Here is a 56,940-nt window from a genome sequence, read left to right on the forward strand (position 1 = left end):
GCGATCCAGATCGGGTTGATCTGCTTGAATCTGATCGACCAGCCCAATGATCTGGCCATCGGGTCGAACCCGGTGGAGAAGAACAGGTACAATGCCAGGAAGATCAGTACGACCGGCACGCCCTTGAAGATCGTGGTCAGGGTCTGGAAGACCGGGGAGAGCACGACCACGTTGTAGTAGCGCAGCAGTGCGATGATCAGTCCGAGCGCCACGCCGATGACGAGGGCCGCGAACGATACCTCAAGCGTGGTACCGAGGTAACGCACCGAGTAGATGATCGCCTGGATCATCGCCTGGAAGTTGAAGTCCATGGGTCTCACCTCGCTTAATCCTCGGGCACGTAGTCGGCGCCGTAGTACTTCTGCGACAGCTTCTTGAAGGTGCCGTCGTCCTTGAGCTGCTTCATCGCGGTGTTCACGCGCTTCATGAGCGTCTTGTCGGCCGACTTGTTGAACAGGATGTAGGAGCTCGACTTGTTGACGGCATTCTTGCTGCCTTTCAGCCCCTTCTTGAAGGAATCGTTCCACAGGTCGAGCGAGTACTGCGGGGCGAGGGTGGCGTCGTAGGCGCCCGAGGTCAGGCCCTGGACGATCTGCTCGTTCGTGTACGTGCCGTAGACCAGGGTGAACGCGTTCGGGTTCTTCTTCAGGTAGGCTTCGGCCATCGCCGCCTGATTGGTGGCGGTGGTCACGTAGACCTTCTTGCCCTTGAGCTCGTCGAAGGTCTGGTAGACCTTGCCGTTGTTCGGGTCTGAGACGATCAGCGTGTCCCACTTGGTCATGCCGACCGTACCGTAGGTGAACTTGGCTTTGCGTTCGGCGTTGATCTCGTACTCGTAGACGGCGATCTGCGCCTTGCCGCTGGACAGATTCGATAGGGAGGTCGGGAAATCGCTGGTCTCGAACGTGAACTTGTAGTATTTCGAGAGCTTGTCGCCGACGGCTTTCATGATGGCGACATCGTAGCCGTCCAGGTCGCCGTCCTCGTTCATGTAGCAGAACGGCTTGCCGTCGTTGCCAGTGGCGACCTTGATCTCCTGGACGCCTGAGGCGCTGGAACCGCTAGAAGAGCCGCCGCACGCGGTAAGTGCCCCGAGGGCGAATACGGACGTGAGCAGGATTGCGCCGATGGTGGTGAGCTTCTTGGAACCGAACATGATATGGTCTCTTTCTCTTCGTTTGATTGGTTGACGGGGTGAATGGGATCCTGCGCCCGGCACTCGGCCGGGAAAGCCTGGACCGCTGGCAGGCATGGCTTGCGCCAGGGTAGGGGAATCGGTAATGGAAATGCGGGGATATCGCAGGATGGGCCGCGCATGATATGCGGCGGGCCGGATCAGACGCCGGCGGCGGTGGCCGTGTTCTGGGCGACGACCTGCAACCCTGCTGCCGGGGCAGCAGAAGCGGCGACGCGCGTCCTGCGCGGCAACACCAGGCTCGGCATCTTCAGTCGCAGGGCGATATGCGGGGCATGCGCGGTGAAGCTCATGCGACGCTCGATCGCCGCGAAGACGCGTTCGAGGATGAAGCTGAGCGCCACGAAGATGACTGCCGCGCCGGCATAGGCTTCCATGGTGTGGAAGGTGGCGGCGCCCAAGGCCCTGGCCCTGCCGACCACGTCGACAACACCGATGGTGAATGCGAGCGACGTGTCCTGCAGCAACGCGATGGTGGTCGTTCCGAAGGACGGCATGGCGACACGCACCATCTGCGGGAAGATGACCTTCATATAGGTCTGCCGCTTGGTCAGGCCGCAGGCGATGCACGCATCGGTCTGCGTGCGGGGGATGCTCTGGATGGACGCCCTGATGGTCTCCGACTGGAATGCCGCCGTATTCAGCCCATACGCGATATAGACGAACATGACCTTGTTCCATCCGGAAATATCGATATGGAAGGCGGATTGCAGGAGGATCGGGACACCGTAATAGACGATGTACAGCTGGACGAGAATCGGGGTGCCGCGGACGAACGAGACGAATACGGCGGCGAGCTGGTTGAGTACGGGGATCCGCTCGATTCTCAGGAAGGCGATCAGGCTGCCGAGCACCAGCCCGACAATCGTCGCGACGAGGACGATCATGAGGGTCACGGGGAGGACCGCGACAAGACGGGGGAAATCCTTGCCTACAAGCGACCAGTTAAAGTATGCTGACATGGCATTGCCTTTCTCTTCGGCTGTCACACACCGGGGGCAGGAATCCCGGGGCGGCCGCCGGCACCTGCGAGCGCAGGCGGTGCGACGATGCCCCAGACGCGTATCGGACACGCACGGAAACCGTGGTCGAATACAGGAATGATGACTTCAATGCTGTGGTCCTTTCTTAAGGTGTGGTTGATATTCCCGTACCGTAAGAAGCATGAGTGTCGGCGAAATGTGAGAATCGTTTCCCGACGGTGACTTTCGTTTCATCCCGATGAATTCGGGCGTCCCGATAACGTTTCCGGTTGGGGGGAATATCAGCGATCCCGCCACCGTATCCGTTGCGCAGACGCGATATCGGGAGGAAACCGGTGAAGGAAGCACACGGACACGACGAAAATCGTCATTCGTCACACGTCGGAAACATGCGTGTTTGAACGCCCTAGAACAACACGCCGGCAGTGTCATGCTCTCCCACCCCGCAACCGGCGAGCGCACAACGCATAGGAACGCCCATCGTCGCAGCCCCGCGAAATACCGCCGCATCGATACTATAGAAGCAGGCTTCGGCGCATTATGCGAGGCGAAGCGACATCGTGGCGGCCGGCCCGGGATCGGCCTGCGGCAGGCCGCCACGGTGTCTGTCATACAGCGAGCTCAAAGGAGCATTATGGACAAGGCACAGCAAGACGCATTGAAGAAGGCAGCCGGCATCGAAGCCGCGAAGCTCATCCAGGACGGCATGATCGCCGGTCTGGGCACCGGTTCGACCGTGCGCTTCCTCGTGGACGAGCTCGGCCGCCGCGTGCAGGAGGAAGGCCTCAAGTTCACCGGCGTCACCACCTCACGTCGCACGCAGGAGCAGGCCGAGGGCTACGGCATCAAGATCGTGAACATCGACGATGTGGACCATATCGACATCACCATCGACGGCGCCGACGAAGTCGACAAGAACTTCAACGGCATCAAGGGCGGCGGCGCCGCCCTCCTGTGGGAGAAGATCGTGGCGATCAACTCCGACAAGGTCGTGTGGATCGTCGACCAGTCCAAGGTCGTCGACACCATCGGCAAGTTCCCGCTGCCGGTCGAGGTCATCCCCTTCGGCAACGGCCAGGTGATCCGCAAGTTCGAGGCGAAAGGCTACAAGCCGACGCTGCGCCTGGACGCCGAGGGCAAGCCGGTGCTCACCGACGAGAACGACTACGTGGTGGACCTGCACCTCGGGCGCATCGACCACCCGCAGGAGCTGGCCGAGGACCTCATCCACACCGTGGGCGTGGTGGAGCACGGCCTGTTCCTCAACATGGTGGACCAGGTCATCGTCGGCGATCCGGCCGGCCCGCGCGTACTGACCAACCCGAACAAGTGAGCGCGTAAACCCCCAAAACCCCCGTGGCAACCCACGGGGGTTTCTTTCACCATATGCGTGCATCCGTGGTACGAATCCGCCACGCATGAGACATGATAGAGTCAGCGGAACAGCTGGGGATACACTGAATGCGGTGCGTTGACGCACATCCGATACGATGCCCCATCGCAGAAAGGCAAACCCCATGGCCAACACGGCAGACGAGCCCCATTCCATCGACACCATCTGTGTCCAGGGCGGCTGGCAGCCGAAGAACGGCGAGCCCCGCACGCCCCCGATCGTGCAGTCCACCACGTTCAAATACACGAGCAGCGAACAGATGTCCCGCCTGTTCGACCTGTCCGAATCCGGGTATTTCTACACCCGCCTGTCCAACCCGACGAACGATGTCGTCGCCAAGAAAATCTGCGAACTCGAAGGCGGCACCGCGGCCATCCTCACGAGCTCCGGCCAGGCGGCGAATTTCTTCGCCCTGTTCAACATCTGTTCGGCCGGCGACCACATCGTGGCGTCGAACGCCATCTACGGCGGTACGTACAACCTCATCAACGTCACCATGCGCCGCATGGGCATCGACTGCACCTTCGTGCACCCGGACTGCACGCCCGAAGAGCTCGATGCCGCGTTCCAGCCCAATACGAAGGCCGTGTTCGGCGAATCCATCGCGAACCCCTCGCTCATGGTGCTGGACTTCGACAAGTTCGCCGCCGCCGCGCACAGGCATGGCGTGCCGCTGATCGTCGACAACACCTTCCCGACGCCTGTCAACTGCCGTCCGTTCGAGTACGGCGTCGACATCGTGACGCACTCCACCACCAAGTATATGGACGGCCACGGCTCGTGCGTCGGCGGCGCCATCGTGGATTCCGGCAACTTCGACTGGATGGCCCACGCCGACAAGTTCCTCGGACTCACCACACCCGACGATTCCTACCACGGCGTGACCTACGCCAAGGAGTTCGGCAATGGCGGCGCGTTCATCACCAAGTGCGTGGCGCAGCTCATGCGCGACTTCGGCTCCATCCCCTCGCCGTTCAACGCGTGGATTCTGGGCCAGAACCTTGAGGATCTGGGGCTGCGCATGAAACGGCACTGCGAGAACGGCTACAAGGTGGCGACGTTCCTCAACGAGGACCCGCGCATCTCCTGGGTGAACCACCCCGGCCTCGAAACCGACAAGTACTACGAGCTGGCACGCAAGTACATGCCGAACGGTACGTGCGGCGTCATCGCCTTCGGCGTGCCCGGTGGCCGCGACAAGGTCTCCGCGTTCCTCGACCATTTGAAGCTCGTGTCCATCGCCACCCACGTGGCGGACTCGCGTTCGTGCATCCTCTACCCGGCGGGCACCACGCATCGCCAGCTCACCGAAGAGCAGCTCAAGGAGGCAGGCGTCGGCATCGACCTCGTGCGCCTGAGCTGCGGCCTCGAAAACGCCGACGATATCATCGCCGACCTGAAGCAGGCCATGGACGCCACGCTCTGATCGCCCATGCGCACGGGCCTGTGCGCAGTAATACCGTGAATAGCCGAACCGCGAACGGATGGTGATCCCGCCCGTTCGCGGTTTTCTTTCCCGGCGTGCAATCACCATGTCAGGTTGCGTATGCCCGGACATACACAACCTGACGGATGGCCGGGCACCCTCCCCTCTCACGATGATGTGCCCGACGCCGCATGCAAACGTACCCGGTTCAACGAAGATGCGCCCGCAAGGCAAAGAAAAAGCCCCTCCGAAGAGGGGCCTGAGCTGTGAGCTACTCGCAGTCCATTGCGCGAGGCTTCACCGGGCAATACTACTTGCGCTGGTGACGAGTCTTACGCAGCAGTTTGCGGTGCTTCTTCTTGCTCATCCGCTTGCGGCGCTTCTTGATGACGGAACCCATCTGAAGCCTCCATTCCTATTACCGAAAGTTTGCAACTCGCCTAATACTACACGCATTCGGCGACTTTGGATAACGACATTCCGACGGCACGCATGAAAACGTGCCGGGCACCTGTCACAGCGGGAATTTCTGGCAGAAGACCGTCACCGCGTCGCTCGGGCCGTTCGCCTGGAACACCGCGGTATCGTTGATCCACACGGCGACCGCCTTCTTGCTGTCGGAAGCGTCCTTGCGGATCACATAGCTGCCGGTGGTCTTGCCGCTGACTTTCACATTACCGGACGCGATCTCGTCACCCGTCAGAGAGGCTGTCAATGTCTGATACTGCTTTTTCGCATCGTCAGCGCTCGACCATTGCGCGGTGATCAGCGAGATGTTCTTCGTGTCGTCCCCGGTGGAATACGTCATCGTGTACTCTTCCAACGGTGACGTGGATGTCCAGTTCGCACTCGGATTGGCGTCGGTCCGTGCATAGTTGACCACGCTGTCCGGCATGGCTTTCAGCAGGCTCGTCGCGTCCGTCGGCAGGGCCTTCGCTGAAATCGTCGGGGTTGATGGCGTTGTCGGGGTGGCGGATTTCTTGGTGCCGCTCGCCGTGGAGCTGGTGGTCGGCGTACTCGTCGGAGCCGCCGTCTTGTTGAGTGCCCAGCCCGGCCAGATGAATGCCGACAGCAATGCCAATACGATGACCACCGCCGCCACCGCAATCACTGCGGTGAGTTTGCCATGCGATGAGGATTGTTCAGTGTTCGCCATAGGGCTCATTCTCGCACAGCGGCATGACGCATGCCGGATGGCACTGGTGCATACCGGCACGGGAGTTGCACCAGTTTTCGGCCTGACGCGTTGCGCCCGACGCGCAATGTCGCGAAAGCTCGCTAGCTTCGGCACTATGGCAAAGACTACGACGCAGTACGTGTGCACCGAATGCGGGTGGAACGGCCCCAAATGGTATGGCCGCTGCCCCGAATGCGGCCAGTGGGGCACACTCGAGGAGTTCCATGAGGCGCGTCCCGCCAAATCGCGCACCGCTGCACCCGGACGCACCTCGCGCACGCAGGCGCAGACCGTCGTGGGTGAGGGCACGGTCAAGCCGATCAGCGAGGTCGGTACGGAAAGCGTCACCCGCATCCCCACCGGATTCGGCGAATTCGACCGCGTGCTGGGCGGCGGCATCGTCCCCGGTTCCGTCGTTCTGGTCGCCGGCGAGCCGGGTATCGGCAAATCCACACTGCTGCTCGAAACCGCGGGCAATGTTGCGCGCACGAACCCGGATGGCACCGTACTGTACCTGTCCGGCGAGGAATCGCAGGCGCAGGTGCGTATGCGCGCCTCGCGCATCGACGCGGTGCAGGACAATCTGCTCCTCGCCTCCACCACCGATCTGGCCACCGTACTGGGCCTCATCGCCCAGGAACACCCGCGGCTTGCCATCGTGGATTCCGCACAGACCATCGTCTCGCAGGATGTCGATGGCATCTCGGGCGGCTCCACGCAGGTGCGCGAGGTCGCGAGCGCACTTATCGACACTGCGAAAACCCTTGATATTCCTATTGTCCTGGTCGGTCACGTCACCAAGGACGGTTCGATCGCCGGCCCACGCACGCTGGAGCATCTGGTCGACGTGGTCTGCCAGTTCGAAGGCGATACGCAGACCGCGCTGCGCATGCTGCACGCGGTGAAGAACCGGTTCGGCCCCACCGACGAGGTCGGCTGCTTCGATATGAGCGGTGAGGGTATCGAAGAGGTCGCCGATCCCTCCGGGCTGTTTCTGTCCGCATCGCAGGAACCAGTAGACGGGACGTGTGTCACGTTCACGCTGGACGGGCACCGCAGTCTGCCGATTGAATTGCAGGCGCTCGTCACCAAATCCGTGCTGCCCACCCCGCGTCGTGCGGTCAATGGCGTGGACGGGAACCGGCTGGCGATGCTCACCGCCGTCCTGTACCGTCATGGCAAGGTGAATCTGCTCGCCAACGACGTGTACGTCTCGACGATCGCGGGGGCGTCCGCCAAGGAGCCGGCATGCGATCTGGCGATTGTGGCGGCGCTGGCGAGCGCGGCGACCGGTACGCCGATCGCGCGCACGACTTGCGCGATCGGGGAGATTTCCCTGACCGGCCAGGTGCGCCCTGTCCCCCAACTCGCCCACCGGTTGAGTGAAGCCGCGCGGCTGGGATTCACCCATGCCGTTGTGCCGGCGACCCGTTCCGGGCGGCGGCATGGCGATTCCATGCCGAAAGGGATTGAACTCGTTGAGGTGACGTCGTTACGCGACGCGTTGGAGGCGCTGGGGCTGCGCAAGAGCCGGTAATCACGCACCCGAGTGAGGCGCCACCGACAACGACCGGATTTGTCGGCTATCTGGCGTTCTGGGTGCCATTGGCGGCATGGACGGCATGGGCGTTATCCGCCGCCGCATCCGCCGCCTGCCTGGCGTTGACGGCAAGCTCGGCTTTCAGCTCGTCCACGGAGTCGAATTTGATTTGCGGGCGCAGGAATCCGGTGAATTCGACGCGGACGCGATGCCCGTACAGGTCGAGCCAGTCGTCGGTCACCGCGTAGGCTTCGATGACACGCTCCGGTTCGCCGGTTTCGGCTTCGAATGTGGGCTTGGTACCGATGGATATGGCCGCGGGCCAGCGGTACGGCGAATGTGCGGCCAGCCGGGACCGCACCGGGGCGAGATCCAGCGGCTGCGGAATGCTTGCCACGGGGGCGGCATCGTTCGCAGTGGTGCCAGGCGCCGCAGGAGCGTCGTGTACCGTGTCGGCTTGCGTCGTATCATCGGCTGGAGCCGCTGCACTCTCCGCACCATCGCTCTTCGGCTCGCCCAGGTCGACCAGCCAGCCCGCGTACACGCCGTCGACCGGCAGATACCCGTCAATCGGCGCGCCGAGATTCGCCGTCGGGAAGCCGATGTCGCGACCTCGCTGTTCGCCGTGAACCACCGTGCCTTCAATCCCATGCGGCGCGCCCAGGATGGCGTTCGCATCCTTGATACGCCCTTGGGACAACAGGTACCGCACGTTCGAGGAACTCCACACCCTCGCCTGTTTGGCTTGATGCTTCTTGCTCCACGCGCGCAGCTGGGCCTTGGTCATGCCGGCGGTCGGGTCGTTCGGCTCCCCGGGCTCCTGCGGCACGGTATATGTGGCATCCTGCGGGATTCGCGTGTATCCGGGGCCACGGTCATCAACGACTTCCAACTCGAATACGCCGGTGGCGAGCGCGAGATTCTCGATCGCCTGCACATCTCCGGTTCGTCCCGCTCCCATATGCGCATCCTGGCCGAGTACCAGCGTACGCATGCCGAGTTTGCCGACCAGCTGGCCGAGGAAGAAACGGAACGATTTCGCCGCGAACGCGAGCGTGTATTGCACGAGCAGCACGTGGTCCACGCCCAGCTCGTCCATCACGCGCAGTCGCTGGCCCATGCCCATAAGCTGTTCGGGATCGACGATATCTTGCGGCGGTTGCTGTCCCTGATGGGTTTTCGCATACCGGTGGACGACACTTGGCCGCGGATCGAACAGGATGACCACCGAGAACGCGTTGTTACGCTTGGCCAGTTCCACGGTCCTTCCGATCACCGCGCGGTGCCCCTGATGCATGCCGTCGAACGATCCGACCGTGACGACGGATTTGCGGTTGACGCTCAGGGTCGGCCAGCTGACCAGCCCGTTGACGTCGGGAACCAGATTGGTGATGTTCATGCTGTTCCTCTTGTCGTTGTCCCGAAACTCTTGGATGATCTTGGATTTCTGGGTTTCTTGGATTCTTGGATTGCCGCGTCCACTCTAGCAAAAGGTCAGGCGGCAGGGAATACCACGGTCGGATGCGACCGCGTCGGCGTGCCGCTATCGGCGATGATGATTGCGACCAGATCGTCGTCGCCGTCCGCCGGATGCGCGATGGCCGCGGTGGCGGTGCTGACGGCAACATCGATACTGCGCCCGTAGCGCAGATCCTGCGCCTGCCGGTCATCGATATCCACGACAGGCATGGTCATGCGCGCCGCCTGCCCCATGGTCAGTGATGCGTCCAGCAGCTGCTCCTTGGTGGTGTCCAGCCTCGCCCGCATACGGGCCTCATGCCGCCCGTCACGCGTGGTGAAGCTGTGTTCCTCGCTGCGTGCGTGCACGACGTGCGGGTCCTCGATGTCGAATGCCCCGACCCGTGTCCGCCGCAGCCGGGTCAGGTATCCCCCGACACCGAGAATGTCCCCGAGGTCACGGGCGAGCGCACGGATGTACGTGCCCGCCGAGCAGGTGACACGCACGTCGATATCGCGTGTGCCCTGTGCCGTATCCGGCTCATGGACGGCAAGCACGTCGAAGCCATCGATGGTCACCTGGCGGGGTTCGAGCACGACCTCCTGGCCTTCACGGGCGAGATCGTAGGCGTGTCTGCCGTTGATTTTCACCGCGGAGTAGGAACTCGGGACCTGGCTGATCTGCCCCAGCAGGCGTGTGCCGATGGCATGCTCGATCGCCTCTCGGGTGAGCGCGGCGACTTGCGCCTGCACGTGTTCGCGTTCCCCGACCGGCCACGCGATGGTCTCGCCTTCGGCATCCTCGGTGGTGGTGCGCAGCCCGAGCCGGATGGTCGCCTCGTAGGTCTTGTGATGGTCGACGATGTAATTGAGCAACCGGGTGGCGTGGCCGAAACCGATGACCAGCACACCGGTGGCCATCGGGTCGAGCGTGCCGGCATGGCCGACACGCTTGCAGTGGAGCACCGATCTCACCGCGGCGACGACATCATGGCTGGTGACGCCCTGCGGCTTGTCGACGATGACGAGGCCGTCAGGCATTCTGCCCGCCTGTCAGCCCGGTGTCGGTGTCGGTATCCGTGTCGTCATGCTCGTCGCCGGTTTCTACGGCGTCGTCGGATTCCTCGCCGTAATCGTCGTAGCCATCGTCGTCGTAATCGTCGTCATCATCCCAGCGGTTCTCCCGCTCCTCGGGATGCTTGTACGGGTCGGCCTCGCCGGCGTACTGGGCGTGTTCGCGGCTTTTGGCGAGTTCCTCGTCGCGACGGCGTGCGGTGACCAGAATATCCTCGATCTCGGTCGCCTCTCCCGGCACCTCGTCGAACTTGAATTTGAGTTCCGGGGTCAGTCGCAGCCCGGCCTTGCGCCCGACCAGGGTGCGCAGACGGCCTTTCGCCTGGTTCAACGCCTGCTGGGCGCGTTTGCGTTCGCCTTGCTCCTTGCCGTCATGGCCGAGCTGGGTCCAATAGATGGTGGCGATCTGCAGATCGTTGGTGACCCGCACGTCGGTGATGGTCACGTTGTGGAGCCGCTCGTCGTGCAGTTGGCGCTCCAGTGCCGATGCGACCACACGTTGGATGAGCGCGGCGATGCGCGCCGCCCGTGGATTCGTGCCTGCCAATGGTGTTCCTTTCCTGGGTGGGTGCCGGTTCGTTGCCGAGGGCGCCCAATACGTGTTCTGGTTCCGGTTGCCGATTCGATGTTCCACAGCCGGGTGGGCGTGTCGCGCCCGCTGGCTGAGGGCGTAACAGGCCGCATGCCCGTCATGCCGTTGGATGTACCGGTGCGCAACAGGCCAGTGCGCCGTAGGAGTGCACTGGCCTGTTATACCGGGTTGTTCGAGCTGTCTCGGGCGGCCTGAGCCGTCCGTGGCGGCTACTTGCGTTCGATTTCGCGCATCTCGAAGGTCTCGATGATGTCGCCGATCTCGATGTCGTTGAAGGTGCCGAGGTTGATACCGGCCTCGTAGCCTTCCTTGACCGACTGGACGTCGTCCTTGAAGCGGCGCAGCGAGGAGATCTCCAGGTCGTTGACCGTGGCGACCCCGTTGCGCAGGATGCGGCACTTCGTGCCACGCTTGACCTCGCCGTCCTGGACCATGACGCCGGCGATGTTGCCGAACTTGGAGGAGCGGAAGATCTCGCGAATCTCGGAGTGCGAGGTGACGACCTCCTCGTATTCGGGCTTGAGCATGCCCTTCAAGGAGGCTTCGACATCCTCGATGGCCTTGTAGATGATCGAGTAGTACTTGATCTCCACGCCTTCGCGTTCCGCCAGATCGGCGACCTGACGGTTCGGGCGCACGTTGAAGCCGATGATGACGGCCTTGTCGACGCTCGCCAGGTTGACGTCGTTCTGCGTGATGGCGCCGACACCGCGGTGGATGACCTGGATGCCGACTTCCTCGGACACGTCGATCTTCATGAGCGAATCCTCGAGCGCCTCGACGGAACCGGAGGAATCGCCCTTGATGACGATGTTGAGCATATCCACTTCGGACTTGGCGAACTGCTCCTTGAGGCTTTCGAGCGAAACCACCTTGCGACGCTTGGCCAGCTGGGCGGCGCGTTCGGTCGCCTGACGCTTCTCGGCGATCTGGCGTGCCGCACGGTCGTCGGGGGCGACCAGGAACAGGTCGCCTGCGGTCGGCACGGAGGTCAGGCCGAGCACCTGGACAGGCGTGGACGGGGCTGCGGCCTTCATATGGTTGCCGTTCTCGTCAAGCATGGCGCGCACGCGGCCATACGACGTGCCGGCCACGATGGCGTCGCCCACGTGGAGGGTGCCGGACTGCACGAGCACGGTCGCCACGGCGCCGCGGCCCTTGTCGAGTCGAGCTTCGACGGTGGCGCCACGGGCGTCCATATCAGGGTTGGCCCGCAGGTCGAGTTCCGCGTCAGCGGTGAGCAGCACCGCTTCGAGCAGCTTGTCCACATTCGTGCCCTGCTTCGCGGAGATATCGACGAACATGGTGTTGCCGCCGTACTCTTCCGGCACAAGGCCGAATTCAGTGAGCTGGCCGCGCACACGCTCCGGGTTGGCGCCAGGCTTATCGATCTTGTTGACCGCCACGACGATCGGCACGTTCGCCGCCTGGGCGTGGTTGATCGCCTCGACGGTCTGCGGCATCACGCCGTCATCCGCCGCGACCACGAGGATCGCGATATCGGTGAGCTCGGCACCACGGGCACGCATGGCGGTGAAGGCCTCATGGCCAGGGGTGTCGAGGAAGGTGATCTTGCGCGATTCGCCGTCAAGCTCGACCGTCACCTGGTAGGCGCCGATGCGCTGCGTAATGCCGCCGGCCTCACGCGCGACCACATTGGTCTTGCGGATGGTGTCAAGCAGGCGGGTCTTGCCGTGGTCGACATGGCCCATGACCGTGACCACCGGCGGACGCGGCTTGAGGTTCTCGTCATCCTGCAGCTCTTCCTCATCGAGGTCGATGTCGAACTGCTGCAGCAGTTCCTTGTCTTCCTCTTCGGCGGACACGATCTTGATGTTCCAGCCGATCTCCTCGCCGAGGATCTGGAAGGTCGCCTCGTCGAGCGACTGGGTCGCCGTGGCCATCTCGCCGAGATGGAACAGCACGGTGACCAGGGCGGCCGGATTGACGTTGATCTTCTCCGCGAGGTCCGCGAGGGAGGCGCCCTGGCGCAGACGCACGGTCTGGCCGTTACCGGAGGGGATGCGCACGCCGGCGATGACCGGGGCCTTCATCTCCTGGTATTCATGACGCTTCGCGAGACGGTTCTTACGTGCCTTCGAGGACTTGCCGCCCTGACGGCCGAACGCGCCCGCGGCACCGCCGCGACCACGACCGCCCGGACGTGACGGACCGGCATTGCCGCCGCCGTTCTGGAAGCCGCCACCGAAATGATTGCCGGCACCCTGCCCGGCGCCGCGGTTTCCGCCGCCCTGGCCGGGACGATGCTGGCCCCACTGCCCCGGCTTCGCACCGGCGCGACCATTGCCGAAACCGTTGCGGCCGCCACGGCCGCGGCCACCACGACCGCCTTCGACGGTCGGACGGGCCATAGGATGCGGACGCGGGATGTCTCCTGGCGTGGGCACATGCATACCCTGCTTGCGGCTGAACGGATTGTTACCCGGGCGCGGCCCCGGCGTCGCGGCATGCGGGGTGTTGGGCCGCCCCTGCGGCGTTCCCGCCTGCGCGCCCCGCGGAGCATGCGCGGCCCCCGGACGCGGCGCATTGCCACGGCGGGCATTATTGTGCTGCCCCGGACGAGCCTGCTCGCCACGTTCGGGACGGGGGGTACGGCCGTCACGACGGTCGTCGCGATGCTGCGGACGGTCCGGCCGGCCACCCTGCTGGGACCGTTGCGCGTTGCGGGGACCAGGATGCGGAGCGCCTGGCTTCGGCACCTGCATATGGGCGGGACCCGGCTTGGCCGAGGTCCGGTGCTCGGCATGGTCGCCCTGTGTTTCGGGATGACGTGTTTCCTGATGATGCGATTCCGAACGATGTTCAGGACGCTGTTGCGGGCGCGGAGCCGCCTTGGCTGCACCCGGCTTCTTCTCATTCGGCTTGGTCTGAGCATCCGCCTTCGGGAAGGATGCTTTCAGACGGCGAACGACTGGCGCCTCCACCGTAGAGGATGCGGACTTGACGAACTCCCCCATGTCCTTGAGCTTCTCAAGGACGGTCTTGCTGTCGACGCCAAGCTCCTTGGCCAGTTCATATACGCGCTGTTTTGCCACTCAGTTTTCTCCTATTCCGTGACTGCGCGCATATGCGCAGTCACACTTCGATGATGGCGAGCTTACCTTGTCTCATCGTGCGACCATGATCTGTTACCTCGTCTCCGTGTCACAGCCCGGATGCGACACACCCGGACCCGGATTGCCGCAACCCAGCATACCTGAGACGCTGGATTGCGGCGCGACTCGTGTCACCTGGTTCCAGCGGACGATGCCCCACGTTCCGCGGCCATCTTCGCCCTATGCTGTTCGGCGGATTCGATGCCGATCTTCCAGCCGGTCAGCTTCGCGGCGAGACGGGCGTTCTGCCCTTCCTTGCCGATGGCCAGCGACAGCTGGTCATCGTGGATGAACGCGATGGCGGTCTTGTTCTTCTCGCTGATGACCTGCACGTCCGTCGCGACCGCCGGCGAAAGCGCAGCGGCGACGAACTTGGCCGGATCGGCGGACCAGTCGACGATATCGATCTTCTCGTTGCCGAGATTCTCCATCACCGCGCGCACACGCGATCCTGCGGGACCGATCAACGCCCCCTTGGGGTTGACGCCTTCGGTGTTCGCCTTCACCGCGATCTTCGTACGCGCTCCGGCCTCACGGGCGATCGCCATGATGGACACCGCGCCGGACACGAGTTCCGGCACCTCACGCTCGAACAGACGACGAACGAGTTCCGGGTGGGAGCGGGACACGATGATCTCCGGGCCGCGCAGGCCACGGGAGACATTGACTACATACACGCGCAGACGCTCGCCATGGCGGTACCGCTCGCCCGGCACCTGCTCACGACGGGGAAGCAGTGCCTCGACATCGCCGACGGCGACATGCACATTGGTGGGATCCTTGGCATCCTGCTGCACCACACCGGTGATCAGCTTGCCTTTCTGCCCGGCAAAGGCGCCGAGCACACGATCATCCTCCGCCTTGCGGAACAGCTGGCTGATGACCTGCCGTGCCGTCGCCGCGGCCAGACGCCCGAAATCATGCGGGGTGTCGTCGTATTCCTCCCCCAGTTGCGGCGCCGGATGCGGATTGTCCTCGGTCGGCTCGACCGGAATCTCATCCTGAGCCCAGATCGTGAACGTGCCAGCACGCTCGTCAAGCTCCACGCGGGCATGCTTCGCCGCGTGCGGTGTTTTGAGATAAGCCAGTCGCAATGCCTCGGAAAGTGCATCATCCAGCGTCTCGGCGTCAATTCCCTGACCAGCTGCCAGCTGGTGAATACCTGCCAGGTCCAGTTCCATCCTGCAAGACCTCCTATGTGAAGTTATGTACCGAGCGCTTTGCCCAATTGGTCACAGTTACGTACTATTTTAATGGATTATGCAGACACGCATCGCTCCCCTTCGCCACGCGCGCACCGCCGCCCGCACCCTGGCCGCGTGCGTGATCGCAGCAATTGTTCTCCCCACGCTCGGCGCATGCACATCACCGCGTATCGCAGGCCGGGCGGAATCCGAACATCATGTCAGCGAATGCGAAAGCGCCTACCGCTCCGCGACCGCAGGCGACGAGCGCGCCCAGGGCACCCCGCTGCTCGAACGGTATCTTTCGCTCTCCCTCTCAGCGCAGGCATGGCAGACCGTGGCCGCCAGCTGCCCGCAACGCCTTTCCGAAGGCATCCTGCGCAGCGCGCAAGCCCAATGGAACGCGCAGAATACCGCCGCATCACTCTCCATGACCTACACCGCCAGCGCAGCCGACGGCAGCGCCCTACGCCGCCAGCGGCTCGACGGTGTCACCTCGCTGCCGCTGGATGACACCACCCTACGCAAACTCGCCCTCGCCGAAGACCGTGCCGGATCGGCCATGCAGTTGCTCGCCGCGAAAGGGGTGGCCGGCGCCACACTCACGCTGAGCGACAACCACCACGCCGTCGGCTCACAGCTCATGTCCATGGCCGGCAACAGCGCAGACCCCAGGCAAAAAGAGTACGATCTGTCCACTCTGCTCGCCGATCCGGCGACCGCCACCGACCAGGCGACAGGCCTCCAGGCATCCACCGTCGCCATCATCGAAATGGACTGTGCGCTCGAAGAACTCAAGGCGCTGGCCTCCGCGACCCAGACCCCGGCAACCGGCGATGACTCCACACGTATCCAGCAGATGCTCACACTGATCCGCCTCATTGCCGGACACAGCTACCAGGCCTTCGCCAACGGGTATCCAAGCGGAGATTACGCGGTGTTCGCAAGCACCAGCAAGCCGTGACGCCGCGGTCTTGCACAGTCCGTGACCGTGATACTCCACGGCCCGACGAACCGGGCACCGGTCGGACGAATCCTGCCCATCAGCCACTGAATATCTGAATATCTCGCCGAAAGTCCAGTACGAGAGAGATGTTTCGAACAATCTGCGAATATCTCTCCGACAACGCAACATCCACGACCTTTCAGGTCTTCACGATGGCACGACGAAGGCCCGAGAAGCTGGAATCGTTGATATTCCGGCCTTCGGCAATCCTGCCGGCATGACCACAGCGTGCGGAAATCTCAATTTCTCCCCAGAAACAGGCATCGACGCGAGATGCCCGGACTTTCTTCCCAATATCTCTCGAATCCCGTGTGGAAACCGAAGAAGTTGAGATTCGCATATCCACAGATCGCTCAGACTGGACCGTGGCCCCGACTCCCGCGGGCAAGAGGAGGCACGCCAGCGTCGCCACCAGCTTCTACCGACGATGAGGAACCCGTCAACGTCGGTAGACGGGCAGGTCCGTGTCTACCGACACTCACGGCACACCCAGCGTCGGCAGAAGGTGCGATACACGGTTTGCGAGCTACAGGGGCGCCGACGCCGGAACGTGTGCCGGCCTATCACCCCCGGTACCCCGACATTTCGACAATCCGCCCCTTAAGCGGTAGATTGTTTTCGGCGATTTTCGTACCGCCCCAAATACCGCTTTAGAAAAGCATTATAACCCCTCAAGACCATCGATACCCCCCCATGGAACAGTGGGGCGACACGCCGTGAAACCGTTGGAACCGCGCGGTTTTCGGCTTGATAACAAGAAACCCCGCGGGTGGAACCCACGGGGTACTGCGGATGAGGCGAGATTCGAACTCTTATACGCCGGGAACCCTTGGAAACATTGGCGTTTCGGGACATAACCAAAATGCCTTACCATGTTATTTACCATGTTACGGGCATTTTATCCTGCGCCCACAGGGCATTTACCATGCTCCCCCGGCACCGTATGCCACGTGCCTGTACTCCCATGATAGTCGTATCCGCGGGGTGTCGGCGAGCGCCCGCGTGTGGCGTGTGGTGTGTGGGTAAAAGGACGGGCGGGGTGGATGCCTTCGGCGGTTCCCATGCACCCATCCCCGTCCGCTTGACATGCACCATAGGGTTGCACGTCCGGTGCCATGCCCGAGCTGGAACGGGCATTATCGAATGCGTCGGCATGACACCCCGGCACTTGCCTGTGGCTACCGCCCGCCCTGTGCCGTACCACCCATTATACCCCTACCGGGTATATTCGCGTGTGGTCCGCCGTGCCTATGCGCCCTATCAGCGTCCTATCGCGCCACCCGGCGTAATCTCATGCCACCGGTAGCCGGGACCGGCTTCGGCGAGCGCCCGGCGTATCCAATGGTCGCAAGCCGCCGCGAACTGTCCGGCGTGTTCGGATATCGCGTCGATGGACGCGGCGGTCATCTCCCCACTGCCTTCCGCGGCGTAAGACCCGCACACGTATCCGTCGAGGTCGTCGCGGAATATCTCGCAAGACAGCCCGAGCACATCGCATGTAATCCTCCCGACAACGGTGGTGCCCGGTTCCACCGTGTCGTTCTCCCTGACATATTCCCCGCACATGGTGGTGTTCCTTTCCTAGGCTTGCCCGTCCCGTCTGCGTTTCATGTAATCGTCATACACCTGTACAGGGCCGCCGTCATCCGCGGGTGTGAGATATGGACGGGCCGCATACACCATCGCCTGCCGCCTGTATCATGCCGCGTGTGATAAAGGTACTCACAATCTGAGTACCCTCCCCGATAGGGAGATTCATTCACCACCCGCCGCCGGTGGCGCTCGCCGATGTGGACCAATGTGGACCGCCGATGTGGACCGCGGGAACCCTTGGAAACATTGATGTGGACCATGTGGACCATGTGGACCGGCCCATAGACAAGACAGGCACCACAGGCAAGACCGCCGCGACGATACGCAAGGACAGGCAAGGGCGTGGGCATAGTAGGTAACAGTAGGTCACAGTAAGGGCATAGTAGGCAAGGGCAAGCGAACGGCATGGATGCCACAAGGGTACGCACAATCTGAGTACCCTCATGCACCCCAAGGGCCTCCACAATCCGGATACCCCTATACCCGGTGCCGTCCACTCCCCTGCCATACAGGCCGGGCATACCGTCACCAATAGCCACGGTATACAGACACGACAAACATGAACAAGGACAAGAACATGGATACGAATACGGACAGGAACAGGCCGGTGATGTGACCGGGGGTGGGGAGTCTCCCCCCCGAGTTCCGCGAATGGCCGCAAGCGGTTCCCGTGCTGACAGTGAATGTAATCGTGGACTATTTTGAGCATAGCGTGACAACACCCCGACACGCCTGAAACGCCAACGGTTCCGACGATTCAGCTTTCCCATTCACGCCCCCTCGTGCCGCCTGCCGTGGCACCCGGTTCCCTGTACCTTGGCATCAATGCCACAGGCCTGAAACGCCGCTCCCTTACCCTTCCAATTAGGGAGAGTATCCGAGTATCCACTCTGCCTGCCGCCCGGATGGTATGCGGGTAACCCCAACAGTATCGTGGTTTGACCGGCACATCCCACACCGTCGTATGGCATAGACGATATAGACGGCATAGACACCACGTGTAGACACGACACGCCTACTCCCGCAAGGCATAGACACCATAGACAGCATAGACGGCCACCATTGGGCATAGAGAGTATGCCATACGTCGCCATTCCCGACGGTATCCCCCGCCTACCACACCGGTGCCTGAGACCGCCTAAGCGATACTTAGCCGCTCGCCCCGGCATGTAGGATACCCATAATCCGGGTACCCCCGACACTCCCGCCCGCATATTCTCTCGGACGATGGCGGCAACGGGGTAACGAAACGTGACACCATCCACCACCGCATTACGACACGTGTGGCACCCGTGTCGGCGAGCGCCCACCACCATACCTATATATATGGTGTCGTGGCGCATGGCATACAACCACCCCGATATATATAAGGTATGCGCGTGGATACTATCCACCCCCTTGTTCGCGTCATGGCATGGCAACGGGCCGGTGCAAGCAAACACCGGGGATGATACCCCTAGCGCCGCTCCCATCGGCCCGTCGTCGTGCGTCCGCCGATTCCTGGACTTCCCTTGCCGTTCCTCTTATGGGCGTGTGGACCGGTCCACATGGTCCACATCAAGCGGGAGAACGGTTCAGCCGGTCCACATTCGCGGTCCACATGGTCCACATGCCCCCGTGCCGTTACGTGTGGTTGAACCTGTAGATGCCTGTCGCCCACGCGCCGGATACCGTCACCACCATCTGCATCACCTTCTATGTATATGGGTATGGCAACGGGCCGGTGGCGGGGATAATCCGGGGTGGTGCCCCTGTCCCTTCCATCGGCCCGTCGTCGTGCGTTCACCGGGTAATGGTCATGCCGTCACGTGCGGTTGAGTCTGTAGGTGCTTGTCGTCCATGCGCCGGTATCCTGTGCGACATTCACCATCCCGTCCGCCTTCATGTCCTCGAGTATGTCCCGCACGTAGTCACGTCCGCGTTTCACGTTGGCTCGAATCTCTCTGCCGGTGTAGGTGTGGGCCCGGTATCGGCGGCGTGTCGCCTTGTCCTTGCCCTTGTCGGGTGTCAATCCTTTCGGCGGGTGGGTGAAGATGCCGATGATTCTCTGCTTCGCCGCGGCGCGGTCCTCGGCCTTGTTCTCGTTGGCTCGTACCCTAGCCGCCTGCCGGTCCGTTTCGCGTTGCGCGGCATACTCTATCCTCGCTTCCTCTTGGTAGGCGATGAGTTGGTTCCATACCCACCGGGAGTACATGCCGAACCGTTCCGCCGTCCGCCAATCGTCCATCGTCACGCGCATGTGCCCGTTCTCGAGCGGCGAGCGCCGGTCTTTCGCGTACTTGTAACCGTATCTGAGGATGGCGAACCCGGCGGCGAGTTTGATGGTGCCGAGGTTGTCGTGCCCGTCCATGCCGGTGTTCGGGGTGGTGGCGAACGTGTCGGCCTCGAGCGTGTCGAGCCGGTGGTCCTTGGTCGCCTTGCCTACTTCCGGCGGGTATTCGATGACACACAGGTTGTTCAGGTTCTGCCATCGTTCCCCGCCGTACATGCGTTGCAAGCCCTGCATGTCGTCGTCGGGCAGATATCCGAGGTCGAAACGCGGGTACTCGAACGGCCCGGTCGTGTCGCGTTGCCTGCAATACTTGTCGTTGGCTAGAGACAATCCGATACGTTGCGGTAGGCCACTGTCGTTTTCCTTGAGTAACGGCCCGGCCTTGCCCGGCTGTATACATATCGCCATGCACGCCCGGTAGCCGTATGTCGGGACGCTGTAACGTTTGCTCGTGCCCTTGGTGAACGCGCCCAATGGCTGACCCATGTACAGCTTGTTCAGCACGGGGGTGAGTGTCGAACCGTCCTTGCCCATGACCGCGGTGAGTTCCGACACCTCGTGTACCACAAGGAACACGCGGGGGTTGGCGCAATACCATCCCGTGTCCGTCGTGTGTCCGTCCTGCCCGTCGTCGCCGGTGTCCTTCCGCTGGGCGGCGAACATGGTGGCGAGGCTCTCGCCCGACGCGGGTATGGTCTCCAACGGTTTGCGGATATCAGGCACTAGGCTTCCGGCCAATGTCATGGCGGTGTCCTTGCCCTGTCCCGGCTTGCCGACGATACCGATGAACATGTTCAGGCTCCCGTAGTTCTCAGGGCCTCCCACATACGCGGGCGTGACCATACGCGGCGGTGCCGCGACCAACGCCCGGCATACGCACGCGGCTATGGTCGCCATCGGGCTTGCACCGGAACGGAACGCCGCCCCGCCTATCGCCTCGAGGTAGCCGCGGGATGCCTCGCCCGCACCACGGATGAACCACTCGTAAGGGTCGCCCTCGATGAGCGGACCGGCATACGCCATCACGCCACCGTCATCGGGTACAGCCGGTTCATCCACAGGCATGGTGGCCTCATCATCAAGGACACCATCCCACTGACTGCCGCCCGTCGTGTCCGCCGTCGGCGTGTCCTGCCATACGTCCCGCACGGGGGCGGCCTCACCATCGGCGAGCGCCCCGGCCTTCCGTGTCGTCACAGGCTTATGCGGTAGGTCATGGTGTGGCGTGCCGCAACCGTTCCATGCGCCGTCGTTCCACAGGTCGTCGGGCGTGAGGCCTAACGCGTCGATGAGATTGTGCCGCGCATCCTCGCTGTCACCCCTGTACAGGCAATCGGCACCATGTGATTCAAGGTAGACGCCCCCCTGCACGCTGTCGTCGGTGATGGTGATGTCATGGCCCTCACCCTCACCACACTTGCACGACACACTTTGACAGGTGACACTGCCGCCCGGACCGAAGTCATGGTTTTCGAGTATCCCCACCACATGGCTCATCGCCGGTGACATGCCGCTCATGCGACCACCCCCCACGTGGTTACGCTACCGTAACCATATCCATGGCACACGGTAGAATAGAGGGTATAGCCTTCCCGGCCCCCACCATTGGTGGGGGTCTTTATTATGTTGGTCATATCCGTCGGCCTCACTTATCGAAGTCGCCGAACGCGAACCGTTCAATCGAGCGGACAGTTATCAGCCACTTATTGCCCGCCTTCTTGCCCTCGAGCTTCCCATGACTGATATAGTCGCGGACGGTCCCCCCGTCCTTCAAGCCGAGCATCTCACACGCCTCTTGCGTGGACACCATGAGCTTCCTAGGGTGAGTGGTATCCGCCCGCCGGTTGCGGCGCTTGCCCTCGGTCACGGTAGTATCGTCGGCGCTCGCCTGTGCATCCTTCACGGCCATCGTGTCGGTGGTTGCGGTGGTTCCGTTATCAATAACTGAAACGCACATGATTGTGCCTTTCTGCGGGGGTGCAACCTGCAACAGGTACACTAATCCCGCTGATAGTAGGTGCTGATTGTTCACGTGACGGCGTGCTACGCGAAGAGCAATTGCCGGGTTTCTTCTCGCCACCGTTCCCGGTGACGGCCTGCCGGCTGTTCGGCATCCGCGGGTTGCCAACCCCGCATGACAGGAATCAATATACCACCGCCGAACCTCATCGTCCGGGCACTACCGCGATTGAACACGTCAGTACGGTAATCTTCCCATGCTTCACCGCCGTGGTATAATCACCGCCGTTCACCCTCTTGACCCCCCTCTTGCCCCCCCTCTTGCCCCCCCTGTTGCCCCCCTGTCCCGCCGTTCCCATACCGGCGTGTACCGGGCCGCACGGGGACGACACGCCGGTGGCATGGGATTACGCCGCGAGCATAACGACATGTGACGAAGTAGAATAACCCTCTTTCACCCCATCCGTCCGACTATCCACCTGTCGCCCACGGCGGTGAACGCCCGTTGCCATTCATGTGGGGAACGCGCCCCCTTCTCGAGGCAACCGCGTAGTTCCTCCGGTAGCCGTTCGACCGCACGCTTGTCTACCTGTATCTTGTCACGCGTCAAGTCGAGCGGGAACTCCCCCGTACTGTACGCGACTGTGAACCTGTTTAACGCGGCCGACACCGTATCCGGCCCCGCTGACTTGAGCGCCGTGAAATCGCCGGCTTGAACAGTGAACATGCTGTCTGCCGCCGCGTCTATGTCATCGAGCATCTGTTCGAGTTCCATCCCCGAGAATTGTGTCTTCGCCTGCTTGGTACGAAAGGAACGGTATCGTCCCACATGCCACATGGTGAACGCATACAGCGCCCAACCCGTCACACACGCCGCAAGCTCCGCGTTACTGTCATCAGCCTGACGCAACAGCCCAATCATCGCTTCGGCGACCGCACGGCTACACCAATCATATTCCTTGTTATACATGTCGTCGGATGTGTACGGCGCATATGCATCCCTCTTGGCCTCGAGGAATCCGGGGTAATCATCGCTCTTCCTCAATTCCCTGCCGCCGTCATGCTTGAGAATGTCCCTTAAATGGACAGGCATACAGATATGGAACCTGAACGGTTGCATATCGCCGGTGTCGTCTCGCTCGAACACCACACCGGGAACAGCCAACCGCCGTTGCTCACGGCCCGCTATCGCACGTATCGCCCCGTCCTCGGGGCGCTTCCACCCTCCGTGCTTGAAGTCCCTCCACTGTACGTCCAATATGTCACGTGTAGCCGATAGCACACCCGTACGATACAGCTGGTACTCATTGAAATCGCGCGTGACGATGGCACCGCACGCCTGCATCGCCTCGGTCTGCCAATACCAAATATCCATGTCATCGAGGTAGTCCCCGATGACATGATAGAAGAACTTGCGTAACGTCTCGGTCTGCTTATGCTTCAACTGCACCATCGCTCATACCGCCTTCCTGATTAGCTCGCCCATGACCCTCGCCTGCACGTCCTTAGACAACGACGGCAACACGCGACCACGCCGGTCATCATCCATGCCAACCAACACACTTACCTGTACGTCCTCGGACAGTGAACGCAATTGAGCCACCACCATCCCGAGCCTGCCGCCCGGTTCCGTATCCGTGCCGGTCGCGGGAGCGGATGCCGGTACGGGCGTGCCTGCGCTCGCCGACACGCTTGTGGGTGAGGGTGCCGCCTGCGGTGTGTCGGGCGTATCCTGTGCATCCTGTGTGTCGGTCGTGTCGTCGCCCCGCTTGCGGTCCGCGTACCCGGCGAGTTCATCATCAACTCTCGTGATGATTGCGCGCCTGTGCTGTTCGCTTGTCGTGTCGAGGTACTTGTTCGTCATCCTCACGTCGCTGTGTCTGAGTTGCTGTTTCACCATGTTCGGGCTTGCACCGTTCTCCATGGTGTACGTACCTGCCGTATGCCGCCCGTCGTGGGGCCAATAGTCCTCGAGGCCGGGAACGGTCTTCTTCGCCGGGTTGAAATACCTGTCACGGTAGTTCGCCTCGGTCATGGTCGTACCACGGTTGGTGGGGAACAGCCATGCTTCCGGCTGGGATGCCACGTGGTCGCGTAAATGCGCCTCGAACAGTTTCGCCATGTTCTCCCCGAATTGTACGGGGGCGGCACTGTCCTTGGTCTTGGGCGTACCAACCGTGGTAATGGTCTTGTCTGTCTTGTCGTCGTACACCTGTGTGAGGGTCCGGCGTACATACAACACCCCGTGTTCCACGTCAATGTCCCCGCGTTGCAAGGCGAGCGTCTCGCCGATACGCAAGCCGAGACGGCCCATAATCCACGCGGTAAGCCCGATGCCGGGACGCAATGCGTCCATCGCGTCGGCGAGCGCTATGAGCTGTTGTGTCGAGGCGTTCACGGTCTTGTGTCGTTTCGCCGGTCTTGCCGCCTTGATACGGCATGGTGACTTGATGATGAGTGTTCCGTCGATGCCGGGGTAGGTCTCGTTTTCCGCGGTGTGCATGATGGCCTTCAAGGTCTCGTATGCCGCGTTCCGTGCGCCTGCCGCGTGCGGGTCGTGTTGCGTGTCGTAGGTGTCCCACCATTCCTGGACTACCTTCGGGGTTATGTCCACCATGCGTATGTTCCCGAAGAACGGTATGAGGTGGTTCCTGAGCTTCTCCCGGTGCTTGGTCTTGCTTGACTGCTTGATTGGCTCCCCGTTCGGCAAGCGTCGCGTGTCGAGCCATGTCTGTGCATAGGCCGCGAATGTCACGCCGTCGCGTGCGTCGCGTTTCTTGGCTTCCAATTTCCTGAGCTTCACCGGTTTCCACCCGCCGTCGGGGCCTTCGGTCAGCTTCTTGTATTCGTCATCGAGCCAACCTTGTGCCCTCATCATGTCGGTCGCCCCGTGCGGCATGTATTGGCGTGGCGGCAAGTTCAGTTCGGGCCACCTGCTGAACGCCCATGACGGTGTCGGGTATGACGCTTCATAGTACAGTGTGCCGTCGGTCCGGTGCCTCGGGGTAATCCACCCGAAAGTACGCCGCTCCGGCCTTTCTTTTCTTCTCGCCATGGTGCCTGCTCCGTTCCTAACATGGTAAATGAAAACGGCCCGATTCCTTACCATGTTATTTACCATGTTAAGGACCGATTATAACCCCTCAAGACCGTCGATAACCCCGCATGGAACAGTAGCGCGACACGCCGAGAAACCGTTGGAACCGCCCGGTTTTCGGCTTGATAACAAGAAACCCCGCGGGTGGAACCCACGGGGTACTGCGGATGAGGCGAGATTCGAACTCGCGGAGGGTTTCGCCCTCACACGCTTTCGAGGCGTGCTCCTTCGACCGCTCGGACACTCATCCAAGTCGCATCCTCTGCGCATCGCGTAGAGAACAAGCAACCTCATTATTATAGGACATTTTCATCCCAGGGTATGCCGCGTGTCGCAATCGCGCGTCCGGAGGTCAATCCAGCGTACGTTTGGCCCTGATGGCTTCGGCCCTCGCGGCGAGCCGGTCGTCCTGCGGGTATTCGACGTGCTCGAGCGTCAGTCCGCATGCGGCAATCGGCCCGGTGGAACCTTCTCGAACCGGTTCATCCATCTTGTGCCTGAACCAGTCGAGGCTCTTTCTCCCACGCCCCACCTGCACGCAGGCATTCACCAGCGACCGCACCATGTTGTGGGCGAACGCGTCGGCGACGATCTCGAAACAGACCAATCCGGATTCGATGGACGGTACCCGCCATCCGGCATCATGACTTGCCAGCGGCAGCAACGCGGCGGCACCGATACGGTCCCAATGCGCATGTTTGACTTCACGGATCGTCGTACCGCCCGGATTCGGCGTGGCGAAGGACCCGAAATCGTGCAGGCCGATAGTCATCCGGGCGGCCTGGTTCATCAACTCACAATCCAACTGCTCAGGTATCGCGAGAACGAATCCGCGCATCCGCGGATCGATGGGCCGCCCGGCGTCACTGATGCGATAGACATACGTACGGTCCAGGGCGGAAAACCGCGCGTCGAAACCCTGCGGCGCAACACTGACCGACCGGATTGCGATATCGTCGGGCAACACGTGCATAAGACGGCGATGCAAGGCTTCCACGCCGCTGACGTTCATGTGCCCGATGCAGGAATCAAGAATCTCCTGCGCAATATCAAGATGACACACCTGTCCGAGGGCATGGACGCCGGTATCGGTGCGCCCCGCGACCGTCACGCGCGGCGCGCGCTCCTGGGGAAGCCTCAGGATCATCGCCAACGTGTCTTCCAGCGTTCCTTGGACGGTTCGCAGTCCGGGCTGTCGCGCCCAGCCGTGGAAGGCGCCGCCATCATACGAGAGGTCGATTCTCAGTCTCATCGCCTCAAGTATACGACCGCGGATTACCGGGGAACGCATTCCCAATGGTGTTCCCTAGGGTGTATATCGCGATAGCGGCGGTGTGGCCGCCGGAACCGACAGGAGTGCGTAGCTGTCGTGGCAAGGTATCTGGCTGGACAATGACCAGACATGTCCTCAGCACCCTGCGCGTGTCGGAATATCCGTATGCCATGACATACGTAACGTACACAAGACGTGGCAGACTGCTCCTGCCACGCGTCGAAGTGATGAGCCGTGTATATCCGGGCATGCGTTTCCTGTCAGATACCATCCGGCACCGCCGTCATACCGGATGATGCGGGGCGATGCGTATGTCGGGGCATGAGTACACCGCCCCATCTTCCTCGCCATAGCCCGTCCGAGGTCGTTCCGTCCTGTCGCGTATGCCCGGCCATACGTAGCGCGATGACCCGGAGATCGCCGACAAGCCGCACTCCCCCTGCGCGAACCGCTGACTATGACACACACCAATGTGTGAGCATGCACTCACACCATGGGCGGCGTGAAGGCTGGAAACAGCCGGCTGCACCGATCCGATGCCCAGCATGTGAGGATTGGCTCACGCAACGGTAGGTTCGAGGGCTGAAATCGGCAGATAGCATCTGTCCAACGCCCAGTGTGTGAGGATCCGCTCACGCCACGGCATGTGGAAGTGCCACCATCGGACGACTGCGGCTCCCCGACGGCCTGTGCGTGAAGATCGGCTCACACAGCGAGGAGCGCCGCCGGTTACCAGCGCCAGCAACAGGAGGAAAGCAAGCCGGATGTCTCAAGCCGCGGGCTGCGAAACCGGCGCACAGATGCCACACAGTGCGCAGATACCACAGCACGCATGAACGCGGACAATGAAAACGGGGCCGAACCCATGTGGATTCGACCCCGTGCAATCAGCGTGCAGACGTCAACACGTCACACGAGCGCTGACAGGCTCACTTGGCTTCGTCGGCAGCCTTCTTGGCCTCATCGGCCACGTCGGCTTCCTCGGCCTGCTCGGCGGCCTCGGCATCGGCCGCGTCAGCGGTCTTGTCAAGATCGACGGCTGCGGCATCGGCGGCGGCAACATCATTGCCGGCCTCGTTCGCGGCGACAGCCTGATCGACGGCGTCCTTGGCGGCGCCATCGGCGATCGCGGCGTCAGCGGCGGCGGCGACAGCTTCGCTGTCTTCCTTGGCTGCGGTCTTCGCGGCGGCTTCGGCTTCCTTCACCACGGCCTTCTTGGCGACCGGCTCGGTGACGAGCTCGATGATGGCCTGCGGCGCGGAATCACCACGACGCGGGGCGATCTTGACGATGCGGGTGTAGCCACCCTCGCGCTGCTCCATCTGTTCGGCAATCTCGGTGAAGAGCTTGTGGACAACGGACTTGTCACGGATGACGCGCATCACGCGACGGCGGGAGTGCAGATCACCGCGCTTGGCGAAGGTGATCAGGCGCTCGGCCAGCGGACGCAGACGCTTGGCCTTCGGCAGGGTGGTCTTGATGCTGCCGTTGCGGAACAGGCTGGTCGCCATGTTCGCGAGCATCAGACGCTCATGTGCCGGGCTGGACGCCAGACGCGGGCCTTTCTTCGGTGTTGGCATGTTTACTCCTTATTGTCCCGGACCAGGTGGGCAGATGCCCGAACATCCGGTGTGGGACGGTTGGTCAAAAGTGGCGTCACTCGTCTTCCGGCGAGAAGAAGGTGCCACCTTCGAGGTTGTTGGTATCGAAGCCGCCGAGCGGTGAAGGCTTAAGCGACAGGCCGAGACCTTGCAGCTTCTCCTTGACCTCGTCGATGGACTTCATACCGAAATTGCGGATGTCAAGCAGATCCTGCTCGGTGTGGGACACCAGCTCGCCGATGGTATGGATCCCCTCGCGCTTGAGGCAGTTGTAGCTGCGCTGCGTGAGGTTGAGATCCTCGATCGGGATGGACATCTCGGGGTTGGTCTCCTCGGCAACCGGTGCCGGGCCCACCTCGACGCCCTCAGCCTGGGTGTTGAGCTCACGGCACAGGCCAAAGAGCTCGACCAGGGTTGAGCCGGCGGACGCCACCGCATCGCGAGGACTGATGGCGGGCTTCGTCTCCACGTCCAGGATGAGCTTGTCGAAGTCGGTGCGCTGTTCCACGCGCGTGGCCTCGACCTTGTAGCTCACCTTGAGGACCGGGGAGTAGATGGAATCGACCGGGATACGGCCGATTTCGTCGTTCTCCTGCTTGTTCATCTGAGCGGGCACATAACCACGTCCACGTTCGACAGTGAACTCGATTTCGAGCTCGCCATCGTCCTCGAGTGTGGCGATGTGCAGATCCGGATTAGCGATGGTGACGCCGGCCGGCGGCGTGATATCTCCCGCCGTCGCCTCGCCCTTACCGCTTTTGCGCAGATACATGACCACCGGCTCGTCATACTCGCTGGTCAGCACGATGCCCTTGATGTTGAGCAGGATCTCGGTGACATCCTCGACCACGCCAGGCAGAGTGGTGAACTCATGCAGCGCGCCGGAGATGCGGACCGAAGTCACCGCGGCACCCGGGATGGAGCTGAGCAGCGTGCGGCGCAGAGAGTTGCCGAGCGTATAGCCGAAGCCTGGCTCGAGCGGCTCAATGACGAAGCGCGAGCGCTGTGGATTGAGAGATTCCTCGGTAAGTGTCGGACGCTGTGCGATAAGCACTGTGGTTATCCTTTCAGCTTCTGATCGGTGGTGCACTCACCGGCCATAAGCGGGTTGGATGGGTGGATTGTGAAAGTGCTCAGACGCGACGACGCTTCGGAGGACGAACGCCGTTATGCGCTTGTGGGGTGACGTCGGTGATGGAACCGACCTCGAGTCCGGCGGACTGCAGGGAACGGATGGCGGTCTCACGGCCGGAACCCGGGCCCTTGACGAACACGTCGACCTTCTTGACGCCGTGCTCCATCGCCTTGCGGGCGGCGGACTCGGCGGCCATGCCAGCGGCGTACGGCGTGGACTTGCGGGAGCCCTTGAAGCCGACATCGCCACCGGAAGCCCAGGACACAACTGCCCCGGACGGGTCGGTGATCGAGATGATGGTGTTATTGAAAGTGGACTTGATGTGCGCCTGCCCGACCGGCACCGACTTGCGGTCCCGGCGACGCGGCTTGCGCGCGGCTTGCTTGTTAGCTGCCATTGACCCTCGTTTCCTAGTAACGAACTTGAATGCCCGGACGATGAGTTAGTCCGACTCGTGGCCCGGGTCACACCACCTTACTTGGTGGCCTTCTTCTTTCCGGCGACCGTACGCTTCGGGCCCTTGCGGGTGCGGGCGTTGGTCTTGGTGCGCTGTCCGCGCACAGGAAGTCCCCTACGGTGACGCTGGCCTTGGTAGCAGTTGATCTGGATCTTACGACGGATGTCCGCATCGATTTCACGACGCAGATCGCCTTCGATCTTGTAGTTGGCTTCAAGATAGTCGCGCAGCGTGATGAGCTGCTCATCCGTAAGATCCTTGACGCGGGTATCCGGATTGATTCCGGTCGCGGCAAGCGTTTCCTTCGCACGAGTGCGGCCTACACCGAAGATGTAGGTGAGCGCGATCTCGATGCGCTTCTCATTTGGGATGTCGACTCCGGCAAGACGTGCCATTGCGATTCCTTCACTTTGCGCAGGTCTTACACCGAATCGTCCGGTTGTCCCGGCCCGGGCCTGCGTACCCGGGGTTCAGCTTGCGCTGTGATTCAGTGCCTTTTTGGTTGTGCCGCTGGAAATCTGCTCTCAGCCCTGGCGCTGCTTGTGGCGCGGGTTCGTGCAGATCACCATGACGCGGCCGTGACGACGGATCACGCGGCAGTTTTCGCAGATCCTCTTCACACTAGGGCTGACCTTCATGGTTTTCCTTTGCTTGTACCTTACTTGTAACGGTACGTAATACGTCCGCGGTTGAGATCGTAGGGGCTCATCTCCAGTACGACCCGGTCCTGCGGAAGAATACGGATGTAGTTCTTGCGCATCTTTCCCGAAATCGTTGCCAGCACGATGTGCTTGTTCTCAAGTTCCACGCGAAACATCGCGTTCGGCAGTGCTTCCACTACCTTGCCTTCGACTTCAATCACACCGTCTTTAGCCATAAGCTCTCGTTCCGTTCCTCAGACGAATTACTCTGGGTGTCCGAAGACACACCAACTTGCAATAATACATGAACAGCGGATATTCCGACACTCGGCGTGTTGGAATATCCGCTGTAATCGCATCAGTGCCCGTCTCAGCCGAGCTTGGCGATGATCTCCTTGTTGATGGCTTCGATCTCGCCGACTCCGTTGACGCTGACGAGCTTGCCGCGGCCGCGGTAGATGTCGAGCAGCGGCGCGGTCTCCTTCGCGTAGGTTTCCAGACGCTTGGCGATCGCCTCCGGAGTGTCGTCGGAGCGGCCTTCCTCGGCGGCGCGCTTCTTCATACGCTCAAGGAGGATATCCTGCGCGGCGTCGAGCGCCACGGCGTAGTCAAGCGGGGTGCCGAGCTCTTCGAGCATCTTGTCGAGGGCTTCGACCTGGGCCGCGTTGCGCGGGTAACCGTCGAGGATCCAGCCGTTCTTGGTATCGTCCTTGGCCAGACGGTCCTTGACGATGGAGTTGGTCAGCTCGTCCGGCACCAGCTCGCCCTTGTCGATGTATGCCTGGGCCTGCTTGCCGAGTTCCGTCTGGTTCTTCAGGTTGTACCGGAAGATATCGCCGGTGGAGATGGCGGGGATGTCATAGTGCTTGCTCAGCAGCGCGGCCTGGGTTCCCTTGCCGACGCCCTGCGGTCCCATGATCAGAAGACGCATGGTGTTCCTTTCTTCGATGGCCGCCTTTCATCGCAGCCGATGGTGATGGTGAATGTCATGCGGCGCGCAACGGGCGGCCGCCGCATATCGGCGACCGCCCGTGAACGTCACTTGCCTTCGACGTGGTCGGTGTTTTCGAACAGGAAGCCGGTGTACTGGAACTGTTCGGTCTGGGCCTTCGCCTGACGCAGGGTGTCAAGGCCGACGCCTGCGATGATCAGGATCGTGGTACCGCCGAAGGGCAGACGGTTGTTCAGTTGCATCGCCATGATGAGGACGGTCGGGATCAGGGCGACGAACAGGAGGTAGATGGCGCCTACGGTGTTCAGCCTGTTCATGACGTAGGACAGGTAGCGGCTTGTGGCACTGCCCGCACGGATGCCCGGGATGAACCCGCCGTAATCCTTCATGTTGTCCGCGACCTCGTCCGGATCGAAGGTGATGGACGTGTAGAAGAAGGTGAAGAACACGATCTGAATCGCGTACAGCACGATATACCACACGGTCGTGGTGCTGCCGAGGTTCGTGTTGATCCACTTGACCCAGCTTTGGTTGCTGTTGCCGAACTGGGCGATCAGGGTCGGGATGGACAGGATGGAGGAGGCGAAGATCGGCGGGATGACGCCGCTCATATTGACCTTGAGCGGCAGGTAGGTGGACGATCCGCCGTACATCTTGCGGCCGATCATGCGGCGCGTGTACTGGACGGGGATCCGGCGCTGGGCGAGTTCGACGTACACCACGAAGATCATGATGACCAGAAGCACGCCGACGACGATGCCGAACTTGGTCCAGTCGCCGTTCTTGCCGTTGGTGCCCCAGCCGATCTCCCACAGCTGCGGCAGGAAGCCGGAGCAGATGGACATGAAGATGAGGATAGACATGCCCTGGCCGATGCCCTTGTCGGTGATGAGCTCGGCCATCCACATGATGAAGCCGGTGCCGCCGGTCATGATCAGGACCATGACCACGAGGTTCCACACGGAATCGTTCGGGATGACCTGGGAGCACTGGTAGTTGAACAGGGCGCCGGAGCGGGCGGTCACCAGGATGGTGGTGGACTGCAACACCGCCAGACCGATGGTGAGGTACCGGGTGTACTGGGTCAGTTTCGCCTCGCCGGACTGGCCTTCCTTGTGCAGCGCCTCGAAACGGGGGATGACCACGCGCAGCAGCTGGATGACGATCGACGCGGTGATGTACGGCATGACGCCGAGCGCGAAGATCGACAGCTGCAGCATGGCGCCGCCCGAGAAGAGGTTGACCAGGCCGATGAAGTTCTCGGATACCGTGCTCATCTTGCCGACGCACTGCTGCACGACCTTGACGTCCACACCCGGCGTTGGGATGAACGAGCCGATACGGTAGATGATGATCATACCAAGCACGAAGAGGATCTTGTTCCTCAGCTCCTTGGTTTTGAAGGCCTGGATTAACGTCCTCACCTGGGGTTCCTTCCCTTGTGTCTTGCGCGAGGAAACCACGCAACCGTGCAAATTACACACTCTAAGATTAACAGTGTAGCTTATGCCGTCTACCTGACGCGCGCCCGTGCACGTCCCGATACCGGCATGGGCAGACCCTGTTCAAACAACGTGACCCTCCCCCTGCATGAGGGAGAGGGTCACATGCAATATTCAGACGGTTACCGCCGAGTTCACTCGGAGATGGAACCGCCCGCGGCCTCGATCTTGGCCTTGGCGGAGGCAGAAGCCTTCACGCCCTTGATGGTGAACGCGAGCTTGGTGTCACCATCGCCGAGGATCTTGACCGGGTGGCCGCTGCGGACAGCGCCCTTCTTGACCAGGTCTTCCACAGTGATCTCGCCGCCCTCAGGGAACAGCTCGTTGAGCGCTGCGATGTTGACGACCTGGTATTCCTGCTTGAACGGGCTCTTGAAGCCGCGCAGCTTCGGCAGGCGCATGTACAGCGGCAGCTGTCCGCCTTCGAAGCCAGGACGAACCTGATAACGCTTCTTCGTACCCTTGGCGCCACGGCCAGCGGTCTTGCCCTTGGAACCTTCACCGCGACCAACGCGGATACGGTCCTTCTTGGCGCCCGGAGCCGGGTGCAGATCATGCATCTGCAGGATCTGAGGTTCTTCGTTTGCCATAATCAGTCAGCCTCCTCGACGGTGACCAGGTGGCGCACAGCGTTGACCAGGCCAAGGTTGGCGGGGGTGTCCTCACGCACAACGCTCTGGCCGATCTTGCGCAGGCCCAGGGTCTGCACGGTGGCACGCTGGCGGGGGGTGGTGTTCACCACGCCGTGGATCAGGGTGATCTTGAGGTTAGCCATCACTCACCATCCTTGTTGTCTGCGGCGGCCTGGGCCTGGGCTTCTTCACGAGCCTTGCGGGCCTCGGCGATGCCTTCGGCGCGAGCGCGGAGCAGCGCGTCCGGGGCGACCTCTTCCAAGGTCAGGCCACGGCGGGCGGCGATCTCTTCCGGCTCTTCGAGCTGCTTGAGGGCAGCGACGGTAGCACGCACCACGTTCACCGCGGTTGCGGAGCCCATGGACTTGGTCAGGATGTCGGAGATGCCGGCGCACTCCATGACGGCGCGGACAGCGCCGCCGGCGATAACGCCGGTACCGGGAGCGGCCGGGCGAAGCAGGACCGTGCCGGCCGCGTCATGGCCGATCACCGGGTGGGTGATGGTGCCCTTGACGCGCGGAACAGTGAACATGTGCTTCTTGGCGTCCAGCTGGCCCTTGGCGATAGCAGCCGGGACCTCACGGGACTTGCCGTAGCCGACACCGACGGTGCCGTTGCCGTCGCCGACCACCACGAGAGCGGCGAAGCTGAACGTACGACCGCCCTTGTGGGTCTTGGAGACTCGGTTGATGGTGACGACGCGATCGAGCAGCTCGTCGCCGTGATTGTCCTCACGACGGTTGCGACGCTCGCCGCGACGGCCTTCACCGCGCTGGCCACGACGGGACTTGCGCTCATCGTTGTTCTCTGCAGCAGCCTGAGTGTTCTGAGTTTCTTCAGCCACTTGGGTTTCCTTCTCGTTATCGCTCACAGTGCCAGACCTCCCTCGCGGGCGCCTTCAGCGACAGCTGCGACGCGACCATGGTACTTGTAGCCACCACGGTCGAAGACGACCTGGGTGATACCGGCGTCCTTGGCGCGCTGGGCGACAAGTTCACCGACCTTCTTGGCCGCTTCGGTCTTGGTGCCCTTGAACCCATCGAAATCGTGGGTGAGGGTGGACGCGCTCGCCAGGGTGATGCCCTTGGTGTCGTCCACGATCTGGGCCTCCATGTGGCGGTTGGAACGGGTGACCACCAGGCGCGGACGCTCCGGGGTACCGGAAATGCGCTTGCGCAGGCGGGCGTGACGACGAAGACGGGAGACCTTCTTGCCCTTGCCGAAAATCTTGACGCTCATATCACTTACCAGCCTTTCCAGCCTTGCGCAGGATGTGCTCGTCGCTGTACTTGATGCCCTTGCCCTTGTAGGGTTCCGGGGCACGAAGCTTGCGGATGTTCGCGGCAGCCTGGCCAACGGCCTGCTTGTCGGTGCCCTTGACGATCACCTGGTTGGCGTTCGGCAGTTCGAACTCAATGCCTTCCGGCGGGTCGACGGTGATGGTGTGCGAGTAGCCAAGGGAGAACTCGATGCTCTTGCCCTTGAGCTGCGCGCGGTAACCGGTGCCGACGATATCGAGGGTCTTGGTGTAGCCCTCGTGCACACCCTTGACCATGGAGGCGATGATGGCGCGGGCCAGACCGTGCTTGGCACGGGTCGGGCGCAGGTCATCGGCCGGGGTCAGCAGGATTTCGTTGCCTTCGACCTTGCCGGTGATGCCATCGGGGATGACGAAGGAGTCGGAGCCCTTCGGGCCCTTCGCGGAGAAGTTCTGACCTTCGATCTTCACTTCCACGCCAGCCGGAACGGTGACGGGGAGCTTACCAATATGCGATGCCATGATTCAGCTCTCCTTTCTCACCAAACGTAGGCGACAATCTCGCCGCCAATGCCCCGGTCGAGGCATTCCTTCTGGGTCAGCAGTCCCGAGCTTGTCGAGATGATGGCGACACCGAGGCCACCGAGCGGCATCGGCAGGGAGTCGGACTTCGCGTAGCGACGCATGCCCGGCTTCGAAATACGCTTGATGCCCTGGATGGAACGCTCGCCGTGAGGCCCGTACTTCAGCGTGATCTCGAGGGTCTGGCCGACCTTCGCTTCCTTCGCCGTGAAATCGGCGATGTAGCCTTCGCGCTTGAGGATCTCGGCGATGTTCGCCTTGAACTTGGAGTACGGCATATCCACGGTCTCGTGCTTTGCCGCGCTCGCATTACGCAGACGCGTAAGCATGTCTGCGATCGGATCTGTCATTGTCATGTGGGCTAACGCCCTTTCTCGCCGTGGTTTCCGCCGCCCTCCCGGGTGCCCGTAGGCACCCGGTCAGGCCGCGGACCTTCAGCGTCGATGTTTACCAACTGGACTTCGTAACTCCGGGCAGCTCGCCACGGTGAGCCTTCTCGCGAAGGCAGATGCGGCACAGGCCGAACTTGCGGTACACGGAGTGGGGACGACCACAAACCTGGCAACGCGTGTAGGCGCGCACCTTGAACTTCGGCTTGGCGGCCGCCTTGTTCTTCAGAGCGGTTTTTGCCATTTCAGTTCTCCTTGAAGGGGAAACCGAGGTGCTTGAGCAGCACGCGGGCTTCCTTGTCGTCCTTGGTGTTCGTCACCACGGTGATATCCATGCCGCGGACGTGGTCGATGGAATCCGGATCGATCTCATGGAACATGGACTGCTCGGTGAGACCGAAGTTGTAGTTGCCCTGGCCGTCGAACTGGTCGCCGTTGATACCGCGGAAATCGCGGATGCGCGGCAGCGCAGTCGTGAGAAGACGGTCGAGGAACTCCCACATGCGGTCGCCACGGAGCGTGACGAACGCGCCGATGGCCTGGCCCTCACGCAGATGGAACTGCGCGACGGACTTCTTCGCGTGGGTGATCTTGGGCTTCTGGCCGGTGATCGCCGTCAGGTCCTTCACGGCGCCTTCGATGAGCTTGGAGTCGCGGGCAGCGGCACCGACGCCCATGGAGACGACGACCTTCTGCAGACGCGCGACCTGCATCGGGTTGGAATACTTGAATTCCTTCTCGAGCTCAGGCACGATCTGGTCGAAGTACTTCTGCTTCAAGCGCGGAGTTGCCGGCGCTTCGACAGTGGTATCGGTCATGCCAGCTCCTTTCCGGACTTCTTGGCGACACGCACGCGCACGGTCTTCACCTTGCCGTCACGGGCCTCCTGCTTAACGATCACGCCGACGCGGGTCGGCTGCTTGGTCTCCGGGTCGATCAGCATCACGTTGGAGCGATGGATCGGCGCCTCGACGGCCACGATGCCGGCCTGCTGGCCCTGCTGGGTGGCGCGCACGTGCTTCTTGACGATCTGCACACCCTCGACGATCAGACGATCGTTGGGCAGCACCCGCAAGACCTTGCCTTCCTTGCCGCGATCCTTGCCGCGGATGACCTTGACCTGGTCGCCGCTCTTGATCTTGGCTACCATTCAGATCACCTCCGGAGCGAGGGACACGATCTTCATGAAGCGCTTGTCGCGCAGTTCACGACCGACCGGTCCGAAGATACGAGTGCCCTTGGGCTCACGGCCGGAACCGAGGAGCACAGCGGCGTTCTCGTCGAACTTGATGTAGGAACCATCCACACGGCGATGTTCCTTGACGGTGCGGACGACGACGGCCTTGACCACATCGCCCTTCTTGACCGACCCGCCAGGAATGGCGTCCTTGACGGTGGCGACGATGATGTCGCCGATGCCGGCATAGCGTCGCTTCGATCCGCCGAGCACTCGGATGGCCAGGATCTCCTTGGCACCCGTGTTGTCGGCGACATGAAGCCGCGTTTCCTGCTGAATCATTGATTCTCCTTAGCCGAGCTGGTTCTCCCCGAGCACCCTTGCGGGTGATCGCGGAGCCTTGCCGAACTTGTTACTTGGCGCGCTCGATAATGGTATCGAGACGCCAACGCTTGGTCTTGCTCAGAGGCCGAGTCTCCATAATACTCACGAGGTCGCCAACGTGGGCTTCGTTGTGTTCATCATGGGCCTTGACCTTACGGGTGGAGCGCACGACCTTGCCGTACAGGGGGTGGGTCGAACGCTGCTCGAGCTCGACGGTGATCGTCTTGTCCATGGCGTCGGACACGACGTAACCGCGACGAACCTTGCGGAAGTTGCGCTCTTGCTTTTCAGCCATGCTTACTTCTCCTCAGCTTTCGTATCCGCAGCCTCGGGCTCCTTGGTGATGCCCAGCTCACGTTCACGCAGGACAGTGTACATCCTGGCGATGTCGCGCTTGACAGCCTTGAGGCGCGCGGTGTTTTCGAGCTGACCGGTTGCGTGCTGGAAGCGCAAGTTGAACAGCTCTTCCTTGGACTTCTTGAGGAAGCCCTCAATCTCCGCATTGGTCTTCTCGTTGAGATTCTTGATGGAATAGTCTGCAGTTCCGACTGACATCAGATGTCACCGCCTTCACGCGCGATAATACGGCACTTCATGGGGAGCTTGTCGATGGCGCGGCGCAGGGCCTCGTGAGCGACATCCTCCGAGACACCGCCGATCTCGAACATGACTCGACCGGGATGGATATCGGCGATCCAGAACTCAGGGGCGCCCTTACCGGAACCCATTCGGGCACCGAGCGGGTGCTTGGTCAGCGGGCGATCCGGGAAGATCGTGATCCACACGCGGCCGCCACGCTTGATGTAACGGGTCATGGCGATACGCGCGGCTTCGATCTGACGGTTCGTCACATAAGCCGGGGCAAGCGCCTGGATACCGTAATCGCCGAAAGCGATCTCGTTGCCGCCCTTGGACATGCCATGGCGGTCCGGACGATGCTGCTTGCGGTATTTAACTCTCTTTGGGATAAGCATTCCAGCTCACTCCTTCGTTTCCGTTGCGGCAGGAGCCTCAGCCTCAGCTGCAGCCGGGGCCGCCTGGGCGGCTTCGGTCGCGGGCTTGGACTGGGCGGAACGCTGACCACCACGGCGCGGGCGGCGATCGCCGCGACGGCCCGGACGGCTGTTGTTCTGCTGAGCCTGCTGCTCTTCGAACTGAGTCTCAGTCATATCGCCCTTGTAGATCCACACCTTCACGCCGATACGGCCGTAGGTGGTGCGGGCTTCGAAGAAGCCGTAATCGATGAGGGCGCGGAGAGTCTGCAGCGGAACGCGACCCTCGCGATAGAACTCGGAACGGCTCATTTCCGCACCGCCGAGGCGGCCGGAGAGCTTGATGCGGATACCCTTGGCGCCGGCACGCATCGCGTCCTGCTCCGCCTTGCGCATGGCGCGACGGAAGGTGACGCGGTTGGTCAGCTGCTCGGCGATGCTCTGGGCGACCAGCTGGGCGTCCAGAGCGGCGTTCTTCACTTCGAAGATGTTGAGCTGGACCTGCTTGCCGGTGAGCTTCTCGAGCTTGGCGCGCACGCGCTCGGCCTCGGCGCCGCGGCGGCCGATCACGATGCCCGGGCGGGCGGTGTGGATGTCCACACGCACGCGGTCGCGGGTGCGCTCGATGACGATGCGGGACACGCCCGCACGCTCGAGATCCTTGCTCAGCGTCTTGCGGATCTTGTCATCCTCAAGCACGAAGTCGCGGTAACGCTCGCCAACCTTGTTGGAATCGGAGAACCACTTGGAACGATGGTTCTCAGTGATGCCCAGGCGATAGCCAAAGGGATTGATCTTCTGACCCATCTTTAGCGGGCTCCTTCCTTGCTAGCGACAACGACCGTGATATGGCTGGTGCGCTTGTTGATACGAGCGGCACGGCCCTGGGCACGGGCGCGGAAACGCTTGAGCGTCACGCCTTCGTCCACATAGGTCTCCTTGATGTACAGGTCGTTCTCGCGGAACGGCTCGCCGGCCTTGTCGGCCTTCACGCGGGCGTTGGCGATAGCGCTCTCCAGGGTCTTGCGCACGGGAAGTGCTGCAGACTGAGGAGCGAACTTGAGAATGGTGATGGCGTCGGTCGCACGCTTGCCTCGGATGAGGTCGACCATGCGGCGAGCCTTGCGCGGCGTCACGCGGACGTGACGAGCGATTGCTTTAGCTTCCATGTGTCTTGTCTCCTCTTTAGCGGCGTGCCTTCTTGTCGTCCTTCACATGACCCTTGAAGGTCTTGGTCGGGGCGAACTCGCCGAGCTTGTGGCCAACCATTGCCTCGGTGACGAACACCGGCACATGCTTGCGGCCGTCATGGACGGCGAAGGTGTGACCGATGAAGTCCGGGGTGATCATCGAACGGCGCGACCAGGTCTTGATGACGTTGTGCGTGCCCTTCTCGTTCTGCTCGTCGACTTTCTTCTGCAAGTGGGCGTCGACGAATGGGCCCTTCTTGATGCTACGAGTCATCTACTCGACACTCCCTTACTTGCGGTTCTTGCCATTCGGACGACGACGAACAATCATCTTGTTCGAAGCCTTCTTCGGACGGCGAGTACGAACTTCGCCCTTGCCCCACGGGGACACCGGCGGCTTGCCGCCACGGGTACGACCGCCGTGCGGGTGGTCGACCGGGTTCATGGATTCACCACGGGTGATCGGGCGCTTGCCCATCCAACGTGCACGACCGGCCTTGCCGAGCTGGATGTTGGCGTGATCGGCATTGCCGACCTCACCGACGGTGGCGCGGCAGCGGGCGTCCACGTTGCGGATTTCGCCGGACGGCATACGCAGCTGGGCGTAGGCGCCATCCTTGGCGACGAGCTGAACGGCGGCACCGGCGGAACGCGCGATCTTGGCGCCGCCCAGCGGACGGAGCTCGATGGCGTGCACGATGGTACCGGTCGGGATGTTGCGCAGCGGCAGGTTGTTGCCGGGCTTGATATCGGCGTTCTCGCCGGTCTCAATGGTGTCGCCCTGCTTGACGCCTTCCGGAGCGATGATGTAGCGCTTCTCACCATCGGCATAGTGCAGCAGCGCGATGCGGGCCGAACGGTTCGGGTCGTACTCGATGTGAGCGACCTTGGCCGGCACGCCGTCCTTGTCCCAACGCTTGAAGTCGATGAGACGGTACTGGCGCTTGTGGCCGCCGCCGCGATGGCGGGAGGTCATACGGCCGTAAGAGTTACGACCGCCGGTCTTGGTGAGCTTGCGGACCAGCGACTTCTCAGGCGTGGAGCGCGTGACGTCGGAGAAGTCCGACACGGACGCGTTGCGACGGCCTGCAGTCGTCGGCTTATAAACGCGGATAGCCATAATGTAGTTCTTCCTTTGACTTTGTCGGCTAACCTTCAGTTACCGAAGATGTCGATCGTCTGGCCCTCGGCCACGGTCACGATTGCGCGCTTCTGATTGACGCGCTGACCGAAACCTGTGCGGGTGCGCTTGCGCTTGCCTGCACGGTTGAGGGTGTTGACATTCGTCACCTTGACATTGAAGATCTCTTCGATGGCCTGCTTGATCTGCACCTTGTTCGCGCTCGGCGCCACAACGAAGGTGTAGCGGCCGCGGTCGGACTCGGCGTAGCTCTTCTCAGAGACGACAGGCTTGAGGATGATGTCGTGTGCTGGCTTGTGAATTGCGACCATGTGGATCAGGCCTCCTTCGTGGCCGACTTCGTCTTCGCCTCGACGAAGGCGTCGAAGCCTTCCTTGGAGAAGACGACGTACTGAGCGGTGACCACATCGTACGTGTTGAGCTGATCGGCGAAGATCGGGTGGACGGTCGGGATGTTGCGCACCGACAGCCACTCGTTGATGTTGTCGCGGGAGAACACCACGGTGGTGAACTGGTTGGAGCTCACGGCGTTCAGCGCGGTAACGGCGGTCTTCGTGGACGGGGTCTCGAGGGCACCGAAATCGATGACACCGATATGCCCGGCATTGGCGCGGTCGGAAAGCACGTAGCGCAGGGCGGCGGCCTTCATCTTGCGCGGGGTGCGCTGGCTGTAGTCGCGCGGGACCGGCCCGTGGACGACGCCACCGTGGTACCACTGCGGAGCGCGGATGGAGCCCTGGCGCGCACGGCCGGTGCCCTTCTGCTTCCACGGCTTCTTGCCGCCGCCGGAGACCTTCGCGCGGTTCTTCACCGCGTGGGTGCCCTGACGGGCCGCGGCGAGCTGCGCGATGACCACCTGGTGGATCAGCGGGATGTGGGCGTGGACATCCTCGGCGGAGATGCCGAAAATCTCGGCCGGCGCTTCGACGGTGCCGGCGGCCTGGCCCTTGACGTCAGTGACGTTCAGAGTAATGTTTGCCATGATTTCAGGCTCCCTTCACTGCCGAACGGACGAGAACGATACCGCCCTTGGGCCCCGGGATGGCGCCCTTGATGGCGAGGATGCCGTTCTCGACATCGGAGGAGACGATAGTGAGGCTCAGCACGGTGTTGGTCTCATGGCCCATACGGCCAGCCATACGCTTGCCCTTGAGGATACGGCTCGGGGTCGCGCATGCGCCGACGGAACCGGGGCGACGTTCGTTCTTGTGAGAGCCGTGGGTACGGCGATAGGACTTGAAGCCCCAACGCTTGATGGTGCCGGCGAAGCCCTTGCCCTTGGTGGTGCCGGTGACATCCACCAGCGTGCCCTCGGAGAACAGCTCAGCGGTCAGCTCCTGACCAGGCTGGTAGTCCTCGGCGTTGTCCGTGCGCACCTCGGCGAGGTGACGACGCGGGGTGACGCCGGCCTTGGCGAAGTGGCCAGCGAGCGGCTTGGTCACCTTCGTCGGGTCGATCTGGCCATAGCCGAGCTGCACGGCCTTGTAGCCGTCGGTTTCCTCGGTCTTGACCGCGGTGACCACGTTCGTGGACACGTCGACCAGCGTGACGGGAACGAAGAAGCCGTTCTCGTCCCAGACCTGCGACATGCCGAGCTTACGGCCGAGCAGCGCAGTGCGATTCTTGTTCTGTGACATAGCGGTTCCCTCCTCCCTTACAGCTTGATCTCGATGTTGACATCCGCAGGCAGATCAATATGCATCAGGGAGTCCACGGCCTTCGGGGTCGGGTCCACGATGTCGATGAGACGCTTATGCGTACGCATCTCGAAATGCTCGCGAGAATCCTTGTACTTATGAGGAGAACGGATAACACAGAATACGTTCTTCTCGGTCGGCAGAGGAACCGGGCCCACCACAGTGGCACCCGCGTTCGTCACCGTCTCGACGATTTTCTTCGCCGATTGGTCGATGACCTCATGGTCATAGGACTTAAGCCTGATGCGGATTTTCTGTCCCGCCATTGCCGTCCGCCCTTTCTAGCGATTCGTTTACTGTTTACCAACCTGTCGCAGGGCACCGGCGAGCCCGACCCAGGGCATGACACCCCGGCCGTAACCACATCAGTGCGCAGCCAGACAACGACCTACTCGGAGCCGCCGACGCCGCGCTCGCTTTTTTGATTCCAATATGCGAGCCTAAAACAGGCAACTTGATTATTAAAGCACGTGCCATGTATAAGATTTCTGCGGCGTGTCGCGACCTGCGGACCATCGTCCCCGGCACCGACACATCACAGCTCATTCATCACACGAAGCCCACCTGAGTATAGGGCATCCTCGGCCGGCCCGCCACATCGGTGTGGCGCAACGCGCAATCCCCTACGGGACCGAACCGCCGGACTAGACTGGTGACCGACACGGTATCCGCCGCGACGACAACGGTGTTGACAGAATCGAGGCACGTATGGCACATATCAGATATGAGTCGGCGCTCGGCGCCACACCACAGTTCGACTTCGGCAATCCACGATCCGCAGACTGGTCCGAGTTCGACGGCGATCTCGCCGGCTGCGGCTACGACGACCACGCCATACAGGTCATCCGCGACACCCGGCTTGCCTTCGCCAGAAGCGACATGCCGCGTTCCAGATACTGGTCCGTTCCCGAGGACATCGATATGATCACGGACATCCCGTATCTCGACGACGGCGTGCGCGGCCATCTGCTCGATCTGTATCTGCCGCATGACGCGGTCGTTCGCCAAGGCCACGCGTACCCCGTCTATATCGATATCCACGGCGGTGGTTTCGTCTACGGGTACAAGGAGCTCAACCGTAATTTCAACGTGACGCTCGCGCACCATGGCTTCGCCGTCTTCTCGCTCAACTATCGTCCCGCACCGCAAACCGATTTCATAGGCCAGCTTCGCGATATCTCGGCAGGTATCTCCTGGATCGCCGCCCACGGCGACGCCTACCCGATTGACCTCGGCAACGTGTTCCTCACCGGCGATTCCGCCGGCGGCGCACTCGCCTTCTACCAGGCGGCGCTGCAGGGCGACCCGGCAGCGGCGGCAGCATACGGGGTCGCCCCGTCCGGATTGCCGATCCGCGCAGTCGCCGCCATCTCGGGCGTATTCGACCTTTCACCCTTCACTGCGCAGACGCAGCGCGCGCACCCGTACGACATCGACCGCCCGGATGATGTGGTCTCGGTTATCGGCCCGCAATTCTTCAAACGGCTTTCCGCCATCGACCCCGCCTACCGGTTCAGCACTGACCTGGTGCGCAATAGCGCGGTACCGCCCATGTTCCTGGCCACAAGCAGCGACGATATGATCGAATATGAGAGCCTTGCGCTCGCGACGGCGCTGTCACGCGCGCACAAGGATTTCGAGCTCCACGACGTCAAGACGCAACCCGGCAAACCGCTCGGCCACGTCTACAGCGTCTGCATGTCCTGGCTCGAGGAAAGCGAAACCATATTCCGCCTCATTCACGATTTCTCATACCGGCTGCTCTCATAGCGTCGCGACTGGCGGCCATACGGTCGTCCGCGCCTAGATTCCGAGTTTCGGATCACACACGTACGTGAGGAACTCCTGCCAGTTCTGGCATATCAAGTGGCGCATCCCGTCAATGAACAGGCTACGCAGAGTCTGGGGCTCCAGGGAATCGTCGCGCAGATACGCTTGGACCAGACCTTGCCACAAGGCAAGAATCTGGATCGCCGTGCGACGCGCATCCAGGGCCTTATGCATTGTACCTTGTTCCTGCATCCGGGAGCACAGCCTCGTCCAATGGTCGATGGTCTGTTCGTCCTTACGCGCCAGATATGCATTCGCCGGATTATCCTGCTGTGTGGCAAGCCCACGAAGATACGTCATCAGCAGCAGACGGTTGCGCTTCGAAAGCCGCATGCCGATCGCCCGGCCGAGCGTCTCCTCGCCCAGCTCCGGCCACGTGCCTTCCAAGCCCGGCTGTTCACGGTCAAGCGTGTCCGCATATTCCATGGCGCCGACCAGCAGGTGGTCTTTGGTGGGGAAATGATAGAGGACACTCGACTGCGGTATGCCGGTCTGCTCGGAAATGCGAACGACGGTCACATCGCCAAACCCGGATTGGTCGACGATCTGCAGTACGGCTGAGGCTATCTGCTCACGCCTGGCACGGCTGGGAGCGTAATTCCCACGCTTGGCGCGGCGCCGGGAGGCTGTCGGTTGTTCTATGGCTGTCACAAGCAGGTATGATAACACGCGACGGCAAGACGATTCGTTGTGCGACGATGCAGTACCACAAGCCGCATGCCGCTACGTGCGCTTTGACCGGTACCAGCACACCATGGCCGGATTGCATTGATCGCTCTGGCGTGCCACGCATGACCCCCCGTAGGATGGCATCATGACTTCACGACGATCCGCCCTACCACATACGGCTGCCCATCGCATGCGTCTGATTCCACGCCAACCCGGAAGCTGGGCGATGGTGCTGGCGCCGGCCATCGCCGCAATCGTGCTGCAATCGGGATTCCGCGCCATCGCCATGTCATGTCTCGTCACCTTGGACTGGGCGCTGTGCTATGGCATGCAATATGCCATCAACAGGTGGATTGTCGCCGGGGCGAGCCGCCGGTACGCGCGCGAAGCGCTCATATGCACCGCGGTGACCGCCGCTTTCGGCATTCCCACACTGGTTATCGCTCCCGGTTTGCTGCGTTGGGCTCCCTGGTTCGCCGCACTGCTTGCGGTGACTGTGTTCAGCACCATGATTCGCCATGACACACATGGCATATGGTCGCAGGTGGCGGGTGTCATCGCGTCGTGCACGATTCCGGCGACGTTCCCATCCGCCGCGAATCCCTCAGCCGCGATACCGCCCGACAGCATATACTGGTGGGAAATGCTTGCGTGGTGGCCGGACAGTGCTGTCAATCGCACCTCACTGACCGTCGCCATCATGATGCTGTGGTACGAAATCGGCTCGTTGCTGTTCGTGCGCAGCATGGTCCGTGAATTCGGCAACAATCGATACCGTCTCGCTGCGATTGCATGGCATGCCGTGATGATGGTGGCCGTCATCGCCGCGGCATATGCGGGAATGTTCGTGCGTCCTTGGGCCGCGATTGTCGCCGCCATGGCTCTGGTCGCGCGCGTGGGGGCATGGGACACGGTTTCGCAGGCGCGACCGGTCATCTCACGGATCGCCATGACCGAATGCCTCGCCGTGGCGATCACGACCATATGCACGATTATCGCCTGCCTGGCGTAGACCACGGCATGCGGCTTGCACGCATTGTTCCCTTGGATGCCGCTTGCAAGCCGCCCTGTCTGCCGCACCGCGAGCCGTTGCGGCCTGCCGGCATACGAGCTGACAGCTGACATATGAGTTGCGCCGCCATACCCGATGGGGTACGACGGCGCAACATGCTAGGCGTTCAATGCCAAACGGGGACCTGCCCCGCGGACATCACTTCACGCGCTCGGAGGCTTCCTCGGTGGCGGCGACGCCGAGACGCTCGACGCGCAGCTTGTGGCCCTCCGCCTGGGAGACGCCGTAGTATGCGGCGATGGCGATATCCTCCATATCCTCGATGAGCGGGATACGCGGGTTCGCCGGCGTGCACTGGTCCTCGTAGGCGCGCATGCCGATGCGGTCGATCAGCGACCAGTACGTATCCTCGTCGACACCGCAGGCCTTGAAGCTGGCGTCCATCCCGAGCTTGTTGTCGCGGTAGTCCTCGATGGCGCGGGCGAGGTTCTCCACACCCTCCTCAGGGGTCTTGCCCGGATCGATGCCGATCAGGCGGGCGATCTCCTGGTAGCGCTGCGGGGCGACGTACTTGTTGTACTTCGGCCAGCTGGTCGGCTCGGACGGGACCTGGCCGTTGTAGCGGATGACATACGGCAGCAGGATGGCGTTCGTGTGGCCGTGCACCACGTGGCACAGCGCGCCGATGGTGTGCGCCATGCTATGGCACATGCCCAGGAAGCCGGAGCCGAAGGCCATGCCGGCCATGGTGGCGGCGTTGTGCATGTGCTCCTGCGCGGCGGTCTTCTCAAGGCCGGCCTCACCGTTGACGGACTCGGACAGGTTGTCCCAGATGATCTTGATGGCGTGCAGCGCCATCGCGTCGGTGAAGTCGTTGGAGTACACGGACACGTAGGCCTCGATCGCGTGGGTCAGGGCGTCCATGCCGGAGTCGCAGGCCAGGCGGCGCGGCTGGGTACGGGCGAGCACCGGGTCGACGATGGCGACGGACGGGGTCAGCGCGTAATCGGTGATCGGGTACTTGTAGCCGGTCTTGTGGTCGGTGATGACGGCGTACGGGGTGACTTCCGAACCGGTGCCGGAAGAGGTCGGGATGCACACGAGCTTGGCCTTCTCGCCGAGCGGCGGGATCTTGAACGCGCGCTTGCGGATATCGAAGAACTTCTCGCGCACATCGGAGAAGGCGATTTCCGGGTGCTCGTACATGAGCCACATGACCTTCGCGGCGTCCATCGCGGAGCCGCCGCCGACGGCGATGATGGTGTCGGGCTTGAACTCGTCACGCATCATGGAAGCGCCGCGCTCGACGGTCTCGACCGACGGTTCCGGCTCGACATAGTCGATGATGCGGAAGGTGACGCGGTTCTGGCGGGCGCGCAGCTGGTCGATGATCTTGTCGACCACGCCGAGCTGCTCCATGACCTTGTCGCACACGATGACCGCGCGGTTGAGGTTGTACATGTCGCGCAGATACCGGATCGCGTTCGGCTCGAAATAGGTCTTCGGCGGCACCTTGAACCACTGCATGTTGTTGTTCCTCCGTGCGATGCGCTTGATGTTGATGAGGTTGACGGCCTGGACGTTGCCGGACACCGAGTTGCCGCCGTAGGAGCCGCAGCCCAGGGTCAGGGACGGGGCGATGGAGTTGTAGATGTCGCCGATGCCGCCGAGGGAGCTCGGGGAGTTCCAGATGATGCGGCAGGCGTGCATGCGCAGGCCGAACTCACGCGCGAGGTCCTGGTTGTTGGTGTGGATGGCGGCGGTGTGGCCGGCGCCATGCTTGAGCATCTCCTCGCACATCTCGAAGGCCTGCTCCTTGTTGTCGGCCTTCAGCACGGCCTGCACCGGGCAGAGCTTCTCGAGGGTGAGCGGCTCCATCTCGCCGACTTCCTTGCATTCGGCGGCGAGGATGGTCACGTCGGCCGGCACTTCGAAGCCCGCCTCATGGGCGATGTACTGCGGGGACTTGCCCGGCACGATGGAGTTGAGCTTCGGGGAGCCGCCGGAGTAGGCGGTGCAGCCGAACATGTACTGCTCGAGCTTGGCCTTCTCGTCGGGGTTCACGAAGTAGGCCTTGCGGCGCTTGAGCTCCTTGACCAGCGGGTCGTAGACGTCCTTGTGGGCGATGATCGCCTGCTCGGTGGCGCAGATCATGCCGTAATCGAAATGCTTCGAGAGGATGAGGTCGTTGGCGGCGCGCTCGATGTCGACATCCGCATCGACGTACGCCGGGGCGTTGCCCGGGCCGACGCCGAGGGCCGGCTTGCCGGAGGTGTACGCGGCCTTGACCATGCCGGGGCCGCCGGTGGCGAGGATCGTGGCGACGCCGTCATGACGCATGAGGGCGCCGGTCGCCTCGATGGACGGATGCTCGATCCACTGGATACAGTTCTCCGGGGCGCCGGCGGCGACGGCTGCGTCGCGCACGATCTTGGCGGCGGCGACGGAGCACTTCTGGGCGAACGGGTGGAAGCCGAAAACAATGGGGCAACGGGTCTTGAGCGCGATGAGCGACTTGAAGATCGCGGTGGAGGTCGGGTTGGTGACCGGGGTGACGCCGGCGACCACGCCGACCGGCTCGGCGATCTCGTCGATGCCGAGGACATCGTCGGAACGGATGATGCCGACGGTCTTCTGGCCCGCCAGGTAATGGGTGACGTGCTCGCACGCGAAGATGTTCTTGGTCGCCTTGTCCTCCACAAGACCGCGGCCGGTCTCATCCACGGCCATCTTCGCCAGCTGCAGGTGCTTGTTCAGCGCGGCGACGGATGCCTTCGCGACAATGTGGTCGACCTGCTCCTGATCGAGCTTCTCGAACTCCTTCAGGGCGACCTGGGCCTTCTTGACCAGCTCGTCGACCTCGGCCTCGGCCGCGATCAGCTTTTCTTCGGGGCTTGGCTTGGTAGCCTCTGTTTTCTTTGCTTCTGCCAATTGGTCCTCCTCGAGCCTGTACTGCAAAAGGGGTCGCCGCCGGACGGCGGCTTGTCACTGGGTATTTGTGACCTGCATCACAATGTAGCGGATATCCGGTACGTTGTCCCGCTTGCGTGATGTTGAGCGTTTCATGAGAATCGCCGAGCATCTTGTGTGTGCATTTGAACTCTTAATGTTCGAATATGGTAACTTTTGCCGGACCTGCGGCGTATACCCCCACACCATGACCGCCAATAGCCTCATGGTTACGCAAACAGCCTTGATGGACCGTACAATGGCAGCATGAAGAATCCGCCGCTACACCGTTACGCCACCCGGCCAGGTCTTTACTTCACCGACGATGGCGGGGCGGACGCCGTCGTGAGGTCAGAGACAGCCGACCGCATCTGGCTGTGCGTCTACGAACCCATCGACCGGCCGTCCGCGTTCTACAACGAGGCCGTCCGCCTGTTCAAGGGCTCCCCTGTCCCCTGGACCCAGGAGGTACGGCTGTTCCCCATCTGCTCGCGCATCATCGAATCCCTGTACGTGCGCGAGACCCTGTTCGCCATGAGCGGCCCGAACTACGGACTGTGGTACGTCCACCTGCCCAAGGCATGGGACGGCATGCGATACGCCTACCGAGTGGACGGGCCATGGGACCCCAGGCAGGATGTGCGCTTCAACCCCCACAAGATCCTGCTCGACCCGTACGGCAAAGGTATCGACGGGACCATGAAACTCGACCCCTCCGCGTTTTCATACGCGTGCACCATCGAGAACGGCACCGTCCACGGCTCACCCGACGGCGAGATGAGCACCCTGGATTCCCTTGGCAGCATGCCGGTATCCGTCGCCATCGACGACCGGGACGCCAGCAAGCACCAAGGCGAGCCCTCACACCCCCACGTGCCGTGGAGCAAGACCGTCATCTACGAGCTTCACGTCAAAGGCTTCACCGCGAACGCCCCATGGCTGCCGCCCGAACTGCGCGGCACCTATGCGGGCCTCGCCCACCCCACCACGTTGTCGTACCTGCAGGCGCTCGGCGTCACCTCCATCGAGCTGCTGCCGATCCAGGCCAAGCAGGACGAGCTGTTCCTCCAGCAGCGCGGCAAGCACAACTACTGGGGATATTCGACGCTCGGGTACTTCTCCCCCGAACCCTCATACGCCACCCAGGCAGCCCAGCGTTCCGGCCCGCGGGCGGTACGGCAGGAAGTCATCGACATGGTGCGTGCGTTGCACGAGGCCGGATTCGAAGTCATCATGGACGTGGTCTACAACCACACGTGCGAAGGCGGGATCGACGGCCCCACCGTATGCTGGCGCGGCCTGGACGAACTGTCCTATTACCGCCACCAGCACAATAACCCCGGACGTCTCGAGGACACCACCGGCTGCGGCAACACGCTCGACTTCACCAACACCCACGTCATCACCTTCGCCATCGACAGCCTGCGATACTGGGCCAAACGCATAGGCGTCGACGGCTTCCGCTTCGACCTCGCCGCATCGCTGGCACGGCTCGACGGCGATTTCACCAAGCATCACCCGTTCCTGTACGCCCTGCGCAGCGACATGCTGCTCGGCAACCTCAAACTCATCATGGAACCGTGGGATGTCGGCTACCAAGGCTGGCGGACCGGGCAGTTCGGCATGCCGTTCGGCGAATGGAACGACGCCTACCGCAACGCGGTACGGCAGTTCTGGCTCACCGACCCCGTGGAACGACCCGGCGCGGAAGGCATCGGCATGCAGGAAATGGCCACCAGGCTGTGCGGTTCCGCCGATCTGTTCGCCACCGAACCGGGACGCGGAGCGCCCTCGTCCATCAACTTCATCTCATGCCACGACGGCTTCACCACGGCCGACCTGGCCATGTACGCCCGCAAGCACAACGAAGCCAACGGCGAGGACAACAACGACGGCTCGAACGTCAACTATTCGGTGAATTTCGGGCATGAAGGGCCATCCGACGACCCGGCCATCCAGCGCAAACGTGAACGCGCCGTGCTCAACATGCTCGGCACCCTGCTCATGTCGCTCGGCACGCCGATGCTGCAGGCAGGCGACGAATTCGGCAACAGCCAGGGAGGCAACAACAACGCCTACTGCCAGGACAACGACACCACCTGGCTGCATTGGGAATGGATGGATTCCGAGGATGATCGCCGCAAGATCCGCATCTTCGAATCCGTGTCGCGGCTGATTTCCATCCGCAAATCGCTCGTCCTGTTCCACACGGAGGATTTCTACACCAGACTCACCCAGATCGGCCTGTTCAAGCAGTCCAGCCGCGTGCAATGGTTCCTGCCCGACGGCACGACACCCATCGAACGCGATTGGTCGAACCGCCGTTCGCGCAGCTTTGTCATGCGGCTGATATCCCGCAATTCCGCCGACCTGCTGGTCGTCGTCAACGGCGACGCAGGCGATCGCAGCTTCCATCTGCCTTCCGACAGCCTCTGGCAGATTGCGTGGAGCTCATCGCAGACCGAAGGAATCGAGCCGGCGGCCGGCGATAGCGTCCACGTCGCCAGCCACGCCCCGGACATGAACTGGATGCCCTCGCAACCCGCCCGCCATGCGCTGAGTGATGTCATTGCACAAGCCCAGCGGACAGCCCATGTCTCGACGTCAGCCATGACATCCATGCCCGCCGTCCAGCCATCCGGCACCCCGGCCGATGCCGCTACGGGCGGTACGGGCGCTGCGGCGCGCCCACGCAAATCCACAGGCAACACGCCGCTATCGCAGGCGAAGGACCATGCGTCCGCCACATCCGGCGCACGCAATACGTGGACGATCCCCGAGTACAGCATCACGCTGATGCGGCAGATAACGCCGGTTCATCAGGAGGACTCATCGAACTGACTGAAGGTGGCGGCGGCGCGCATTCATGTTGCGCCGCCGCCTCAACCCGTTGCATCCGCGATTTCTCGATTGCTCCGGATATTGACGAAATCGCCGGAATATTCAGAACAATGTCTCGATATCTCCCTCACATCGCCGATTGACACGAGATATCGGGGTTTTGCAGTCGGCGCTACTCACGTTGACTCGGGCAAATCGTGGATATTTCGCGGTTTTCTCGGGTCATGCACCAGGGCGGGCACCTTGCAGAATCCCGATTTCCCGCGTAATCACCTTGGCATCAAGAGATTTCAGGACTTTTTCCTCGATAACTCGCTCAATCAGGCCATCATCGCGAGATATCGAGACTCATGGCCATGCACCCGTGCATGCGCTGCCAGGAACGATCGATGCCCGTCACGCCGATCCAGGGGACATACCATGCCCGAGCGCGCAATCCCCCACTGCATAAGGCAACACGGCGATGATACGACAGATGCCGGCACCCTTTCGGGATACCGGCATCCATATAGCGCGATAACACGCGCACGAGGAAACTTAACGCTTCGAGAACTGCGGAGCGCGACGTGCCTTGTGCAAACCAGCCTTCTTGCGCTCGACGACACGGGAGTCGCGAGTCAGGAAGCCGGCCTTCTTCAGCGCGATACGGTTCGCGTCACGGTCGACCGCATTCAGCGCGCGGGCGACACCGAGGCGGATGGCACCGGCCTGGCCGGTGGTGCCGCCGCCGTCCACGAGGACGATGGCGTCGAACTTGCCTTCGAGCTTGAGCAGGACGATCGGGGAATTCACCTCGCGCTGCAGCAGCTTCGAGGGGAAGTACTCCTCCAGGGTGTGGCCGTTGATGGTCCACTTGCCGGTGCCCGGAACGAGGCGGACGCGGGCGACAGCCTCCTTGCGACGGCCGGTGCCGTAGCAGGGAGCGATCTGGGACGTACCGGTGCCAGCGCCAGCGTTGGTTTCGGTGGTGTACGAGGTGAGCTCCTCTTCGGTCTCGAGAACCGCGGAGTCGTTGGTGTTTTCAGCCATGTTTCTTTATCTCCCTTCGGTTCACTTGGCCTGCTGAGAAACCTGCGTGATCTCGAAGACCTGCGGCTTCTGCGGGGTGTGCGGATGCTCTTCGCCGGCGAAGACGTGCAGACGGTTGAGCTGCACCTTCGCAAGACGGTTCTTCGGCAGCATGCCACGGACAGCGGCGGTGATGATGCGCTCCGGCTTGCGCTCGAGCAGGTCGGCGTACTTGTCGCGACGCAGGCCGCCAGGACGGCCAGAGTGCGAATACAGTTCCTTGCCCATCTTGTTGCCGGTCAGCGCGATCTTCGCGGCGTTGATCACGATGACGTGGTTGCCGGAATCGGCGTGCGGCGCGTACGTCGGCTTGTTCTTGCCGCGCAGCAGGGTAGCGACCTGCGTCGCGAGACGGCCGAGCACCACGTCGGTGGCGTCGACGACATACCACTCATGAGTCAGATCATCTGGCTTCGGTGTGAAAGTCTTCACGGTTGTACCTTTTCTCATATTGTGTTCCAAACCAAACCGCCCGCTGACGCGGAACAGCCCGGTTTTCTTATCGTGGGCTCCCTGAAAGTCCTCGATGGCGAGTGGGAAAGCGCTTTGAAGGACCCCTTGGGAACACAACATTCGACAAGTATATCGACACCCCTGTCCAAACGCAACACGACACCACGCCGCCCTACATACGGCAGTGGCCCGCCGGCGGGAAACCGGCGGACCACTGCATCCGTCGCGCTGATCGGAGGTCAGGCGTTCATGATCCTCGTGAGCGATTGAAGCCGCTCATTGTCGAACAGCTGCTCCAGCGGGACGACATTGCCGTCATAATCGGCCAGCGGAATACGCCAGTTCGGGTACTCGTTGTTGGTGCCCGGCTGGTTCTGCGCGCGCTTCTCGCCGACGGCGTCGGTGATCGATGCGGCAAGCAGCTTGCTCGGCGCGTCCTTGAGTCCGCGGTACAGCGCCTCGACGACCTGCTGCTCGTTGGCATGCTCATCCTTCAGCAGGTCCGCGTCAAGATAGCCGTTCTCGACCAGCATGCGAAGCATCGCATTATGCTCCTTGGTCGCCGAAGCCTGGAACTCCTCGACCGGGCTGTCCAACAGGCCAAGCCGCTCGCGGATCTTCACCTGCTCATACTCAAGATAGCCGTATGACGGCGGCATGTCGTGCGTGTTGACCGAGGCCAGGGCATATTCGCGCCATGTCTTCGGGGCCTTGAACTCGCCCTCCATCTGCTCGAACCATTCGACGGCGCACCCCAGTACGCCATGCCTGCCGAGCGCCTTGGTGATGAAATCGGGCACCACGCCGAGATCCTCGCCGACGACCACGCCCTCCGCACGGGCGGCCTCGATCGCGAGGATGCCGAGCATGATCTCGGAATCATAGTAGACATACGCACCATGCTTGGCGCCCTTGCCCTCAGGAATCCACCACAGACGGAACAGGCCCAGGATATGGTCGATGCGGACGGCGCCGGCACGGGCGAACATGCCGTGCACCATCTCGCGATACACCTGATAGCCGGTATTCTCAAGCACGATCGGGTTCAGCGGCGGCTGGCTCCAGTCCTGGCCCTGCTGGTTGAAGTAATCCGGCGGCGCACCGACCGTGGCGCCCTTGGCGAAGCGTTCGGGGTTCCACCACACATCGGAGCCTGCCGGGTGGACACCGACAGCCATATCAGCCATGAGACCGATTTTCATGCCCGCGTCCTTGGCGGCCTGCTGGGCGGCTTCCAGCTGCTCACCCGCGATCCATTCGAGCCAGCGATAGAACTCGAGCGTGTCCGGGAACTGGTTGCGCAGCGCGGCGACCTCCGGGGACTCCTTGGTGTATTTGCGTTCCCAGTTGTCCGGGGTGTCCTCGGGCTTGCCCCACTTGTCGTAGCACAGGCACCACGTGGCATAGGATTCCAGCTCGGCGCCCTGCTGCTTCTTGAACACATCGAACTGCGCCTGGCGGCCCGCCGGACGGCCCGCCTTGAACACGAGCCACAGGGCGCGCATCTTCATGCGCCACATGGTATCGCGGTCGATGAGCTGGGCATCGCCGTTGAGCGGCTCGACCTGCGCATGCAGCTCCTCGACCTGCTTGCGCGCAGCGTCGTCAAGCTGCCGGTATTCCGGAATGGATTCGGGGCGGATATACGTGAAGTTCACGAAGCGGCGGCTGATCGGCAGGTACGGCGACGGGGTGAGCGGAGCGACAGGCTCGCTGCCGTGCACCGGGTTGATCAGCATGAAATCGGCGCCGGTCTTGCGCTTGGCCTCGACCAGCAGGGTCTTCAAATCCTCGAAATCACCCACGCCCCACGAGCCCTGCGAGCGGATTGAATACAGCTGCGCCATCCAGCCCCACAGCTGGCCGTGCTTCATCGGGTCGATCAGGTCGATCTTCTCCGGGGCGCTGATCAGCGTCGCATCCTGCTTGCGGTCGCCCACCTGGACATGCAGCGTATGGTAGCCGATCGGAAGATCCTTCGGGATGGTCAGCGACGCGGTCGCGACGAACTTGCCGTCCAGCGAATACGCCTGGGAACCGTCACCGGCACCGACGGTGATCTCGCCCTCATACGGCTCGCCGTTCTCCAAGGTGATCGACGCGCTCGGAATCTCCAGAATGCCGGTGTTCACCAGCACGGAGTCCTCCTTGCCGACCGTATGCAGGACAGTCGGGGCGACCAGGCGGGCATGGCGTTCATCAAGAATCGTGTGAATGGAGCGCTCAATGGCTTCATCGCTTGAAGCGTCCACGCCAAGGGCAGCGAGCACCGCCACGAGGACATCATCCTCGATCTCGTGGTAATCGTTGCTTTGGCCGACATAACTGGTGCCGATGCCGACGAGCTTGGCGAGACGAATCAGGGGACGAGCAAGGCGCTCATCGTTTTCGGTCTTCTCTGTCATACGTTCAAGTGTAAGCCCAAAAATCGACCGCCGGGAGCCAAATTCTCGTATTTCCCGCCTGTTGGTCAGCCGTTTTCCTGCGATGCAGCCAACGCGCGCCGTGCAGCGGCCGCCACCGCCGACGCCGGATCGGCACCCAGCCGTTGCAGCGTCTCGGCGGAAACATGCGGGTTCAGGGCCACCGCGCGGCGAACCATCTGTGCAAGCACCGCCGGCGCGCCCGGCTCACACGACACGCCCAGCGTGGACAGGAAATCAAGCGTGTCGGAATCCAGTTCGGGATTCTGGGCGCCCTCAAGACGCATCTTCCACGAGGTGCGGGGATTGCGCAGCGCCGCGTCACGCACACTCGGGTCAGGGTCCTTGGTCAGCCGGCCGACCAGCCAGTTCTTGTCATCCTGGTTCGCGGCGACCGCCTTGCGCACCTCAGGCGCAGGATCGTCGGAAAGCTTGACCAGGATATTCGGGAACGGCATGTCGGACGCCAGGAACACACGGTCCTCGAGCGGCGTGTGCTGGTTGCCCGCGACCGCCTCAAGCAATGCGGTGGCCCGGGAGAACGCCGCCTGCTGCGCACGGTCGGGCAGGGGCCGGCGCGCGTACTCATGGAGCTGGGCGACATCGTCGGTATGGCGGAGGCGTTCATAGGTGACGGTCAGCGGTTCGAAGGAGGCGGCGGTACCGGACGCATCGGGTTCACTCGGCCCGGCGCCCGTGCCCGCCGGTTGCGCTTGCTGGTCGGGTTGCGCGGGCTGCGCATCGGGACGGACGGGGCTTTCCAGAGCCTCGCGGGTGGCATCCTGCTGTGCCGTGTCCTGCTGTGCCGAATCCTGCTGTGCAGTGCCCTGCTGTTCCTCCGTCATGTTCACTTCCCCGTTATGTCGCGCTCCTGCCATGTCACTCATGCCTTCACTGTATCGCCCGGTGCTCCACACCGATCCTGTCGGCGTGCACCGAACCCCTGAACGCCTCGACGACACGCGCGACGAACGCATCCCCATGTTCCTGCGCAATCAGTGCGTCAAGCGTGACGACATCAGTGTATTGCTCGTTCGACCGGACACCTCCGGCCTGGGCGATCAGATGGTTGAGCGTATCCAGCTGCGGGTATTGCACCGTCATGCGGAACCTGACGCACGGTACGATCCGCGCCCGTTGCGCCGCCTTGACCGCCAGCGATGCCGCCGACGAATACGCGCGGGTCAGGCCACCCGAACCGAGCAGGATACCGCCGAAATAGCGGGTGACCGTGACCACGCAGTCAGTCAGGCCGTTGGCGCGCAGGACATCCAGGATCGGCTTGCCGGCAGTGCCCGACGGCTCGCCGTCATCGCTCATCCGTTCGGTCAGGCTGCCCTGCGACCCGCAGATCGCGGCGTAGGCGACATGCCTCGCTTTCGGGTGGCGTTCCCGGACCGCATCCACGAATGCGAGCGCCTCGGCGAGCGTGTCGGCATGGCACGCGTTGCCGATGAATTCGGATTTCCTGTCGACCAGCGAATCCTGCGCCGGATGGTCCGCGGTATTGAGCAGTGTGGATGATTCAGCCATAGCATCTCCACGATAGCGCACGCGCAGCCAGGCGGGACCGGTACCGACACGCCGACGCCTTCCATGATATGGACACTGCGACATCGGTTAACTT

The 56,940-nt window shown here is 62.3% G+C and carries 59 protein-coding genes and 1 tRNA gene (1 of these 60 running past the window's edge); 7 read left to right on the plus strand and 53 right to left on the minus strand.

The annotated features are described in order from the left end of the window. The 3 genes from WD012_RS01380 to WD012_RS01390 form a co-directional block, all read right to left on the minus strand. Positions 1-311 carry the 5' end (the start) of an amino acid ABC transporter permease gene (locus WD012_RS01380; RefSeq protein ID WP_339562010.1) on the minus strand. It extends 400 nt beyond the left edge of the window, so the window shows 311 of its 711 coding nt (coding positions 1-311); its start codon is at positions 309-311; its stop codon lies beyond the left edge, outside the window. A 14-nt stretch (positions 312-325) separates the two neighbouring features. After that, positions 326-1,156, minus strand: coding sequence for a transporter substrate-binding domain-containing protein (locus WD012_RS01385; RefSeq protein ID WP_339562011.1), 831 nt, complete (start codon positions 1,154-1,156; stop codon positions 326-328). 179 nt (positions 1,157-1,335) lie between these two features. After that, positions 1,336-2,157 (minus strand): amino acid ABC transporter permease, encoded by an 822-nt coding sequence (locus WD012_RS01390; RefSeq protein ID WP_339562012.1) that lies wholly within the window; start codon positions 2,155-2,157, stop codon positions 1,336-1,338. A gap of 655 nt (positions 2,158-2,812) precedes the next feature. Between WD012_RS01390 and rpiA the strand changes: the two genes are divergently transcribed. Further along, positions 2,813-3,511, plus strand: coding sequence for a ribose-5-phosphate isomerase RpiA (rpiA, locus tag WD012_RS01395; RefSeq protein ID WP_339562013.1), 699 nt, complete (start codon positions 2,813-2,815; stop codon positions 3,509-3,511). A 184-nt stretch (positions 3,512-3,695) separates the two neighbouring features. Then, positions 3,696-4,997, plus strand: a complete 1,302-nt coding sequence (locus tag WD012_RS01400; RefSeq protein ID WP_339562014.1) for an O-acetylhomoserine aminocarboxypropyltransferase/cysteine synthase family protein — start codon at positions 3,696-3,698, stop codon at positions 4,995-4,997. 310 nt (positions 4,998-5,307) lie between these two features. On the opposite strand, the gene WD012_RS01405 is transcribed toward WD012_RS01400, so the two are convergent. Continuing rightward, positions 5,308-5,397, minus strand: coding sequence for a 30S ribosomal protein bS22 (locus WD012_RS01405; RefSeq protein ID WP_004268639.1), 90 nt, complete (start codon positions 5,395-5,397; stop codon positions 5,308-5,310). Between the two features lie 114 nt (positions 5,398-5,511). Further along, positions 5,512-6,153, minus strand: a complete 642-nt coding sequence (locus WD012_RS01410) for a hypothetical protein (RefSeq protein ID WP_339562015.1) — start codon at positions 6,151-6,153, stop codon at positions 5,512-5,514. A gap of 136 nt (positions 6,154-6,289) precedes the next feature. On the opposite strand from WD012_RS01410, the gene radA reads away from it, so the two are divergent. Continuing rightward, entirely contained in the window at positions 6,290-7,711 is a 1,422-nt protein-coding gene (radA, locus tag WD012_RS01415) for a DNA repair protein RadA (protein ID WP_339562016.1), read from the plus strand. 46 nt (positions 7,712-7,757) lie between these two features. Here radA and ribF read toward each other — a convergent pair whose 3' ends face one another. The 5 genes from ribF to nusA form a co-directional block, all read right to left on the minus strand. Then, entirely contained in the window at positions 7,758-9,113 is a 1,356-nt protein-coding gene (gene ribF / locus WD012_RS01420; protein WP_339562017.1) for a bifunctional riboflavin kinase/FMN adenylyltransferase, read from the minus strand. Between the two features lie 95 nt (positions 9,114-9,208). Further along, positions 9,209-10,213, minus strand: coding sequence for a tRNA pseudouridine(55) synthase TruB (gene truB, locus WD012_RS01425; RefSeq protein WP_339562018.1), 1,005 nt, complete (start codon positions 10,211-10,213; stop codon positions 9,209-9,211). Continuing rightward, entirely contained in the window at positions 10,206-10,793 is a 588-nt protein-coding gene (gene rbfA, locus WD012_RS01430; RefSeq protein WP_339562019.1) for a 30S ribosome-binding factor RbfA, read from the minus strand. Before rbfA ends, truB begins: the two co-directional genes overlap by 8 nt. Positions 10,794-11,047: 254 nt before the next feature. Then, positions 11,048-13,894, minus strand: a complete 2,847-nt coding sequence (gene infB, locus WD012_RS01435; protein WP_339562020.1) for a translation initiation factor IF-2 — start codon at positions 13,892-13,894, stop codon at positions 11,048-11,050. A gap of 191 nt (positions 13,895-14,085) precedes the next feature. Beyond that, positions 14,086-15,135, minus strand: coding sequence for a transcription termination factor NusA (nusA, locus tag WD012_RS01440; RefSeq protein WP_339562021.1), 1,050 nt, complete (start codon positions 15,133-15,135; stop codon positions 14,086-14,088). 79 nt (positions 15,136-15,214) lie between these two features. Between nusA and WD012_RS01445 the strand changes: the two genes are divergently transcribed. After that, positions 15,215-16,102, plus strand: coding sequence for a hypothetical protein (locus WD012_RS01445; protein WP_339562022.1), 888 nt, complete (start codon positions 15,215-15,217; stop codon positions 16,100-16,102). 1,302 nt (positions 16,103-17,404) lie between these two features. Here the strand turns inward: WD012_RS01445 and WD012_RS01450 are convergent. From WD012_RS01450 to rpsJ, 36 genes are all read right to left on the minus strand, one after another. Next, positions 17,405-17,710, minus strand: a complete 306-nt coding sequence (locus WD012_RS01450; RefSeq protein ID WP_339562023.1) for a hypothetical protein — start codon at positions 17,708-17,710, stop codon at positions 17,405-17,407. 1,831 nt (positions 17,711-19,541) lie between these two features. Next, complete coding sequence (locus WD012_RS01455; RefSeq protein ID WP_339562024.1) at positions 19,542-21,527, minus strand: hypothetical protein; 1,986 nt, start codon at positions 21,525-21,527, stop codon at positions 19,542-19,544. Between the two features lie 127 nt (positions 21,528-21,654). Next, entirely contained in the window at positions 21,655-21,966 is a 312-nt protein-coding gene (locus tag WD012_RS01460) for a helix-turn-helix domain-containing protein (RefSeq protein ID WP_339562025.1), read from the minus strand. 456 nt (positions 21,967-22,422) lie between these two features. Continuing rightward, positions 22,423-23,421, minus strand: coding sequence for a hypothetical protein (locus WD012_RS01465; protein ID WP_339562026.1), 999 nt, complete (start codon positions 23,419-23,421; stop codon positions 22,423-22,425). 3 nt (positions 23,422-23,424) lie between these two features. After that, positions 23,425-24,846: a tyrosine-type recombinase/integrase gene (locus WD012_RS01470; protein WP_339562027.1), complete on the minus strand. Its 1,422-nt coding sequence runs from the start codon at positions 24,844-24,846 to the stop codon at positions 23,425-23,427. A gap of 383 nt (positions 24,847-25,229) precedes the next feature. Beyond that, positions 25,230-25,315: transfer RNA gene (locus WD012_RS01475), tRNA-Ser, on the minus strand. 102 nt (positions 25,316-25,417) lie between these two features. After that, positions 25,418-26,317 (minus strand): tRNA pseudouridine(38-40) synthase TruA, encoded by a 900-nt coding sequence (truA, locus tag WD012_RS01480; RefSeq protein ID WP_339562028.1) that lies wholly within the window; start codon positions 26,315-26,317, stop codon positions 25,418-25,420. A gap of 950 nt (positions 26,318-27,267) precedes the next feature. Continuing rightward, on the minus strand, positions 27,268-27,918 hold the full coding sequence (gene rplQ, locus WD012_RS01485) for a 50S ribosomal protein L17 (protein ID WP_339562029.1): 651 nt from the start codon (positions 27,916-27,918) through the stop codon (positions 27,268-27,270). A 76-nt stretch (positions 27,919-27,994) separates the two neighbouring features. Next, positions 27,995-28,993 carry a DNA-directed RNA polymerase subunit alpha gene (locus WD012_RS01490; protein ID WP_339562030.1) on the minus strand — a complete coding sequence of 333 codons (999 nt, stop codon included), beginning with the start codon at positions 28,991-28,993 and terminating at the stop codon, positions 27,995-27,997. Positions 28,994-29,072: 79 nt separating this feature from the next. Further along, entirely contained in the window at positions 29,073-29,471 is a 399-nt protein-coding gene (gene rpsK / locus WD012_RS01495) for a 30S ribosomal protein S11 (RefSeq protein WP_015450949.1), read from the minus strand. Between the two features lie 77 nt (positions 29,472-29,548). Continuing rightward, entirely contained in the window at positions 29,549-29,926 is a 378-nt protein-coding gene (rpsM, locus tag WD012_RS01500; protein ID WP_015450950.1) for a 30S ribosomal protein S13, read from the minus strand. A 129-nt stretch (positions 29,927-30,055) separates the two neighbouring features. After that, a complete protein-coding gene (gene rpmJ, locus WD012_RS01505) occupies positions 30,056-30,169 on the minus strand; it encodes a 50S ribosomal protein L36 (RefSeq protein ID WP_003814578.1) in 114 nt (37 codons plus the stop codon). A gap of 20 nt (positions 30,170-30,189) precedes the next feature. Beyond that, positions 30,190-30,408 carry a translation initiation factor IF-1 gene (gene infA / locus WD012_RS01510; protein WP_015450951.1) on the minus strand — a complete coding sequence of 73 codons (219 nt, stop codon included), beginning with the start codon at positions 30,406-30,408 and terminating at the stop codon, positions 30,190-30,192. 134 nt (positions 30,409-30,542) lie between these two features. Further along, positions 30,543-31,103, minus strand: coding sequence for an adenylate kinase (locus WD012_RS01515; RefSeq protein WP_339562031.1), 561 nt, complete (start codon positions 31,101-31,103; stop codon positions 30,543-30,545). Between the two features lie 107 nt (positions 31,104-31,210). Continuing rightward, positions 31,211-32,548, minus strand: a complete 1,338-nt coding sequence (secY, locus tag WD012_RS01520; protein WP_339562032.1) for a preprotein translocase subunit SecY — start codon at positions 32,546-32,548, stop codon at positions 31,211-31,213. A 212-nt stretch (positions 32,549-32,760) separates the two neighbouring features. Beyond that, the gene (rplO, locus tag WD012_RS01525; RefSeq protein ID WP_339562033.1) at positions 32,761-33,216 is read right to left on the minus strand and encodes a 50S ribosomal protein L15; all 456 of its coding nucleotides are present in this window, start codon (positions 33,214-33,216) and stop codon (positions 32,761-32,763) included. Between the two features lie 2 nt (positions 33,217-33,218). After that, the gene (gene rpmD / locus WD012_RS01530; protein WP_339562034.1) at positions 33,219-33,401 is read right to left on the minus strand and encodes a 50S ribosomal protein L30; all 183 of its coding nucleotides are present in this window, start codon (positions 33,399-33,401) and stop codon (positions 33,219-33,221) included. Then, entirely contained in the window at positions 33,401-34,129 is a 729-nt protein-coding gene (gene rpsE / locus WD012_RS01535; RefSeq protein ID WP_339562035.1) for a 30S ribosomal protein S5, read from the minus strand. Before rpsE ends, rpmD begins: the two co-directional genes overlap by 1 nt. Beyond that, positions 34,126-34,497 (minus strand): 50S ribosomal protein L18, encoded by a 372-nt coding sequence (gene rplR, locus WD012_RS01540; protein ID WP_339562036.1) that lies wholly within the window; start codon positions 34,495-34,497, stop codon positions 34,126-34,128. The genes rpsE and rplR overlap by 4 nt, the downstream gene beginning before the upstream one ends. Before the next feature lies 1 nt (position 34,498). Next, positions 34,499-35,038, minus strand: a complete 540-nt coding sequence (rplF, locus tag WD012_RS01545) for a 50S ribosomal protein L6 (RefSeq protein ID WP_339562037.1) — start codon at positions 35,036-35,038, stop codon at positions 34,499-34,501. A gap of 17 nt (positions 35,039-35,055) precedes the next feature. Further along, positions 35,056-35,454, minus strand: a complete 399-nt coding sequence (gene rpsH / locus WD012_RS01550) for a 30S ribosomal protein S8 (protein WP_026502395.1) — start codon at positions 35,452-35,454, stop codon at positions 35,056-35,058. Positions 35,455-35,545: 91 nt separating this feature from the next. After that, positions 35,546-35,731 (minus strand): type Z 30S ribosomal protein S14, encoded by a 186-nt coding sequence (locus WD012_RS01555; RefSeq protein ID WP_003808046.1) that lies wholly within the window; start codon positions 35,729-35,731, stop codon positions 35,546-35,548. Position 35,732: 1 nt separating this feature from the next. Next, positions 35,733-36,305, minus strand: a complete 573-nt coding sequence (rplE, locus tag WD012_RS01560) for a 50S ribosomal protein L5 (RefSeq protein ID WP_339562038.1) — start codon at positions 36,303-36,305, stop codon at positions 35,733-35,735. Further along, on the minus strand, positions 36,302-36,637 hold the full coding sequence (gene rplX / locus WD012_RS01565) for a 50S ribosomal protein L24 (RefSeq protein ID WP_339562039.1): 336 nt from the start codon (positions 36,635-36,637) through the stop codon (positions 36,302-36,304). The genes rplE and rplX overlap by 4 nt, the downstream gene beginning before the upstream one ends. Next, complete coding sequence (gene rplN, locus WD012_RS01570) at positions 36,638-37,006, minus strand: 50S ribosomal protein L14 (protein WP_339562040.1); 369 nt, start codon at positions 37,004-37,006, stop codon at positions 36,638-36,640. Positions 37,007-37,076: 70 nt separating this feature from the next. Next, positions 37,077-37,343, minus strand: coding sequence for a 30S ribosomal protein S17 (rpsQ, locus tag WD012_RS01575; RefSeq protein ID WP_339562041.1), 267 nt, complete (start codon positions 37,341-37,343; stop codon positions 37,077-37,079). 2 nt (positions 37,344-37,345) lie between these two features. Next, positions 37,346-37,603, minus strand: coding sequence for a 50S ribosomal protein L29 (gene rpmC, locus WD012_RS01580; RefSeq protein WP_339562042.1), 258 nt, complete (start codon positions 37,601-37,603; stop codon positions 37,346-37,348). After that, positions 37,603-38,022: a 50S ribosomal protein L16 gene (gene rplP, locus WD012_RS01585; RefSeq protein WP_015450965.1), complete on the minus strand. Its 420-nt coding sequence runs from the start codon at positions 38,020-38,022 to the stop codon at positions 37,603-37,605. The genes rpmC and rplP overlap by 1 nt, the downstream gene beginning before the upstream one ends. Positions 38,023-38,028: 6 nt before the next feature. After that, positions 38,029-38,847, minus strand: coding sequence for a 30S ribosomal protein S3 (gene rpsC / locus WD012_RS01590; protein ID WP_339562043.1), 819 nt, complete (start codon positions 38,845-38,847; stop codon positions 38,029-38,031). 2 nt (positions 38,848-38,849) lie between these two features. Further along, complete coding sequence (gene rplV, locus WD012_RS01595) at positions 38,850-39,209, minus strand: 50S ribosomal protein L22 (RefSeq protein ID WP_339562044.1); 360 nt, start codon at positions 39,207-39,209, stop codon at positions 38,850-38,852. Between the two features lie 16 nt (positions 39,210-39,225). Beyond that, positions 39,226-39,504: a 30S ribosomal protein S19 gene (gene rpsS, locus WD012_RS01600; RefSeq protein WP_015450968.1), complete on the minus strand. Its 279-nt coding sequence runs from the start codon at positions 39,502-39,504 to the stop codon at positions 39,226-39,228. A gap of 15 nt (positions 39,505-39,519) precedes the next feature. Beyond that, positions 39,520-40,350 (minus strand): 50S ribosomal protein L2, encoded by an 831-nt coding sequence (rplB, locus tag WD012_RS01605; protein WP_339562045.1) that lies wholly within the window; start codon positions 40,348-40,350, stop codon positions 39,520-39,522. Positions 40,351-40,385: 35 nt separating this feature from the next. Further along, entirely contained in the window at positions 40,386-40,682 is a 297-nt protein-coding gene (gene rplW / locus WD012_RS01610; RefSeq protein WP_026502402.1) for a 50S ribosomal protein L23, read from the minus strand. 5 nt (positions 40,683-40,687) lie between these two features. Further along, positions 40,688-41,353, minus strand: coding sequence for a 50S ribosomal protein L4 (rplD, locus tag WD012_RS01615; protein WP_339562046.1), 666 nt, complete (start codon positions 41,351-41,353; stop codon positions 40,688-40,690). 4 nt (positions 41,354-41,357) lie between these two features. Continuing rightward, positions 41,358-42,008 carry a 50S ribosomal protein L3 gene (rplC, locus tag WD012_RS01620; protein ID WP_339562047.1) on the minus strand — a complete coding sequence of 217 codons (651 nt, stop codon included), beginning with the start codon at positions 42,006-42,008 and terminating at the stop codon, positions 41,358-41,360. Positions 42,009-42,025: 17 nt separating this feature from the next. Beyond that, positions 42,026-42,334, minus strand: coding sequence for a 30S ribosomal protein S10 (rpsJ, locus tag WD012_RS01625; protein ID WP_003827292.1), 309 nt, complete (start codon positions 42,332-42,334; stop codon positions 42,026-42,028). Between the two features lie 442 nt (positions 42,335-42,776). Here rpsJ and WD012_RS01630 point away from each other — a divergent pair, with 442 nt between their 5' ends. Then, the gene (locus WD012_RS01630) at positions 42,777-43,838 is read left to right on the plus strand and encodes an alpha/beta hydrolase (protein WP_339562048.1); all 1,062 of its coding nucleotides are present in this window, start codon (positions 42,777-42,779) and stop codon (positions 43,836-43,838) included. A gap of 33 nt (positions 43,839-43,871) precedes the next feature. Here WD012_RS01630 and WD012_RS01635 read toward each other — a convergent pair whose 3' ends face one another. Next, a complete protein-coding gene (locus WD012_RS01635) occupies positions 43,872-44,567 on the minus strand; it encodes a TetR/AcrR family transcriptional regulator (RefSeq protein WP_339562049.1) in 696 nt (231 codons plus the stop codon). Positions 44,568-44,712: 145 nt separating this feature from the next. Between WD012_RS01635 and WD012_RS01640 the strand changes: the two genes are divergently transcribed. Next, positions 44,713-45,579 (plus strand): YwiC-like family protein, encoded by an 867-nt coding sequence (locus WD012_RS01640; RefSeq protein WP_339562050.1) that lies wholly within the window; start codon positions 44,713-44,715, stop codon positions 45,577-45,579. A gap of 198 nt (positions 45,580-45,777) precedes the next feature. Here WD012_RS01640 and adhE read toward each other — a convergent pair whose 3' ends face one another. Beyond that, on the minus strand, positions 45,778-48,510 hold the full coding sequence (gene adhE / locus WD012_RS01645) for a bifunctional acetaldehyde-CoA/alcohol dehydrogenase (protein WP_339562051.1): 2,733 nt from the start codon (positions 48,508-48,510) through the stop codon (positions 45,778-45,780). A 285-nt stretch (positions 48,511-48,795) separates the two neighbouring features. Here adhE and glgX point away from each other — a divergent pair, with 285 nt between their 5' ends. Beyond that, a complete protein-coding gene (gene glgX / locus WD012_RS01650) occupies positions 48,796-51,369 on the plus strand; it encodes a glycogen debranching protein GlgX (RefSeq protein ID WP_339562052.1) in 2,574 nt (857 codons plus the stop codon). Between the two features lie 537 nt (positions 51,370-51,906). On the opposite strand, the gene rpsI is transcribed toward glgX, so the two are convergent. From rpsI to WD012_RS01675, 5 genes are all read right to left on the minus strand, one after another. Continuing rightward, positions 51,907-52,398 (minus strand): 30S ribosomal protein S9, encoded by a 492-nt coding sequence (gene rpsI / locus WD012_RS01655; RefSeq protein WP_015450977.1) that lies wholly within the window; start codon positions 52,396-52,398, stop codon positions 51,907-51,909. 21 nt (positions 52,399-52,419) lie between these two features. Further along, a complete protein-coding gene (gene rplM / locus WD012_RS01660; protein ID WP_339562053.1) occupies positions 52,420-52,869 on the minus strand; it encodes a 50S ribosomal protein L13 in 450 nt (149 codons plus the stop codon). A gap of 260 nt (positions 52,870-53,129) precedes the next feature. Next, entirely contained in the window at positions 53,130-55,295 is a 2,166-nt protein-coding gene (gene malQ, locus WD012_RS01665) for a 4-alpha-glucanotransferase (protein ID WP_339562054.1), read from the minus strand. 65 nt (positions 55,296-55,360) lie between these two features. Continuing rightward, entirely contained in the window at positions 55,361-56,158 is a 798-nt protein-coding gene (locus tag WD012_RS01670; RefSeq protein WP_339562101.1) for an AbrB family transcriptional regulator, read from the minus strand. A 46-nt stretch (positions 56,159-56,204) separates the two neighbouring features. Then, a complete protein-coding gene (locus WD012_RS01675) occupies positions 56,205-56,846 on the minus strand; it encodes an IMPACT family protein (RefSeq protein ID WP_339562055.1) in 642 nt (213 codons plus the stop codon). Positions 56,847-56,940 lie beyond the last annotated feature (94 nt).

It is taken from the genome of Bifidobacterium thermophilum (assembly GCF_037482445.1).
GTDB lineage: Bacteria > Actinomycetota > Actinomycetes > Actinomycetales > Bifidobacteriaceae > Bifidobacterium > Bifidobacterium thermophilum_B.

Excerpts from the sequence above, each read along its gene's own strand:
- WD012_RS01385 (WP_339562011.1), bottom strand. The coding sequence starts at position 1,156 with ATGTTCGGTTCCAAGAAGCTCACCACCATCGGCGCAATCCTGCTCACG.
- WD012_RS01390 (WP_339562012.1), bottom strand. The coding sequence starts at position 2,157 with ATGTCAGCATACTTTAACTGGTCGCTTGTAGGCAAGGATTTCCCCCGT.
- rpiA (WP_339562013.1), top strand. The coding sequence starts at position 2,813 with ATGGACAAGGCACAGCAAGACGCATTGAAGAAGGCAGCCGGCATCGAA.
- WD012_RS01400 (WP_339562014.1), top strand. The coding sequence starts at position 3,696 with ATGGCCAACACGGCAGACGAGCCCCATTCCATCGACACCATCTGTGTC.
- WD012_RS01405 (WP_004268639.1), bottom strand. The coding sequence starts at position 5,397 with ATGGGTTCCGTCATCAAGAAGCGCCGCAAGCGGATGAGCAAGAAGAAG.
- WD012_RS01410 (WP_339562015.1), bottom strand. The coding sequence starts at position 6,153 with ATGGCGAACACTGAACAATCCTCATCGCATGGCAAACTCACCGCAGTG.
- radA (WP_339562016.1), top strand. The coding sequence starts at position 6,290 with ATGGCAAAGACTACGACGCAGTACGTGTGCACCGAATGCGGGTGGAAC.
- ribF (WP_339562017.1), bottom strand. The coding sequence starts at position 9,113 with ATGAACATCACCAATCTGGTTCCCGACGTCAACGGGCTGGTCAGCTGG.
- truB (WP_339562018.1), bottom strand. The coding sequence starts at position 10,213 with ATGCCTGACGGCCTCGTCATCGTCGACAAGCCGCAGGGCGTCACCAGC.
- nusA (WP_339562021.1), bottom strand. The coding sequence starts at position 15,135 with ATGGAACTGGACCTGGCAGGTATTCACCAGCTGGCAGCTGGTCAGGGA.
- WD012_RS01445 (WP_339562022.1), top strand. The coding sequence starts at position 15,215 with ATGCAGACACGCATCGCTCCCCTTCGCCACGCGCGCACCGCCGCCCGC.
- WD012_RS01450 (WP_339562023.1), bottom strand. The coding sequence starts at position 17,710 with ATGTGCGGGGAATATGTCAGGGAGAACGACACGGTGGAACCGGGCACC.
- WD012_RS01455 (WP_339562024.1), bottom strand. The coding sequence starts at position 21,527 with ATGAGCGGCATGTCACCGGCGATGAGCCATGTGGTGGGGATACTCGAA.
- WD012_RS01460 (WP_339562025.1), bottom strand. The coding sequence starts at position 21,966 with ATGTGCGTTTCAGTTATTGATAACGGAACCACCGCAACCACCGACACG.
- WD012_RS01465 (WP_339562026.1), bottom strand. The coding sequence starts at position 23,421 with ATGGTGCAGTTGAAGCATAAGCAGACCGAGACGTTACGCAAGTTCTTC.
- WD012_RS01470 (WP_339562027.1), bottom strand. The coding sequence starts at position 24,846 with ATGATGAGGGCACAAGGTTGGCTCGATGACGAATACAAGAAGCTGACC.
- truA (WP_339562028.1), bottom strand. The coding sequence starts at position 26,317 with ATGAGACTGAGAATCGACCTCTCGTATGATGGCGGCGCCTTCCACGGC.
- rplQ (WP_339562029.1), bottom strand. The coding sequence starts at position 27,918 with ATGCCAACACCGAAGAAAGGCCCGCGTCTGGCGTCCAGCCCGGCACAT.
- rpsK (WP_015450949.1), bottom strand. The coding sequence starts at position 29,471 with ATGGCAGCTAACAAGCAAGCCGCGCGCAAGCCGCGTCGCCGGGACCGC.
- rpsM (WP_015450950.1), bottom strand. The coding sequence starts at position 29,926 with ATGGCACGTCTTGCCGGAGTCGACATCCCAAATGAGAAGCGCATCGAG.
- rpmJ (WP_003814578.1), bottom strand. The coding sequence starts at position 30,169 with ATGAAGGTCAGCCCTAGTGTGAAGAGGATCTGCGAAAACTGCCGCGTG.
- infA (WP_015450951.1), bottom strand. The coding sequence starts at position 30,408 with ATGGCTAAAGACGGTGTGATTGAAGTCGAAGGCAAGGTAGTGGAAGCA.
- WD012_RS01515 (WP_339562031.1), bottom strand. The coding sequence starts at position 31,103 with ATGCGTCTTCTGATCATGGGACCGCAGGGCGTCGGCAAGGGAACCCAG.
- rplO (WP_339562033.1), bottom strand. The coding sequence starts at position 33,216 with ATGGCAAACGAAGAACCTCAGATCCTGCAGATGCATGATCTGCACCCG.
- rpmD (WP_339562034.1), bottom strand. The coding sequence starts at position 33,401 with ATGGCTAACCTCAAGATCACCCTGATCCACGGCGTGGTGAACACCACC.
- rplR (WP_339562036.1), bottom strand. The coding sequence starts at position 34,497 with ATGAGCGTCAAGATTTTCGGCAAGGGCAAGAAGGTCTCCCGTCTTCGT.
- rplF (WP_339562037.1), bottom strand. The coding sequence starts at position 35,038 with ATGGCATCGCATATTGGTAAGCTCCCCGTCACCGTTCCGGCTGGCGTG.
- rpsH (WP_026502395.1), bottom strand. The coding sequence starts at position 35,454 with ATGACAATGACAGATCCGATCGCAGACATGCTTACGCGTCTGCGTAAT.
- WD012_RS01555 (WP_003808046.1), bottom strand. The coding sequence starts at position 35,731 with ATGGCAAAAACCGCTCTGAAGAACAAGGCGGCCGCCAAGCCGAAGTTC.
- rplE (WP_339562038.1), bottom strand. The coding sequence starts at position 36,305 with ATGACCGATACCACTGTCGAAGCGCCGGCAACTCCGCGCTTGAAGCAG.
- rplX (WP_339562039.1), bottom strand. The coding sequence starts at position 36,637 with ATGGTAGCCAAGATCAAGAGCGGCGACCAGGTCAAGGTCATCCGCGGC.
- rplN (WP_339562040.1), bottom strand. The coding sequence starts at position 37,006 with ATGATTCAGCAGGAAACGCGGCTTCATGTCGCCGACAACACGGGTGCC.
- rpsQ (WP_339562041.1), bottom strand. The coding sequence starts at position 37,343 with ATGGCTGAAAAGCAAGAGCGCAACTTCCGCAAGGTTCGTCGCGGTTAC.
- rpmC (WP_339562042.1), bottom strand. The coding sequence starts at position 37,603 with ATGTCAGTCGGAACTGCAGACTATTCCATCAAGAATCTCAACGAGAAG.
- rplP (WP_015450965.1), bottom strand. The coding sequence starts at position 38,022 with ATGCTTATCCCAAAGAGAGTTAAATACCGCAAGCAGCATCGTCCGGAC.
- rpsC (WP_339562043.1), bottom strand. The coding sequence starts at position 38,847 with ATGGGTCAGAAGATCAATCCCTTTGGCTATCGCCTGGGCATCACTGAG.
- rplV (WP_339562044.1), bottom strand. The coding sequence starts at position 39,209 with ATGGAAGCTAAAGCAATCGCTCGTCACGTCCGCGTGACGCCGCGCAAG.
- rpsS (WP_015450968.1), bottom strand. The coding sequence starts at position 39,504 with ATGACTCGTAGCATCAAGAAGGGCCCATTCGTCGACGCCCACTTGCAG.
- rplB (WP_339562045.1), bottom strand. The coding sequence starts at position 40,350 with ATGGCTATCCGCGTTTATAAGCCGACGACTGCAGGCCGTCGCAACGCG.
- rplW (WP_026502402.1), bottom strand. The coding sequence starts at position 40,682 with ATGGTCGCAATTCACAAGCCAGCACACGACATCATCCTCAAGCCTGTC.
- rplD (WP_339562046.1), bottom strand. The coding sequence starts at position 41,353 with ATGGCAAACATTACTCTGAACGTCACTGACGTCAAGGGCCAGGCCGCC.
- rplC (WP_339562047.1), bottom strand. The coding sequence starts at position 42,008 with ATGTCACAGAACAAGAATCGCACTGCGCTGCTCGGCCGTAAGCTCGGC.
- rpsJ (WP_003827292.1), bottom strand. The coding sequence starts at position 42,334 with ATGGCGGGACAGAAAATCCGCATCAGGCTTAAGTCCTATGACCATGAG.
- WD012_RS01630 (WP_339562048.1), top strand. The coding sequence starts at position 42,777 with ATGGCACATATCAGATATGAGTCGGCGCTCGGCGCCACACCACAGTTC.
- WD012_RS01640 (WP_339562050.1), top strand. The coding sequence starts at position 44,713 with ATGACTTCACGACGATCCGCCCTACCACATACGGCTGCCCATCGCATG.
- glgX (WP_339562052.1), top strand. The coding sequence starts at position 48,796 with ATGAAGAATCCGCCGCTACACCGTTACGCCACCCGGCCAGGTCTTTAC.
- rpsI (WP_015450977.1), bottom strand. The coding sequence starts at position 52,398 with ATGGCTGAAAACACCAACGACTCCGCGGTTCTCGAGACCGAAGAGGAG.
- malQ (WP_339562054.1), bottom strand. The coding sequence starts at position 55,295 with ATGACAGAGAAGACCGAAAACGATGAGCGCCTTGCTCGTCCCCTGATT.
- WD012_RS01670 (WP_339562101.1), bottom strand. The coding sequence starts at position 56,158 with ATGACGGAGGAACAGCAGGGCACTGCACAGCAGGATTCGGCACAGCAG.
- WD012_RS01675 (WP_339562055.1), bottom strand. The coding sequence starts at position 56,846 with ATGGCTGAATCATCCACACTGCTCAATACCGCGGACCATCCGGCGCAG.